The organism is Kitasatospora sp. NPDC002227, from assembly GCF_040296285.1.
Classification (GTDB): Bacteria; Actinomycetota; Actinomycetes; order Streptomycetales; family Streptomycetaceae; genus Kitasatospora.
In genome coordinates this window covers 56,467-99,925 of record NZ_JBEOWY010000028.1, presented here as the reverse complement: position 1 = coordinate 99,925, position 43,459 = coordinate 56,467, and the positions used below count along the sequence as shown (strand labels likewise).

Here is a 43,459-nt window from a genome sequence, read left to right as displayed (position 1 = left end):
CGTGAACGTCCTGTGGGCCCTCATACGCGACCGGAGGTGCTACCAAGTCACACTCCCGGCGGCCGAGACGGCTTGACAAGCGACATTAGGAAGCCTTGACGGCGGAGATGTCGAAGCTGAGCTTGACCTTCTCGCCGATCAGCACGCCGCCGGTCTCCAGCGCGGCGTTGTAGCTGAGGCCCCAGGCGGTGCGGTCGATGGTCGCGGCACCCTCGAAGCCGACCCGGTCCACGCCGTACGCGTCGGTGGCCTGGCCGGTGAAGTCCAGGTCGAGGACCACCTGGCGGGTGGTGTCCTTGATGGTGAGGTCACCGGTCATCCGGTAGGAGTCGCCGTCCAGGCGCTCGGCCGAGGTGCTGGTGAAGCGGATCTCGGGGAAGGTCTCGGCGGCGAAGAAGTCGCTGTTGCGCAGGTGCTCGTCGCGCTGGGCCTGGTTGGTGTCGATGCTCGCCACCTTGATCACCAGCTCGGCGGTGGAGTTCGAGGGGGTGTCGCCGTCCAGGTGCAGCTTGCCCTCGTACTCGGCGAAGTTGCCGCGCACGTTGGTGACCATCGCGTGGCGGACGGCGAAGCCGATCTGGCTGTGGGTCGTGTCGATCGCGTAGTCACCGGTGAGGTGGCCGAGGCCCGGGCCCTCGACGGTGGTGGTGGCGGTGGCGGTCTCAGCGGTCTTGGTGCGGTTGAAAATGCCCATGGCTCCTCCTCGGGTCCGAAGCCTTTTGTTTAGGCTTCAACTTGTTGACTCCAGCATAGGACGCCCTGGTTCAAATTTCAACCAGTACGGGCACTATTTCGTCAGAACCACCCGAACGAGCGGTGTCGGCGGGCCGGGCTAGGGTGAAGCGAGTCGACTCCTCGGCCCGGGAGGCTCCCCTCATGTACGCCCTGCATGCCCTCTGGCGAGCCGACGGCCGGCTCGCACTCTGGGCGGAGGACGCGGAGGCCTTCGCCGCCCCCCGGCGCCGCGACCAGGCCGCGCGACTGGCGGGCGGCCCGCCGCAGGCGCACCCCTTCGCCTGCCCGGCCCGCGGCGTGGCCGGGCTGCTCGCCGCTATCGGCCCCGGGCTCGGCTGGCTCGCCGAGCAGGCGCCCGAGCGCTGGTGCACCCTGCTGCTCCCCACCCTCGGTGGCGCCCCCACCCCTTCCCCGCAGCTCCCGGTCGGCGCCGTCAGCCCCGGCTTCGGGCCGTACGCGTGGCGGGTGCCCGTCCTGCTCTTCCCGCCTACCGAGGCCGCCCAGCTGCTGGGCGAGCTCTTCGACCCGCACGGCTCGGTGGCCACCGCCACCGTCGAGGGCCTCGGCCCGGTCGAGGTCGCGTACGGCGCGTCGCTGCGCTGGCTGACCGCCGTCCACGACCTGGCCTGGCGCCTGGTCGGCCGCGGCCGCGTCCTGCCCGTCCTCCGGAGCCTGAACGGCGCCCCGTATGCGCACTGGCAGCCCGCCCTCGATCCGGCGGCCCGCCGCGAGGCCGCCGCCCTGGCCGACGGCTGCCCACCGGTCTGCCGCGCCGAACAGCGCACCTCCCCGGCCCCCACCCCCACCGACCTCCTCGCCGACATCCTCGACACCCTCACCGACCGCGAGGCCCGCACCGCCCTGGAGGGCCTCCCCGCACCCCACGCCGATGCCCCGCTCGGCCCCTGGCTCGCCGCCCTCCACGCCCCGGACGGACTGCTGCGGCCACTGCCCGTTTCTGCGCCGGCGGTCTCGGGCGGGCGGGTCGGTGCCGGGGCGGCGGTCGCCGGTGCGGAGCTGGGCGCGGCAGGGGACGGCGTGCCGGCGTCGGCCGACGCTGTCTCGGACGTCTCGCGCGTCTCGGACGTCTCGCACGTCTCGGACGTCTCGGACGTCTCGCACGTCCCGCACGTCCCGGGCGGGCCGTTGGGCGGCGCTGGATCGGCTGCGCTCGGGCAATCCTCGGCGGCGGTCGGCAGGCTCGGAGGCTTCGCCGAGCTGCGCGAGCAGCTCGCCGCGTGGCAGGCGGGGGCGGCCGATCCGGACAGTCCGGTCCGGCTCTGCTTCCGGCTCTCCGAACCGCTCGGCTCCGACGACCCGGACGATCCGGACGAGCCGCACTCCGACGGCGGTTGGCGGCTCGACTTCCTCGTCCAGGCAGTCGACCAGCCGTCGCTCCTGCTCCCCACCGCGGACCTCTGGGCCGACGGCCCCGCCGCAGCCGCCCTGGCCCGGGCCGTCGCCGGCCCGCCGACGGCGGGCCCCGTTGCTGCTGCCCAGGCGGGCGCCGGCTCCGGCGGCCCGCCGGTCGGGGGAGCCTCGGTGGCGGACGTCGACGGCTCCGCCTGGCTCGACACGTCTGACTCCGCTCCCGCCCGGGCTTCTGCTCCTGCTCCCGCCCCGGCTTCCGCTTCTGCTCCTGCTCCCGCCCCGGCTTCCGCTTCTGCTCCTGCTCCCGCCCCGGCTTCCGCCTCTGCTGCGGTCCGCCCGGGGCGGGGTGTCGCCGTCGATCCGGTGGAGGCGCTCGCCGCCGAGTTCGCCCGGGCGGCGCTGCGGCGGCCGGAGTACGCCAGGGCGCTGGGGGCCGCCCGGCCGACCGGGGTGGACCTCGACCGGGCCGGGGCGCTGGAGTTCCTGCGGGAGGCGGCGCCGGCCCTGGCGGAGGCCGGGTTCGGAGTGCTGGTGCCGGCGTGGTGGCAGCGGCGGCCACGGCTGGGACTGGCCCTCACCGCCGCGCCGGTCGCCGCGCCGGGGGCGGTCGAGCGGATCAACCAGGTCGACCGCGACGCGGTGGTCGCATTCAGCTGGCAGTCGGCGCTCGGCGAAGTCGACCTGACGGAGCAGGAGTTGGCGGATCTCGGGGCGGCCCAGCAGGGGCTGGTCCGGCTCCGGGGCCGCTGGGTCGAGGTCGACCCCGAGCAGATCGCGGCGGCGCTGGCCTTCCTCCGCCACCAAGGCACCGGAGTCATGTCGGCCCCCGAGGCGCTGCGGCTCGCCCTGGCCGCCGCGCCCCAGGTCGCCGGTTTCCCGGTGACCGCCGTCCACGCCACCGGCCCGCTCGGCGACCTGCTGTCCGGCCGGGCGGCCGGACAGCAAGCGGCCCCACCCCTGCCCGCGGACTTCGGTGCCACGCTCCGCCCTTACCAGGAGCGGGGGTTGGCCTGGCTGCACACCCTCACCCGCCTCGGCCTCGGCGCCGTCCTCGCGGACGACATGGGCCTCGGCAAGACCGTCCAGACCCTGGCCCTGCTCGCCGCCGAGCAGCGGCTCGGCATCGGCGGCCCGACCCTGCTGGTCTGCCCGACCTCGGTGGTCGGCAACTGGCGCCGGGAGGCGGCCCGCTTCGCGCCCTCGCTGCGCGTCCACGTCCACCACGGTGCCGACCGGTCCGAACTGCCGGAGGAGACAGACCTGTTGATCACCACCTACGGGCTGCTCCAGCGGGATCTGCCCGTGCTCGGCGGGCGGCGCTGGCGCCGGGTGGTCTGCGACGAGGCCCAGTACATCAAGAATGCCGCCACCGGCCAGGCCCGCGCCGTCCGGGCGATCCGCGCCGACCACCGCCTGGCACTGACCGGCACGCCGGTGGAGAACCGCCTCGCCGAGCTGCACGCCGTCCTGGACTTCGCCAACCCGGGGCTGTTCGGCACGGCGGAGTCCTTCAAGGAGCGGTTCGCCGTCCCGATGGAGCAGGGTGGCAGTGCGACCGCTGGGGCCCAACTCCAGCGTCTCACCGGCCCGTTCCTGCTCCGGCGGCTCAAGTCGGATCCGGTGGTGGCGGCCGAGCTGCCCGCCAAGCAGGAGTTCACCGTCCGGTGCCACCTCACCGCCGAGCAGGCCGGGCTGTACCAGGCGGTGGTGGCCGACCTGCTGCACCGCGTCCAGGGCATCCGGGGCGTCGAGCGGCGCGGCACGGTGCTCGCGGCCATCGGCAAGCTCAAGCAGGTGTGCAACCACCCAGCCCAACTACTGCACGACCGCTCCAAGTTGGCCGACCGCTCGGGCAAGGTCGCCAGGCTGGAGGAGATCCTGGCCGAGGCGCTCGCCGAGGGGGACCGGGCGCTGGTGTTCACCCAGTACGCGGAGTTCGGCCGCCGGCTGCAGCCGCACCTGGCCGAACGGCTCGGCGAGGAGGTGCTCTATCTGCACGGCGGCACGCCGCGCCGCCGTCGGGACGAGCTGGTCGAGCGGTTCCAACAGCCCGACGGGCCAAGGGTGTTCCTGATCTCGCTCAAGGCGGGCGGCGCCGGTCTCAACCTCACCGCGGCCAACCAGGTCATCCACCTCGACCGCTGGTGGAACCCGGCGGTCGAGGACCAGGCCACCGACCGGGCGTTCCGGATCGGGCAGCGGCGGAACGTCCAGGTGCGGCGGCTGGTCTGCGTCGGCACGGTCGAGGAGCGGATCGGCGAACTGATCGAATCCAAGCGGGCGCTGGCCGAGGCGGCGGTCGGCGACGGGGAGCGGTGGATCACCGAACTCTCCACGGCCGCCCTGCGCGAACTCGTCTCCCTCTCCGCCGACGACCTCGAACCGGAGCTCCGATGACCACCGAACGCCTCAATCCGCTGGCCGGCTTCTGGTCCGGAGACTTCACCCTCGGCCCGGCCGAGGACGAACCGGAGCCGCCCCGGGCCTGCGCCCTCGCCGAGCTCGGCCCGGCCGGCCTGCGCGGCGGCGGGCGCGACCTCGCCGCGCTCCTCGCCCCCGCCTACGACCGCTTCACGCAGCGCGATCTTCCCTCCTGACCAGCGAAAACCCGCTGGACGGCAGCCCTATGGTGGGCCGCATGAGCACCGCACCGCGCCTTGAGCCGGTCACCCCGGACAACATCGACGCCGCCCTCGCCCTGCGGGTGCGCCCCGACCAGGAGCACCTGGTGGCCCCGGTGGTGAAGTCCCTCGCCGAGGCGTACGTCCACCCCGAGGCCGCCTGGCCCCGGCTGATCCTCGACGGCGACCGCGTGGTCGGCTTCCTGATGGCCTTCCTCGACATCGACTTCGCCGCCGACGGCGCCGCCCCCGACCTCCGCTCCGGCCTCTGGCGCCTCAACATCGCCGCCGACGCCCAAGGCCGCGGCTACGGCCGCTTCGCCGTCGAATCCGTCGCCACCGAACTCCGCCGCCGCGGCACCACCCGCCTCACCACCACCTGGCACCCCGGCCCCGACGGCCCCGAACCCTTCTACCTCTCCCTCGGCTTCCGCCCCACCGGCGAACTCAGCGGCACCCAGACCGTCGGCGAGCTCCAGCTGACCTGATCCGCCTCCTTGGGCACCGGCACCATCGACGCGGCGTGTCGCGACCCGGTGCGAGCTGGCTGCTAGCAGCGTGCTTGCAATTGCAAGCAGGGTGGGGCAGGCTGGGGGCATGGCTTCACTGAACGTCGGGTCCTTGGGTGAGTACATCCGGGAGCAGCGGCGGAACGCGCAGTACTCGTTGCGGCAGCTAGCGGAGGCCGCCGGGGTGTCGAATCCGTACCTCAGTCAGATCGAGCGGGGGCTGCGGAAGCCGAGTGCGGAGATCCTGCAGCAGATCGCCAAGGCGCTGCGGATCTCGGCGGAGACGCTGTACGTGCAGGCCGGGATCCTGGAGGAGCGGCAGGGGGAGGGGCTCGAGCTGCGGGCCGCGATCCTGGCGGATCCGTTCATCGACGAGCAGCAGAAGCAGGCGCTGCTGGCGGTGTACGAGGCCTTCCTCAAGGAGAACAAGGGCCAGGCGAGCTGAGCAGCAGCGAGCTGGAGCGAAGACGAGATCCGGCAGGCCAGAGCGGCGCTGTCGGCGGACAGGGAGGACCGGTCATGGCGATCACGGACGAGATCAAGAAGACCCTCAGCGACCCGACCCCGCTGTACGCCCTGGCGGGCGCGGGCGACCTCGCGTACGAGAAGCTGCGCGAGGTGCCGGGCAAGGTCGAGGCGCTGGCTGCCGACCGCAAGGGTGCGCAGGAGATGGCCACGGCCCGCCTGCAGGAGGCCCAGGCGAAGCTGGTCGGCGCGCAGGCGAAGGTGACGGAGACCGTCACCACGCTGCCGACCGACCTCAAGGAGCTGCAGGAGAAGGCGCAGACCTTCGCGCTTCAGCAGGTCGGCCGGGCGGCCGAGCTCGCGGTGAAGGCGATGGAGGTCTACGAGGAGCTGGCCGTGCGCGGCAAGGCCGTGGTGGACGGCGAGAAGCCGGCCAAGGCCGAGCCGGCGGAGGCGGTGGCCGAGGAGGTCGTCGAGATCGAGGTCGTGGACGTCGAGATCGTCGAGGAGCCGGCCGCGGAGCAGCCGGCCAAGCGGGCGCCGCGGACCCGTAAGCCGGCCGCGGAGAAGTAAGGCCTTCGGCGGGTGTGCCGGAATCGGGCGGGCACACCCGGGGCGGTCGGTACGTTGTCACCAGAGGTGACGGACCGCCGTGCCAGGACGGCCGGGGTGTGGCCGGAGCCCAGGTGAGGAGGCCGCAGTGCAGCAGATCGTGAGTGTCGGGTACCTGAACCCGCTCTGGTGGCTGGCGATGGCGGTGGTCGGGTTCAAGCTGTTCGCCTTCGTGGACGCGCTGACCCGCAGGGACGACGCCTTCCCCGCCGCCGACAAGAAGACCAAGACCTTCTGGCTGGTCATCCTCGGTTTGGCGCTCGGCCTGGACCTGTTGCTGGGCGCGAGCGTCTTCGGGCCGCTGACACTGATCGGCCTGGTGGCCGCGATCGTCTACGTGGTGGACGTGCGCCCCGCCGTGCGGGCGGTCTCCGGCGGCCGGGGCGGGGACAAGCGGAACATGGGCCCGTACGGCCCGTGGTGAGCAAGGCCGAGGGCCGGGAGCGAACTCGCTCCCGGCCCTTCGCCGTACCGTCAGCCCATGATGAGCGGGACGGGGTTGCGCTCCAGCAGCAGGACGGCGACGTCGTCCGTGAGTGCGCCGCCGTTGAGCTCCTCGACCTCGGCGATGGCGCTGTCGACCAGGCGGCCCCGGGTGAGACCGGCCGACTGGTGGTCGCCGATCAGCTCGACCAGGCCGTCCTGGCCGAGGCGGCGCGAGCCGGCGCCGACCCGGCCCTCGACCAGGCCGTCGGTGTAGAGGAGCAGGCTCCAACCGGGGTGCAGCTCCGTCTCCTGGGCGGGCCACACGGCCAGGCCGTCGTCGCAGGCGAGCAGCCCGAGGGCGGGCCCGGCCTGCTCGGAGGGCAGCAGTGCGGGCCGGCCGCCGGGGGAGAGCAGCAGCGGGGCGGGGTGCCCGGCGAGGTAGAACTCGGCGCGCTCGCCCTCCTGCGGCCCGCTGCCGGAGGGGTGGAGCACCACCATGCAGAGCGTCGCGAAGATCTCGTCGCTGCGGCGCTCGTGCTCGAGGACGTGCTGGAGGGTGGAGAGCAGGGCCTGGCCGGTCAGCCCGGCGAAGACCAGGGTGCGCCACGCTATCCGCAGCGCGACTCCGAGGGCGGCTTCGTCCGGGCCGTGGCCGCAGACGTCCCCGATGACCACGTGGACCACGCCGTCGTCGGTGCGGACGGCGTCGTAGAAGTCGCCGCCGAGCAGGGCGCGGCGCCGCCCCGGGCGGTAGCGGCGGGTGAAGGCCAGGCCGGCGCCGTCGAGCAGCGGGGTGGGCAGCAGGTGGCGCTGGAGCCGGGCGTTCTCCTGGCCGCGCAGCTCGGCCTCGACCAGGCGGCGCTGGGACTCGTCGGCCCGCTTGCGCTCCACGGCGTAGCGCAGGGCGCGGGCCAGCAGCGGGCCGTCCGTCTCGTGCTTGACCAGGAAGTCCTGCGCCCCGGCGGCGACGGCGGCGGCGCCGAGCTCGGGCCCGGCGGCGTCACCGGTGTCGGTGGCGTCGGTGAGCACCACGACCGCCGTGTGCGGGGCGCGGTGCAGCAGCTCGCGCAGGCCCTCCAGGCCGTTGGACCCGTCGGACGGGTGCGGCAGGTCGGCCGGGGCGGCCAGGTCGAGCAGGACGCAGTTGAAGTCGGCGCCGCGCGGGCGGCCGCGCCGGATGGCCGGGGGAGTGGGGGTGAGCAGCTGCGCGGCCTGCTCGATGCCACGGGCCCAGTGCAGCTCGATCGGTGAGCCGCTGTCGGTGACCAGCCGCTGGATCAGGGCGGCGTCGGAGGCGTCGTCCTCGATCACGAGCAGGCGGAACGGCGCGTCCGGCGCGAGGGCGGCGTGCGCGGTGGCTCTCGGGCGCGGTATCGGCCGGGCCTCGCCCTCGGGCGCGCGGCCGGCGGCGGCCGGCTCGGGCGGGCGGACCGCGAGCGCGTCCGGGCAGGCGGTGACGGGCTGGGTGTCGGCCTCGGGCGCCGGGGGAGCGGCGGAGCGGGCGGCCGACTGGCCGGGCAGCTCGGCGCGGCGGCGGCCCGGCGGGTCGGCCGGCAGAGCGCGCTCGGCGGCTTGCTGGCTGGTGCTGAACAGGTCGGGGTGGCCACCGGAGTGCGGGTGGGTGCCGCCGTGGCCGGCGGGGTGCACGCCGGAGAGGGCGGTCGGGTGCAGGCCCGGGTGCGTGCCGGGTAGGTGCGGGCCGACCAGGGCGCCCGGGTGGGTGGCCGTGTGGTCGGTGCGCTCGGCGGCACCGCGCTTGGCCGCACGCTCGGCGGTGCGCTCGGTGGCGCCGGCGGTGGAGCCGACGGCCGCACCCGTCAGCACGGCGGCTGGGGTGCCCGGCCGGGACGAGGCGCTAGGGGCCCGCCCGTCACCCGTAGCGGGCATGGGTTGTTCCTCCCTGTTCCAGACTGGCCAACGGTCGGGCGCGACCCGGAGTGCCCGCCTGGCACCGTATGTCCGGAAGCTTCTCGCGACCATAACGTGATCTCCGAGGAATTCTCAGGCCGACGCCGTCGATGTGGCTAGTGCCACGCTGCCGGTGCGGCGGGCGGTTCGGCTGACACCCCCTGCGGGACGCCCCCAGGGCCGCAGTTGACAGGAGATCGGTACGGTGACACAGATCACGTTGGTCGAGGGTGACATCACGGAACAGCAGGTGGACGTGGTGGTGAACGCCGCCAACACATCGCTGCTGGGCGGCGGCGGGGTGGACGGCGCGATCCACCGCAAGGGCGGGCCGGACATCCTGGCGGCCTGCCGTGAGCTGCGCGCCGGGCACTACGGCAAGGGCCTGTCGGTGGGCCGGGCCGTGGCGACGACGGCCGGGCGCCTGCCGGCCCGCTGGGTGGTGCACACGGTGGGGCCGGTCTACCTGGCGGAGGAGTACGAGGAGCGGGCCGGTCTGTTGGCCTCCTGCTATCGGGAGTCGCTACGGGTGTCGGTGGAGCTGGGCGCGCGGTCGGTGGCCTTCCCGGCGATCTCGGCCGGGGTGTACGGCTGGCCGTTGGAGGACGCGGCGCGGATCGCCCTCACGGCGGTGGCCGAGGCGGCGGCGCCGACGGTGGAAGAAGCCAGGTTCGTGCTGTTCGGTGACGCGGCGTACGAGACGTATCTGCGGGTGGAGCGCGAGCTGGCGCAGCGGAACTGACGGCCCCTCGGGAGGCGCTCGACGGCTCTTGCGGCCCGAGACCATGGTGGCGTGATGGAACGTCAACGCGCCAGTGGTATTCGATAGCTCGTTCGAGTGAATCTGTGCGAAGGCCCCGGGAAAGTGTTCGACAGCGCCGTTCAACCACCCGGCGCTCAGGGCGCCAGGGCGTCCCACGGCACGGTGACCTCGCCCTGGCGCCAGCGCCCCCGGGCGTCGACCAGCGGCCAGCTCCCGGCCAGCGCCGTGCAGGCGGCCGCCCAGCGCTGGCGGGCGCCGAACGCCCCGTACGGCGCGGCGGCCGCCCAGGCCCGGTCGAAGTCGGCGAGGAAGCGGTGCACCGGGCGCCCCGGCACGTTGTGGTGGATCAGCGCCTTGGGCAGCCGATCGGCGAGGTCGGAGGGCTGGCCGAGGCCGCCGAGGCGGGCGGCGAAGGTGACCGTCCGGGGCCCCTCCGGGCCGAGCGCGACCCAGACGTGCCGCCGCCCGATCTCGTCGCAGGTGCCCTCCACCAGCAGCCCGCCCGGGGCCAGCCGGGCGCACAGCCGCTCCCAGACCGCCGCCACGGCGGCCTCCTCGTACTGGCGCAGCACGTTCGCCGCCCGGATCAGCAGCGGCGCGGCGCCGCCGTCCAGCGGCACCTCGAAGCCGCCGCGGCGGAAGGTCAGCAGCGGCGGGTCGGCGTACGGCAGCGCGGCCTCGACCCGGGCCGGCTCGATCTCGATGCCCACCACCCGGGCGTCCGGGCGGACGGCCCGCAGCCGGGCGGCGAGCTCGACGGCCGTCCAGGGGGCGGCGCCGTAGCCGAGGTCCACGGCGACGGGGGGCGTGGCGGCCGAGCGCAGTGCGGGCCCCGTCGTGTGGGCGATCCAGCGGTCCATCCGCCGCAGCCGGTTGGTGTTGGTGGTGCCCCGGGTGACCGTCCCGACCGGGCGGGCGGAGCGCCCACGGCTGGGAGCGGGATCGAACGAGGCGGCCATGCCCGCAGCCTACGTGGCCCGGGCCCGTCGCTCCCAAGCCCGTCCGATCTCTTCCGGCCGGGCGGGAATACCGGCCGTAACCCCGATGGTTGGCACACTGGACGAATGCCACCGGGCACCTGATCGCCCGGCGGGCGCTCCCGCATGCGCGTCGCACGGCCAACGGCGGCCGAGGCGGCACCACCAGCACTGTCCAGTCCCACCAGCACCACCCGAAATGCCGAGCACCACCCGAAGTACCGAGAACCACCAGAGACGCCAAGCACCGCCAGAGGTACCAGGCACCACAAGCAACGAGCACCGCACCGCAACACGAGGCGAGCAGCCCGCAGCCCGGGGAGCAAGAGGAGGCTTCAGCCAGGTGACGCAGCACTCCGCACGGTCGATCCGCCGTGCCCAGACACCGCTCGGAGGCGGTCGGGGGCGCCTGCAGGCGCTGGTCGGCAGCCGGGCCCGGCGCCCACGCCGGATCGCGATGATGAGCGTGCACACCTCCCCGCTGCACCAGCCGGGCACCGGCGACGCCGGTGGGATGAACGTCTACATCGTCGAGCTGGCCAAGCGCCTGGCCGCGCTGGACATCGAGGTCGAGGTCTTCACCCGCGCCGTCAGCTCCGACGACGCCCCGCTGGTCGAGCTGGCCCCCGGGGTGCTGGTGCGGCACGTCACGGCCGGGCCGTACGAAGGCCTGCTCAAGGAGGACCTGCCGGCCCAGCTCTGCGCCTTCACCCACGGCGTGCTGCGCACCGAGGCCGGCCACCGGCCCGGGCACTACGACCTGGTGCACTCGCACTACTGGCTCTCCGGGCAGGTCGGCTGGCTGGCCGCCGAGCGCTGGGGAGTGCCGCTGGTGCACACCATGCACACCATGGCGAAGGTGAAGAACGCCGCGCTGGCCGCCGGGGACACCCCCGAGCCGCCGGCCCGGGTGATCGGCGAGACCCAGGTGGTCGAGGCGGCGGACCGGCTGATCGCCAACACCGCGGAGGAGGCCGGCGAGCTCTCGCACCACTACGCGGCCCGCGAGGACCAGCTGGCGATCGTGCACCCCGGCGTCAACCTCGAGGTGTTCCGCCCCGGCGGGCCCGCCGCCCAGGCCGAGGCCCGAGCCCGGCTCGGCCTGCCGCAGGACGCGGCGGTGCTGCTGTTCGCCGGCCGAATACAGCCGCTCAAGGCGCCGGACGTGCTGCTCAAGGCCGTCGCGGTGCTGCTCGAGCGCGAGCCGGGCCTGCGCGAGCGCCTGGTGGTGCCCGTGGTCGGCGGCCCCTCCGGCAGCGGGCTGGCCAAGCCCGAGGCGCTGCACAAGCTCTCCGCCCAGCTCGGTATCGGTGACGTGGTCCGCTTCCACCCGCCGGTCGGCCAGCAGCAGCTCGCCGAGTGGTACCGCGCGGCGACGGCTCTGGTGATGCCCTCCTACAGCGAGTCCTTCGGCCTGGTCGCCCTGGAGGCCCAGGCCTGCGGCACCCCCGTGGTCGCGGCGGCCGTCGGCGGCCTGCCGGTCGCGGTGCAGGGCGGGGTGACCGGCACCCTGGTCAACGGCCACGACCCGGCTGACTGGGCCCGTGCGCTGCTCCCGTACGCCACCGACCGGGCCCTGGTGGCCCGGCAGGGCGCGGCGGCGGCCCGGCACGCGGCGGCCTTCGGCTGGGACGCGGCGGCGGCCGCCACCGCCGAGGTCTACGCCGGGGCCATGCACCGCCCGGCCGGCCTGCTCTCCCGCCGTCCGGCGTAGAGCCTGTATCGAACGGCCGTGGCGCGGGCGGTAACGTCTGCGCCATGGCTACCCGTACGAAGGACGAGGCCCTCGGGCTGCTCGGTGCCGCGCTGAACGAGTCGGGCGTGGCCTGGGAGCCGGCCGTCACCGACCCGTACACGCTGGTCGCGACGCTGCCCGGCACGCGGAAGCTCTCCACCACCTGTGCGCTGCGGGTCGGTGACCACACCCTCTCCGTCAACGCCTTCGTGATCCGGCGGCCGGACGAGAACCACGAGGGCGTGTACCGCTGGCTGCTGGAGCGCAACACCCGGCTGTTCGGCGTCGCGTACGCGATCGACTCGCTCGGGGACGTCTACCTGGCCGGGCGGCTGCCGCTGGAGGCGCTGACCGCCGAGGCGGTGGACCGGCTGCTCGGCACGGTGCTGGAGAACGCCGACGAGCCGTTCAACACGCTGCTCGAGCTGGGCTTCGCCTCGGCGATCCGCCGGGAGTGGGAGTGGCGGACCAAGCGCGGGGAGTCCACCCGCAACCTGGCCGCCTTCGCCCACCTGGCGGGGCCCAAGGAGTGATCAGGCGCTGACCTCGGCCGGGGTGGCGGTGGCCGGCGCCGAGACCCCGGGGGCCGGGCGGACCCGGACCAGCAGGACGAACCCGGCCGCGGCCACCGTGCCGAGCGCCGCGCAGGCCCACCAGACGGCGGAGCCCAGGTGCTGCAGCAGGTACCCGCCGACCAGCGGGCCGGCGAAGGCGGCCAGCGACCAGGAGAGCGAGAACATGCCCTGGTAGCGGCCCCGGGCGTGGGTCGGCGAGAGCTCGGCGACCAGCGAGACCACCTTCGGGGTGTAGACGATCTCGCCGATCGTCCAGACCACCACGGTGAACGAGAAGAAGGCCACCGAGGAGCCGGCGAAGGCGGTCAGCCCGTAGCCCCAGCCGGTCAGCAGCGCGGCGGTGACCAGCATGGCGGTGCGGCCGCGGTGCTCGATCAGCCGGGTGACGGGCAGCTGCAGCAGCACGATCAGCAGGCCGTTGAGGCTGGCGACCAGGCCGAACTGGCCGGTGGTGAGCCCCGCCCGGCCCATGTCGACGGCCAGGGTGGTGCTGCCCTGCTGGGCCACCAGCGCGAGCACCAGGTTGAGCCCGACCAGGGCCATGAAGCGGGTGTCCCGGAAGACCGCGCCGAGGCCGATCTGCGGTGCACCGTCGCCGGTGGCCGTCACCGGGGCGTCCGGCCTGGTCTCCGGGATCCGGGCGAAGATCACCAGGGCGCAGAGCAGGGTGGTCGCCGCGTCGATCAGGAAGAGCGCCAGGAAGCCGTGCGCGGCGATCAGCCCGGCCATCGCGGCCGAGACGCCGAAGCCGAAGTTGATCGCCCAGTAGTTGAGCGAGTAGGCCCGCACCCGGTGCTCGGGCGGGACGACGTCGGCGATGATCGCCGAGGTCGCCGGGCGGGAGGCGTTGTTGGTCAGCCCGCACAGGAAGGCCACCACGGCGATGGTCAGCTGCCCGCTCGAGAAGCCGAGCAGCGCGGTGCAGACGGCGTTGGAGAGCTGGGCGGCGAGCAGCGTGGGCCGGCGGCCGATCCGGTCGGTGAGCACCCCGGCGCCGAGGGCCGCGACGGCCGAGCCGAGCCCGAAGAGCGCGGCGACCAGACCGGCGTACGACGGCGAGTAGCCCCGGACGGTGGTCAGGTAGAGCGCGAGGAAGGTCACCACGAAGCCGCCCAGGCGGTTCACCAGGGTGGACACGAAGATCCACCAGAAGGCGGCCGGCAGCCCGCCGACCGTCTCGGCCACGGCGGCCCTGACCCGCCCGCTCGCGCCGGTGGTGGACGGTGTGGACGCGGGCATACGGCGGCTCCCCGGGGGTACGGGACGGCAGGACCAGCAGGTGAAGCCCGGCTGTAACGGGCGCCTGCTGCAGGCGCAGCTTACTCATGGACCAAGGCCCCGGCCAGCGGATTTCGGCCTCCTCTAAACTGGGCGCCATGGCTGACACGACCTACCGACTGATCCTGCTCCGCCACGGCGAGAGCCAGTGGAACCAGAAGAACCTCTTCACCGGTTGGGTCGACGTCGACCTCAACGAGAAGGGCGAGAAGGAGGCCGCGCGTGGCGGCGAGCTCCTCGCCGCCGAGGGTTACTTCCCCGACGTGGTGCACACCTCCCTGCTGCGCCGCGCGATCCGCACCTCGCAGATCGCCCTCGACAAGGCCGACCGCCACTGGATCCCGGTCAGCCGCAGCTGGCGGCTGAACGAGCGCCACTACGGCGCTCTCCAGGGCAAGGACAAGGCCCAGACCCTGGCCGAGTTCGGCGAGGAGCAGTTCCAGCTGTGGCGCCGCTCGTACGACACCCCGCCGCCGGTGCTGGCCGACGACAACGAGTACTCGCAGGCCGGTGACGCCCGCTACGCCGACATCCCGAGCGAGCTGCGTCCGCGCACCGAGTGCCTCCAGGACGTCGTCGAGCGGATGCTGCCGTACTGGTACGACTCGATCGTGCCGGACCTGGCCGCCGGCAAGACCGTCCTGGTCACCGCGCACGGCAACAGCCTGCGCGCGCTGGTCAAGCACCTCGACGGCATCTCGGACGAGGACATCGCGGGCCTGAACATCCCCACCGGCATCCCGCTCGTCTACGAGCTCGACGCCGACTTCAAGCCGGTCGCCAAGGGTGGCCGCTACCTCGACGCCGAGGCAGCCGCCGCCGCGATCGAGGCCGTGAAGAACCAGGGCAAGAAGTAACCGCCCGCCGCTGACACGACGAAGCCCCGCCCCCGGGCGACCGGGGGCGGGGCTTCGTCACACCTGGGTGTCAGCCGCCGCACTGGCAGGGGGCGCCCGCCTGGCAGCCGCAGCCGCAGCCCGGTCCGCACCCGCATCCGGCGGCGAGCAGCGGCAGCAGGCGGGGTGCGGGGGGTTCGACGGCGGCGACGGCCGTGGTGTCCGGGGTTTCCTGCATGGCGGTCCTCCTCGATCCAGGCACACGGCGGTGCCTACGCTTCGAGTGAATCCCGCCGCTGATGAGGCGTCAACGGGCGCGCGGGTGCGGGCCGTTCCACGCTACGTGCGCCCCCGGTGGCAGGCCGCCGGGGACGCACGGAGTGGAGGTTTCAGCCCCGGATCACTCCGCCGCGGCCTCGCTGGCGGCGACGAAGTCACCGGCGTGCTCACCGGTCACCAGGAAGACGACGCGCTTGGCGACCGAGACGGCGTGATCGGCGAAGCGCTCGTAGTAGCGGCCGACCAGGGTGACGTCGACGGCGGTCTCGATGCCGTGCTGCCAGCGGTCGTCCAGCAGGTGCGAGAAGAGCTCGCGGTGCAGCGCGTCGATCGCGTCGTCGTCCCGCTCCAGCTCGAGCGCGGCGTCCACGTCCTTGGTGGTGATGACCAGGCCGGCCTTGGCCACCAGGCGCTGGGCGAGCTGGCCCATCTCCAGGACGATCGGGTGCAGGTCGTGCGGCACGGCCGTCTCGGGGAAGCGCAGCCGGGCGACCTTGGCGACGTGACGGGCGAGGTCGCCGCAGCGCTCCAGGTCGGCGCTCATCCGCAGGGAGGTGACGACGATCCGCAGATCGGTGGCGACGGGCTGCTGGCGGGCCAGCAGGTCGATCGCGCGGTTCTCCAGGTCGTGGTGGAGCGCATTGATCTTCGCGTCCGCCGCGATCACACTCTCCGCCAGGGCGAGGTCGGCGTCGAGCAGCGCGGTGGTGGCGCGGCCCATCGCCGAGCCGACCAGGCGGGCCATCTCGACCAGGCCGTCGCTGATCGAGTCGAGTTCCTCGTGGTAGACGTCGCGCATGCTGTTCTCTCCTCAGAAGCTGTGCCGGTGGCGGTGCCGACAGGTCAATTCGTACGACCACTTCGCTGCGGGTGGCGCGAATCGTACGCGCGACCGTGCCCACACGGGCTGCTCTTTCAGAGACTGATCCGTTCGGGCGACCACGGACGACCCGCCTGGTGAACCGGTGGAAACCTGAAGGTGAACTTTCGGCAACGCCCGGCGGATCCCTTGATCACACCCCGGGGGTGCCCGGGCGCGGAGCGCTTACGCTGGCCGTATGGACGTGAACGTGGCCGCCGCCGCTGCCTGCGCCATAGCCGGGCTCGGTGTCGGCCTCACTGCTGCCATCGCCTTCCGGTGGAGCGAGCGCGAGCAGGCCAGAGGCGGCAAGAACAACGGGGGCGGCAGTGCCCGGGGCGGGGTCAGCGCGACCCCGGCCCAGGAGTCGCCGCTGCCGCCGGGGGTGGACACCGTGCTCTCGGTGCTGCGCTCCTGCGCGATCGTGCTCGGCGAGGCCGACGAGGTGGTCAAGGCCAGCTCCGCCGCCTACGCGATGGGCCTGGTGCGGGGCGGGGCGATGGCGGTCGAGCAGATGCTCGCGCTGGCCCGGGCCACCCGCCGGGACGGCGAGATCCGCCAGGTCGAGCTGGACGTGCCGCGCCCCGGCGCGGCCCGCGCCGCCGACCCGCTGGCGGTCTCGGTCCGGGTCGCCCCGCTGGGCTCCCGGCTGGTGCTCGTCCTGGTGGAGGACCTCACCGAGCGCCGCCGGATCGAGGCCGTCCGCCGGGATTTCGTGGCCAACGTGAGCCACGAGCTGAAGACCCCGGTCGGGGCGCTCTCGCTGCTCTCCGAGGCGGTGGCCGACGCCTCCGACGACCCGGAGGCCGTGCAGCGCTTCGCCGGCCGGATGCAGATCGAGGCGACCCGCCTGGCCAGCCTGGTGCAGGAGATCATCGACCTCTCCCGGGTCCAGGACGACCAGCTCCTGGTGGACCCTGAGCCCGTCCCGGTGGACGAGCTGATCGCCGAGGCGATCGACCGCTGCCGGCAGCCCGCCGCCGCCAAGCAGATCCTGATCGCGGCGGGCGGCATCGGCGGTCTCTACCTGCACGGCAACCGCGGCCAGCTGGCCGCCGCGCTGGGCAACCTGGTGGAGAACGCCGTCAACTACAGCCCGCCCCGGACTCGGGTGGCCATCGCCACCCGCCGGATCTCCAGCGCCGCCGCACTCGGCGAGGCCGACGGCGAGCTGATCGAGATATCGGTGACCGATCAGGGCATCGGCATCTCGGAGAAGGACCGGGAGCGCGTCTTCGAGCGCTTCTACCGCGTCGACCCGGCCCGCTCCCGCGCCACCGGTGGCACCGGCCTCGGCCTCTCGATCGTCAAGCACGTGGCCGCCTCCCACGGCGGCACCGTCTCGGTCTGGAGCGTCGAGGGCCAGGGCTCGACCTTCACCGTGCGGCTCCCCGCCGGGCACGCCCCGGCGCCGGAGCAGCCCGGCGCAGCAACCGTCACACCGCGAGAATCAACCCCCCTTCCTGCCCCGGAGGCTAGACCGTGACCCGAGTACTGGTGGTCGAGGACGAGGAGTCGTTCAGCGACGCCCTCTCGTACATGCTCCGCAAGGAGGGCTTCGAGGTGGCCATCGCCGCCACCGGCCCCGACGCACTGGAGCAGTTCGAGCGCAACGGCGCCGACCTGGTGCTGCTCGACCTGATGCTGCCGGGCCTGCCGGGCACCGAGGTCTGCCGGCAGCTGCGCGTGCGCTCCAACGTCCCGGTCATCATGGTGACCGCCAAGGACAGTGAGATCGACAAGGTCGTCGGCCTGGAGATAGGGGCGGACGACTACGTCACCAAGCCCTACTCCACCCGTGAGCTGGTCGCCCGGATCCGCGCGGTGCTGCGGCGCCGCGGTGAGGACGGCGGCGGTGCGGGCGACGGCGGCGGCCCCGGCGCGCTGGAGGCGGGCCCCGTCCGGATGGACGTCGACCGGCACGTGGTGACGGTGGACGGCGCCAAGGTCGACCTGCCGCTCAAGGAGTTCGACCTGCTCGAGATGCTGCTGCGCAACGCGGGCCGGGTGCTCACCCGCATGCAGCTGATCGACCGGGTCTGGGGCGCCGACTACGTCGGTGACACCAAGACGCTGGACGTCCACGTGAAGCGCCTGCGGGCCAAGATCGAGCCGGACCCGGGCGCCCCGCGCTACCTGGTCACCGTGCGTGGCCTGGGCTACAAGTTCGAGCCGTAAGCCGAAGCGGTACGCAAGGGCCCCCGCCGGGACGACCGGCGGGGGCCCTTCGGCGTCTGCGTCAGTGCGCGGTCGGGCTGGCGGTGGCACCCGGGGTGGCCGCGCCGGTCGCCGTGGCGCCGGGGGTGGCCGGGGCGCTCGCGGTGGCGCTCGCACCGGTGGCCGGGGTCGCACCCGCCGAGGCGGCGGCCGAGGCCGAGGCACCGGCGGCCGGCTTGGTCTCGGCCGGGCCGAAGTCGGACCACTGGCCGCGGGCCGGGAAGACCTGGGCGGCGGAGGAGACCTTGCCGGCCTTGGCGAAGGAGAAGGTGGCGTTGGCGAAGCCGCCGACCTTCACGGCCGCCGTGGCGAGGTGCGCGCTCGGCTGGTCCGGGCCGCCGAGCAGCACCGAGGAGCCGCCCGGGATGACGATCTCGCTCATCGCCGCGCCCTTGGCGTCGGTGAAGGTCGCGGTGGCGCCCTCGCCGAGGGTGATCGACTGCAGCGTCTCCGGCGTGGCGCCGGCGTTGCTGATGTTCACCGTGACATTGGCCGGGCCGGGCTGCTCGGCGACGGCGTCGGCCTTGGTCACCACCACGATGTTGTTGAGCCTGAGGGTGTTGCCGATCGAGGTGGCGGCGTTGTCCGGCTTGACCTGCAGCGTGTCGGGGGTGTTCCCGGCGGCGCAGGCGGACAGCGGAACGATCGCGGCGAGAACGAGGGCGGCGATTGCGCCGCGTCGAAGGCTGCGGCTCACGGCGGCGGCTTCTCCTTGGATCACGGGTCGGGTGGTCACGGCTCAGGTTACCGACCGTACTTATCCGCTTCGCACGGGGTGGCCCCGTGTCGCGCGCCGAGCCCCCGGACGGCGCTCGCCCGTACTCGAACGACCGTACGGTCGAGGCCCCCGCCCGACCGGTCGTGAGCACCGTCACGTGCCCGGATTTCGACGGCGAGCAGATCGGGCCCGTACCTGCAGCAAAAACTCAAGATCAAATCATGGTTTCGACAGTTCTTCCAGAGGTTTCGTCAGGTGCCCGTACCACCTCCCACCTGCGGGAAGCCTTCGCGAGGGCTTGGTCGCAGCACGTCATGGGGGTGCTTGTCAAGCCCCGAGACCGGCCCTGACCTGCGAAAACGCCCTTCGGGCGCGCCGAAAAGCGTGTTATTCTGGAAAGCCACGGAAGGGGTCCTGTCACATGACGTTCAAGGTTGGCGACACGGTGGTCTACCCCCATCACGGGGCCGCGCTGATCGAGGCCATCGAAATTCGCCAGATCAAGGGTGTGGACAAGACCTACCTGGTGCTCAAGGTGCAGCAGGGAGACTTGACGCTGCGCGTGCCCGCTGAGAACGCCGAGTTCGTCGGCGTGCGTGACGTAGTCGGCCAGGAGGGTCTGGACCGGGTCTTCGAGGTGCTCCGCGCACCGTACACCGAGGAGCCCACCAACTGGTCCCGCCGTTACAAGGCGAACCTGGAGAAGCTGGCCTCCGGCGATGTCATCAAGGTGGCCGAGGTCGTCCGCGACCTGTGGCGCCGGGAGCGCGAGCGCGGCCTGTCGGCCGGCGAGAAGCGCATGCTCGCCAAGGCCCGCCAGATCCTGGTGAGCGAGCTGGCGCTCGCGGAGAACACCAATGAGGACAAGGCGGAGACGCTGCTCGACGAGGTCCTGGCCTCCTGAGTCCGCGTCCGGCCCCCTGACGGGGTCGCACCGCACCATGCCAAGGCGCCCGATGCCGGTGCGTCGTCTGATCTCACGTAAGGTCAGGTGACGGGTCGTCATGCCGGGCGCTTCGGCATACCCGGGCCCGGGTCGGCCGAAGACACGCCTGGCGTGACGACGGAGTGCAGGCGCCGGTCGGGCTCGCGGTCGGAAGGGGCCCGGGTGGCGCACAGATGGCCATACCCACTTCGCCGAAGGAGCGAAACCTGAACGCCTCAGCAGCAGTTGCAGCAGCCGTCGTCCCCGCCGCCGGGCGGGGGGAGCGGCTGGGGCCGGGAGCCCCGAAGGCCCTGCGGGAACTCGGCGGGGTGCCCCTGCTGGTGCACGCCGTCCGGGCGCTGGCGCGCAGCCGGGCGGTCGGCCTGGTGGTGGTCGCGGCCCCCGCCGACGGCGTGGCGGAGGTCGCCGCGCTGCTCGACAGCCACGGCCTGGACGGCAAGGACATCAAGGTGGTGGCCGGCGGCGCGACCCGCCAGGAGTCGGTGCGGCTCGGACTGGCCGCCGTCCCCGCCGAGTTCGACGTGGTGCTGGTGCACGACGCGGCCCGCCCGCTGGTGCCGGTGGACGTGGTGGACGCCGTCGCGGCGGCCGTCCGCGGCGGGGCCGTGGCGGTGGTGCCCGGGGTGCCGCTGGCCGACACCGTCAAGCGCGTGGTGCCGCAGCCTGGCGCGCCCGAGCCGGTGCTCGACACGCCGGACCGGGCCTGCCTGCGCGCGGTGCAGACCCCGCAGGGGTTCCGGCACGCGACGCTGAGCGAGGTGCACGAGAAGGCGCTGGCCGAGGAGGCCGGCGGCACGCTGCCGCCGGTGACGGACGACGCCGGGCTGGTCGAGCACTACGGCGGCCAGGTGGTCGTGGTGCCCGGCCACGAAGAGGCGTTCAAGGTGACCCGACCGCTCGACCTCGTGCTCGCCGAGGCCGTGCTCGCCCGCAGGAGGGCTTCCGATGGCTTCTGACCGGCCCGTCGTCCCCCGGGTGGGGATCGGCACCGACGTGCACGCCTTCGAGGCCGGGCGCCCGCTCTGGGTGGCCGGCCTGGAGTGGCCGGAGGCCGAGTACGGCCTGGCCGGGCACTCGGACGCGGACGTGGTGGCGCACGCCGCCTGCGACGCGCTGTTCTCGGCGGCCGGCGTCGGCGACCTGGGCGCGCACTTCGGCACCGACCGCCCGGAGTGGGCGGGCGCCTCCGGGGTGACGCTGCTGGCCGAGGCCGCCAGGATCGTCCGGGCGGCGGGTTTCGAGATCGGAAACGTCTCCGTCCAGGTGATCGGGGTGCGCCCGAAGGTCGGCAAGCGCCGTGCGGAGGCGCAGGCCGTGCTCTCGGCCGCCGTCGGCGCGCCGGTCGCCGTCTCCGGCACCACCACCGACGGCCTGGGCCTGACCGGCCGGGCCGAGGGGCTGGCCGCGCTGGCCACGGCGCTGGTCTACGAACGCTGAGCGTGTGCTCCCGGCCGTCCGGGTACGGAGTGGCTAGCCTGGGCTGCGGTATTGGGACGACTGAGAAGAGGGCCTGGGCATGGCCGCACAACTCTCCGACCGGGCGAAGGCGTTGCTGGACGGCAAGACCTTCGCAGTGATCACCACACTCCAGCCGGACGGAAGCCCGCAGTCCTCGGTGGTCTGGGTGAAGCACGACGGTGACGACGTGCTCTTCTCCACCGTCGAGGGTCGGCGCAAGCACCTCAACATGGCCAAGGACGCGCGTGTCTCGCTGCTGGTCAACCCGCCGGACTCGCCGTACGAGTACTTCGAGGTGCGCGGCGAGGTGGCGATGACCCGCGAGGGCGGCCGGGAGCTGATCGACGAGTTCTCGCAGAAGTACCGGGGCGAACCGGTCTACGGCTTCGACGGCCCGGACGATGTCCGGGTGGTCTGCCGGCTCACCCCGCGCAGGGTCGTCGGCGGCATCTGATCCCGCGTGAGGCCAGGAAGTAGGGGCCCCGCCCGGCAAAAGGTGGCGGGGCACCCCCCTGGGCCCACTACGCTTGACGCTGTGAGCCTTCGCCTGTACGACACCAACACCCGCCAGGTACGCGACTTCGTCCCGCTTGTACCGGGTTGTGTCTCGATGTACCTGTGTGGAGCGACCGTCCAGGCGGCCCCGCACATCGGACACATCCGGTCCAACCTCAACTTCGACGTGATGCGCCGGTGGTTCAGCTACCGGGGTTACCAGGTCACCTTCGTCCGGAACGTGACGGACATCGACGACAAGGTGATCGCCAAGAGCCACGAGTTCGGCATCCCGTGGTGGCAGATCGGCTACGCCAACGAGATCGCCTTCAACGAGGGCTACGACCAGCTCGGCTGCCTGCGGCCCTCGGTGGAGCCCCGGGCCACCGGGCACGTGCCCGAGATGATCGAGATGATGCGCGCGCTCATCGAGAAGGGGCACGCCTACGAGGCGGACGGCAACGTCTACTTCGCGGTCACCACCTACCCGGACTACCTCGAGCTCTCCAACCAGGAGCTGGAGAACCTGCGCCAGCCCGCGATGGCCGGCGAGACCGGCAAGCGGGACCCGCGTGACTTCGCGATGTGGAAGGCCACCAAGGAGGGGGAGCCCAGCTGGGAGACCCCGTGGGGCCGGGGCCGCCCGGGCTGGCACCTGGAGTGCTCGGCCATGGCGCACAAGTACCTCGGCAGCGCCTTCGACATCCACGGCGGCGGGCTCGACCTGATCTTCCCGCACCACGAGAACGAGATCGCGCAGTCCAAGGCCTTCGGCGACGACTTCTCGAACTTCTGGGTCCACAACGCGTGGGTCACCCTGAGCGGCGAGAAGATGAGCAAGTCCCTCGGCAACTCGGTGCTCGTCTCCGAGATGGTGCAGCGCTGGCGCCCGATCGTGCTGCGCTACTACCTGGCCGGCCCGCACTACCGCTCGATGATCGAGTACAGCGAGGAGTCGCTGGGCGAGGCCGAGACGGCCTTCGCCCGGATCGAGGGCTTCATCCAGCGCGTGGTCGAGCAGTGCGGCGCGGTCGACGCGGCGCCCGAGGTGCCGCTGGCCTTCGCCGAGGCGATGGACGACGACTTCGGCGTCCCGCAGGCGCTGGCCGTGGTGCACACCGCCGTCCGCCAGGGCAACAGCGCCCTGACCGCGGGCGACAAGGAGAACGCGGTGGCGCGTCTGGCCGAGGTCCGTGCGATGCTCGGTGTACTGGGCCTCGACCCGCTGGACGAGCAGTGGGCCGGTGCCGCCAAGGGCGACGACCTGCACGGCGTGGTCGACTCGCTGGTCCAGCTGGTGCTGGAGCAGCGGCAGGCGGCCCGGGCCCGCAAGGACTTCGCCACCTCGGACGCCATCCGGGACCAGCTCACCGCAGCCGGTCTGGTGATCGAGGACACGCCGTCCGGCTCGCGCTGGACGATCAACAACCAGTAACCCCTGCGAAGGGGTGAGGATGGGCCGTACCGCAGTGGTACGGCCCATCCGCATGACGCAGAGCATGCCTGAGGCCGTCCGGTCGTCGGGTGTGACGGACAGACAGGAAGTACAGGCATGGCCGGCAACAGCCAGCGTAGGAACCGACGCAACCCCGGATCGAAGAAGGGCGCGAGTGTCGGTACGGGCGGCCACAGCCGGAAGGCGCTCCAGGGCAAGGGCCCGACGCCGCCGGCCTCCGCCCGCAAGGGTCACATCAAGCAGCGGCAGGCCAACGCCGCGGTCAAGCGCGAGATGGACGCCAAGTCGCGGGCCGGCATGCGCCGCGCCGGCGCCGGCGGCCGGGGCGGCCGCGGCGGCGCGGGCTCGGCCGAGCTGGTCTTCGGCCGCAACTCGGTGGTCGAGGCGCTGCGCGGCGACGTGCCCGCCACCGCCCTGTACGTCCAGCAGTTCATCGACACGGACGACCGCACCCGCGAGGCCCTCCAGGCGGCCACCGAGCGCGGCGTCCCGCTGATGGAGGCGCCGCGCGTCCAGCTGGACAACATGACCGGCAACATGAACCACCAGGGCCTGGTCCTGCAGGTGCCGCCGTACGAGTACGCCCACCCGGACGACCTGGTCGCGGACGCCGCCGACAACGGCGAGGACGCGCTGATCATCGCGCTGGACGGCGTCACCGACTCGCGCAACCTCGGTGCCGTGGTCCGTTCGGCCGCCGCCTTCGGCGCGCACGGCGTGGTCATCCCCGAGCGGCGCGCCGCCGGTATGACGGCCGGTGCCTGGAAGACCTCCTCCGGCGCCGCCGCCCGCCTGCCCGTGGCCCGGGCCACCAACCTGACCCGCACCCTGGAGGCGTACCAGAAGGCCGGTCTGATGGTGGTCGGCCTGGCCGCCGACGGCGAGGCCGAGATCGGCGACCTGGACCTGCTGGCCGGGCCGGTCGTGATCGTGGCCGGCTCCGAGGGCAAGGGCCTGTCCCGGCTGGTCTCGGAGACCTGCGACATGCGGGTGCGGATCCCGATGTCCGGGCTGACCGAGTCGCTGAACGCCGGTGTCGCGGCGGGCATCGTGCTGTACGAAGCCGCGCGGCTGCGCGCCCGGGGCTGATCCGGCGGACGAGACCGATCGAGCCCGGTCAGGCTCGGTCGGTCTCGTTCGGTTTGCGCATGATCACTTCAATCTGCGCCGTGAATCCACCCGGGAGAGTGTCCTAACCGGGCGTCACCCGGTTAGACGGGTGTGGACACCAGAACACCTCGGCGCCCCGGGCGGGGCGGCCCGGCGGGGATAGACTCCGACCCCGGCCTCAACACGGTCAAGGTGCCGTCCGACCCGGCCAAGCTGAGCAGCACCCAGGCCAGCTTCAAGATCAGGCTCGCCGCCCCCGTGGCCCCGCTGATCGACGCTCCGGCCGGTGCGGCCTTCGGCGACCCGTACGGCATGCAGAGCTTCGCCGCCCGACCGCTGGTCACCCCGCAGGTGGTGGTGGACAGCTCGCAGCTGCCGGCGCTCGCCGGTGTCTCCGCCTCTGTCGGTGCGCCGCGGCGCAAGGGCCGGGTCACCGCCGTCACCTGGAGCGGTCAGGCGGCCCCGGGCGACCTGGCGGCGACCCAGCTGCTCGAGGCCGTCCGGCGGGGCACCGTGCCCGCCCCGGCCTCCCCGGCGGTGGAGGACACCCAGCAGCTGCCCCCGCTCGGCCAGGCCGTGCCCCGGCAGTCCGGGCCGCCGGAGCCGGTGGAGTCGGCCGGGACGGTGCAGCAGGAGCTGCCCCCCACCCGCGGGCCGTGGGCACCCACCGGTGAGCTGCCGGACGTACCGGCCGGCGAGTCCCGGCACGCCTGGTACCCCGGCCGCAAGGTCGACCTGGGCCTGGTGCTGCTGCCGCTGCGCGTCGTGCTCGGCGCGCTCTCCGTCTACGCCGGTTTCAGCAAGCTCTGCGACCCGGTGTACTTCGACGGCGGCGACCGCGGCTCGATGATGCGCTGGCTCGGCTCGCTGCACCCCTGGCGGGTGGCCCAGCCGCTGCTCGACTTCGCGATGGCCCACCCCGTCGGGGCCGGGCTCGGGGTGGCCTTCACCGAGGTCGTGGTCGGCGTGCTGTCGATCCTCGGCCTCTGGCAGCGGGTGGCCGCCGGGGCGGCGATGCTGCTCTCGGCCGCGCTGCTCTTCACCGTCAGCTGGCGGACGGTGCCGGTCTACGACACCCCCGACCTGATCTTCCTGGCGGCCTGGAGCCCGCTCCTGATCGCCGGCGCGCCGTTCGGCTCGCTGGACGGGCGGATCGCGCTGGAGGCCTGGCGGCGGTACGGCTCCGCCGCGCCCGCGGCGCTGCGGCGCCGGGTGCTGCGGCGCGGCCTGGTGGTCACCACCGTGGTGGTGGGGCTGACCATGCTGACCGGCTCGATGCTCGGTGCGGCCGTCCGCACCGGGGGGCGGACGGGGCCCGGCCCCGGCCGGCCGCCGACCGACTACGGCTCCCCGGTCTGGCCGAGCAACGGCCCGTCCCAGGCGGCCACGCCCAGCACCGCCCCCTCGACCGCGCCCAGCGCGCCGCCGTCCCCGGCGGCCTCGCCGAGCCCGAGCGCGGGGCACAGCCCCAAGGCCCACCAGAGCCCCAAGGCCGGTGCCAGCACGGCCGGGAGCGGCGGGTCGAGCGCCTCGGGCAGTTCGGGCGGCTCCGCCGGCTCCGGCCACACCGGCGCCCCGGGCAGCACCGCCCCGAAGCAGCCCAGCTCCTCGGGCACCCCCGGGCTGATCGGCGGGGTGCTCGGCAGCGGCCCGCTGCTCGGGCTGGGTGCGCCGCAGGGCGCGCACCACGTGGCGTAGGCGGGCACCGCACGCAGGAAGGCCGGGAGCTCGCTCCCGGCCTTCCTGCTGCCCGTTACGCGACGGTGGCGCGGCCGGCGCCGGAGGCGAGCTCCTTGGCGGCCTCGGTGAGGTCCTTCGCGGTGTCGATGGCGCGCCAGTAGCAGCCCTGCGGGAGCTGGTAGCCGGCCAGCTGCCGGCTGCGGGCGAGCTGGGGGAAGGTGGTGCGCTCGTGGTCGCCCACGTCCGGCAGCAGCTCGCGGAAGGCCGGACCGAAGACGTACAGGCCGGCGTTGATCAGGAACGGCGAGGGCGGGGCCTCGATGAAGTCGAGGACGTTGCCGAACTGGTCGGTCTCCACGGCGCCCCAGGGGATCCGGGGGCGGGCCAGGGCGAGCGTCGCGACGGCGTCCCGCTCGTGGTGGAAGGCGGCCATGTCGCGCAGGCTGAAGCGCGTCCAGATGTCGCCGTTGGTGGCGTACCAGGGCTCGTCGGGGCGGGGCAGCGCCTTCGAGGCGTACTTGAGCCCGCCGCCGCGGCCGAGCGGCTCGGTCTCGACGACCGTGCGCACGTTGAGCGGCAGGTCGGCCTTGTCGAGCCACTCCTGCAGCACCTCCGCCAGGTGGCCGCAGGAGATCACGGCGTCCGTGACGCCCTCCTCGGCCAGCCAGGCGAGCTGGTGCCCGACGATCGGTGTCCCCGTCCCGGGGATCTCGACCAGCGGCTTGGGCCGGTCGTCGGTGTACGGCCGCAGCCGGGAGCCCTGGCCGCCCGCCAGGATCACCGCCTGGGTGACGGGCGGGGCGGTGGTGGGGCGGCTGCTCGGACTCGTGGAGTCAGTCATAGCGAGAACAATAGGGTCCCCGCCGGGAGTTGGGCTGCTGCTGCTGGGGCCCGGGCGTCAGCCCACGACGCCGTTGGCGAACGAGCCGTCGCAGACCGGGCGGGCGAAGGAGCGGGCCCGCTGGACGTCGCCCTGGTACTTGCGCACGGCCGCGCGGCCGAGCTCGCCGACGATCGCGGTGCAGTACGGGGTGAGGGAGGGGTTCTCCCGCATGGTCCGCTCCACGAGGTCGAGCGCGGTGCCCGGGTTGTGGTCGCGCAGCTCGTCCATCGCATCCACCCTGAGGGCGTCCTGCGGGGCGAGGCCCTGGGTGTTGCTGGGCGTGTTGGACCGGCCGATGGTGCCGGCCCCGCTCGAGGCGGCGACCACCTGCTGGTCGAGCCCGGTCGGCGGCGCCCAGGGGACGCGGGTGACGGCGAGGGTGCCGGTGGTCACCAGGATCACGGGCAGCGTGAGGGCGACGGTCTGGCCGATGCGGCGTACGAGCTGGTTCACGGTCAGGAGCGTAGCGGTGGGCGAGGCCTCGGATGCACTCCGTTACACCATTGAGTGAGGCGTGTCCTGGTTTATCCCTCTGCCGTGTTGACGTACGGGTGAACGCCGCCGCCGGCCGAGGGGTGCGCGGTGCTGCTCGCGCACCCCTCGGCCGCGGGCCGTCACGCGCTCAGGCGGGCGCCGGTGGTGGTGGAGAAGACGTGGGTCTCGCCGCCGGTCGGGACGACGTGGACGGTCGAGCCCTTCTCCGGGATCTGGCGGCCGTGCACGCGCACGACGATGTCCCTGTCCTCGCCACCGATCTTGGTGGTGCCGTAGACGAAGCCGTCCGCGCCGAGCTCCTCGACCACGTTGACCGTCACCGCGACGCCCTCGATGCCGCCCGCCGGGACGATCTCGAAGTGCTCCGGGCGGATGCCGACCGTGACGCTCTTGTCGTCGCCGGCCTTGGCCAGCTCCTCGCGGGAGATGTTGATGACCGAGCCGCCGAACTTCACGCCGCCGTCCACCAGCGGGACCTCGACCAGGTTCATCGCGGGCGAGCCGATGAAGCCGGCCACGAAGAGGTTGGCCGGGCGGTCGTACATGTTGCGCGGGCTGTCGACCTGCTGGAGCAGACCGTCCTTGAGCACCGCGACGCGGTCGCCCATGGTCATGGCCTCGACCTGGTCGTGGGTCACGTACACGGTGGTGATGCCCAGGCGGCGCTGCAGGCTCGCGATCTGGGTGCGGGTCGACACGCGGAGCTTGGCGTCGAGGTTCGACAGCGGCTCGTCCATCAGGAAGACCTGCGGCTCGCGGACGATCGCGCGGCCCATCGCGACGCGCTGGCGCTGACCGCCGGAGAGCGCCTTCGGCTTGCGGTCCAGGTACTGGGTGAGGTCGAGGATCTTCGCGGCCTCCTCCACCTTGGCGCGGATCTCGGCCTTGTTGACGCCGGCGATCTTCAGGGCGAAGCCCATGTTGTCGGCGACGGTCATGTGCGGGTACAGCGCGTAGTTCTGGAACACCATCGCGATGTCCCGGTCCTTGGGCGGCAGGTGGGTGACGTCGCGGTCGCCGATCCGGATGGCGCCGCCGTTGACGTCCTCCAGGCCGGCCAGCATGCGCAGGCTGGTCGACTTGCCGCAGCCCGAGGGGCCGACGAGGACGAGGAACTCGCCGTCCTCGACGTGCAGCTCCAGGGCGTCCACGGCGGGCTTGGTGCCGCCCGGGTAGAGACGCGTCGCCTTGTCGAACGTGACAGAAGCCATGGTTGTGCTCTCCTTCACCGGCAGGAACGTGCCGGACGATCCGAGTAAAGGGATTGGGTTGTCCGCCGCCGTACCGAGCAGTGGTCTGAACCACTGCACACGACAGCTCCCGGCGACGCTACCTTCCGCCGCGGGCCTTGTCAGCCCCGGGCCGCCGGTTTTCCGGCAACGTTGCGGTCACGACCGCCCGCCGCGGCTCGCCGCCATTGATCGAGAACTGCAGACACCACCCCGCCCCGTCCCGGTAGACTGCCCTCCGGTGCCGCCGTGGCTTGCTGCGGACGGTCACCGTGCCTCCTTAGCTCAGCTGGCCAGAGCACCTGTCTTGTAAACAGGTGGTCGTCGGTTCGAATCCGACAGGGGGCTCCGGAGAGCGGGAGCGGCGGGGCTCGCGGATGCAGCCCTGCCGCTTCCGGTTGAGTGGCTCAACCGTGGGTGGGGTATCTGGAACCTCATGACTGAGCAGACTCTGCACGGCTGGTTCGCCGACAGTGTTCGGAAATTTCCTGACGCGCCGGCTCTCGTCGTGGCCGGGGAGAGCCTCAGCTATGCCGAACTCGACCGGCGGTCAGGTGAATTCGCGGACCGCCTGGCGGAGGCGGGCCCGGCCCCGCGGGTGGGCCTGCTGGCATCGCGCAGTGTCCTCGCGTACGCGGCGTACCTCGCGGCCCTGCGGGCGGGGGGCACCGTCGTGCCGCTCAACGCGACCTACCCGGCGGAGCGCAACCGTACGATCGCTGAGGCCGCGGGGCTGGACGTGATCGTGGCCGACCCCGGCCAGGACACCTCCTTCGCCGGCCCGGTCCGGGTCGCCGACCTCGGCCGGGAGCGGGCCCCGGGCCCGGGAGCCGCCCCCGGGCAGGCGGCCGGCTCCGACGACCTGGCCTATCTGCTCTTCACCTCCGGGTCCACCGGAAGGCCGAAGGGAGTGCCGATCCGGCACCGGAACCTCGACGCGTTCCTGCGTTTCAACATCGCCCGTTACGGCGTCGGGCCCGGCTGCCGGCTCTCCCAGACCTTCGACCTGACCTTCGACCCGTCGGTGTTCGACCTGTTCGTCGCCTGGGGAGCCGGGGCCACCCTGGTCGTGCCCTCCCGCGAGCAGCTCTACGACCCGGCGAGGTTCGTCGACCGACACCGGATAACCCATTGGTACTCCGTCCCGTCGATCGTGTCGGTGGCCCGCCGGGCGGGCACGCTCGCGCCGGGCAGCATGCGGTCGCTGAGGTGGAGCCTCTTCGCGGGCGAGCAGTTGACCCTGGACCAGGCCGGCGCCTGGGCGGACGCGGCCCCGGACAGCACCGTGGAGAACCTCTACGGACCGACCGAGCTGTCGGTCACGGTGTCGGCCTACCGCCTGCCCCGCGACCGGTCGGCCTGGCCGCGGACCAGCAACGCCACGGTGCCGATCGGCGAGGTCTACCCGCACCTGGAACACCGGGTCACCGCCGACGGGGAGCTCCAGGTCCGCGGTCCGCAGCGGTTCGCCGGCTACCTGGACCCGGCCGACGACGAAGGGCGTTTCGCCGAGTCCGAGTCCGAGTCCGGGCCCGAGTCCGAGTCCGGGCCCGGGCCCGAGTCCGAGTCCGGGCCCGCGCCCGGTGGTCCGGCGCCGGACGCCTGGTACCGGACCGGGGACCGGGTGAGCCGGGAGGACGGGCAGCTCGTCCACCGGGGGCGCCTGGACCACCAGGTCAAGGTGCTGGGCCAGCGGGTGGAACTGCCGGAGATCGAGTCGGCCCTGCGGAAGTTCGCCGGCCTCTACGACGTCGTGGTGGTGCCCGTCCCGGACGCGGTCGGCGACACCCTGCTGGCCGCGGTCTACAGCGGCCACGCGGTCGCCGCGCGCGACCTGCGCGCCAGTCTGCGGGGCCACCTCCCCGCGCACATGATCCCGAGGCGCTACCTGCCCGTGCCGCGGCTCCCGCTCAACGCCAGCGGGAAGGTGGACCGGTCGGCCTGCGCCGTGCTGGCGACCGGCTCCGGGGCGGCAGGCGGGGTCAGGTGAGGGTGTAGGCCTGGTAGCGGACGGCCGTCGGGGTGCGGGCGGCGGTGGCCGTGCACAGGGTGTGGGTGAGCCAGGTGTAGCGGGGGTCGCCGGACTCGAAGCGGCAGAAGAGGCGGAAGTAGTAGTCGGCGGGGTCGACCTGCTCGCCGGCGGCGAGGCGCTGCAGGACGGCGGGCGGGCCGTGGCGGATGCCGGTGGTGGTGAGGAGGAGCTGGGCGCCGTCGTGGGTGCGCAGGGTGGAGCGGGTGTCGACGGTGGCGGAGCCGTCGGGGTGGAGGAGCTGCCAGTCGGCGCCGCCGGGGAGGATCTCGCCGCTCAGGCGGGGGCCGGTGAAGCTGCCGCCCAGGATGTCGACCACGCGGCGGTGCCCGAGCGGGGAGGCGCCGAGGTCGCGCGGGGCGGCGACGGCGACCTCGAAGGTGGCCAGCGGCCGGAGCTTCACCGCACGCTCCAGGAGGCGCGTCCGTTGAGCACGGCGGGGTCGAAGCCGGCGGTGCGCTTGTAGGCGGCGGCGATCTCGGTGCGCTCGGCCAGCGGGACGACCTGCTCGATGTCGTCGAAGCCCTGCGGGGCCCGCTCGTGGGCCAGCCGCATGACCACCTCGGGCCCCAGCTGCCGGTTGGAGAGCTGCAGGGCGGTGGTGGCCGGGCGGCGCAGCCGCTCGTACGCGGCGGTCGACCCGGTGGTGGCGAGCGAGTGGGCCAGGACCCGGGCGTCGATGATCGCCTGGGAGGCGCCGTTGGAGCCGATCGGGTACATCGCGTGGGCGGCGTCGCCGAGCAGCACCACGCCGTCGGTGCCCCAGTGCGGCAGCGGGTCGCGGTCCACCATCGGGTACTCGTACGCGACCTCGGCGCCGGTGATGAGCGCGGGGACGTCCAGCCAGTCGAAGGTCCAGCCGGCGAAGTGCCCGGCGACGACGGCGAGGTCGGCGGGGCGGTTCCAGTTGCCGCGCTCGGGCGGTTCGCCGTCGAGCACCTGCTCGGCGACCCAGTTGATCAGGCGGCCGTCGCCGATCGGGTAGGCGACGAACTTCTGAGTGCCGTTGCCGGCCATGATCATGGTGCGGCCGGTCAGGAAGGGCTCGGCGTGGGTGGTGCCGCGCCAGAGCACCAGGCCGTTCCACGGCGGCGGGCCCTCGCCGGGGAAGAGCGCGGCGCGGACGGCCGAATTGATGCCGTCGGCGCCGACCAGCAGGTCACCGTCGTGCCGCAGGCCCTCGACGCGGCAGCCGGTGCGCACCGCCTGCGGGCCGAGCCGCTCGCGGACGGCGTCGAGCAGCATCAGCTGCAGTTCGCCGCGGTGCACCGAGTACTGCGGCCAGTGGTACCCGGCGGCGAGCCCGCGCGGCTCGGACCAGACGGGCTGGCCGAAGACGTTGAAGTAGGCCAGCTCGGCGGTCGGCACGCCGATCGCGGCCAGCCGGTCGGCCAGCCCGAGCTCGGTCAACTCCCGTACGGCGTGCGGGAGGAGGTTGATCCCGACGCCGAGCGGCCGGATCTCCCGGGCCGCTTCGTGGACGACGACCTGCTCCAGGCCCGCCGCGTGCAGGCTCAGGGCGGTGGCGAGCCCGCCGATGCCGCCGCCTGCGATGGTGATCCGCACAGCACACCCTCCCGGTGAGATTGTTACGGCCGTAACAATCTCGCACGAGTCGTCGATGCGCAAGACTCTCTGCCGTGACCTCCCTCGACCCTGCCGGCGCCGACCGCCCCGACCTCCGCTACGCCGCCTACGCGCAGGAGCGGCTGGCGCAGCTGCCGCCGCCCGCCGACCCGGAGGCCTTCGCGCTCGCGCACCACCTGCTGCACCTGTCGTACCTGGTGGTCAACGATCTGGAGGGCCGGATCCACCGCCCGCGCGGCTGGACGCTCCCCGGCTTCCGGCTGATGTTCAAGCTCTGGCTGCTCGGCCCCACCCAGCCGGCCCGGCTGGCCGAGATCTCGGCGATGTCCCGCGCGGCCGTCACCAACGCGGTCAACACGCTGGAGCGGGACGGCCTGGTGGAGCGCCGCCCGCTGCCGGACGACCGCCGGGCGGTCGCCGCCGCGCTCACCCCGGCGGGCGAGCAGGCCGTCCGGGAGGCGTTCGCCGAGCAGACCCGGCGGGAGCAGGAGTGGTTCGCCGTGCTCGACCCGCAGGAGCGGGCCACCCTGACCGAGCTGCTCACCCGGGTGCTGGCCAACCGGCCTTGAGCTGACCGGCTGACTAGAGCCAGCCCTTCTGGGCGGCCTTGATACCGGCCTCGAAGCGGCTGCTGGCGTTGAGCCGCTCCATGATCGAGGCCATGTGCCGGCGCACGGTGCGCACGGACATGCCCAGCCGGACGCCGGCCGTCTCGTCGGTCAGGCCGCCGCCGAGCAGGCGCAGAAGTTCGCGCTCGGTGGCGCTCAGGCCGGTGGCCGGGTCCTGCTCCTGGGCGGCGCCGAGCGGGACGGCGGTGGACCAGGCCTGCTCGAACAGGTCGACCAGGGCGGCGACGATGCCGGGCTCGGTGACGTGCAGGGCGCCGACCCGGCTGTCGGCCGGGTCGATCGGGACGATGGCCTGGGCCCGGTCGAAGATCACCAGGCGGTGCGGCAGCACCGGGGCGGTGCGCACCTCGCTGCCCTGGCTGAGCAGCCAGTGGGCGTGCGCGGTGGTGTGCGGGTCGTTGCGGGTGGTGTCCTGGTAGAGCGTCCGCATCGAGACCCCGCGGGCCAGCGGCTCGGCGTCGGCCGCGCGGGCGGCGGCGAGGTCCTCGGGCCGGTGGCTGGCGCCGGGGTGGACGCCCAGGCACTCGCTGGTCATCCGCCGGGCCAGCAGCTCGATCCGGTGCTGGATGGCGTCCATGCCCCAGAGCCGTTCGCCCATGGCGGGGCGGGAGGTCGCGCGCTCGGCGACCAGCTGGGTGACGGCGGCCCGGGAGGCGGCGAGCTGGGCCTGGCGGGCCGCGAGTTCGGCCTCCTGGCGGGCGAGCACATCGGCCAGGCCGATCTCGGGGGCGACCGCGCACAGGGTGCCGGGGCGCTCGTTGGAGGCCCGCACCAGCATCAGGCCGGCCAGTTCGTCCAGGCGGTCGTGGACCTCGGCCGGGCTCAGCGCGCAGGTGGCGGCGAGCTCCTCGACCCCGTGGTCCGGGTGGTCGAGCATGGCCTGGTAGACGGCCCCCGCGGTCGCGGTCAGGCCGAGCGCTTCAAGCATGGTTTTCCCCCGTATGTGGTGCAGCCCCCGCGGCACCTGATCGGGCTCATCGTGACACTTTGTCGGGTCGGCCTCAAGAGCTGCCGGATGTGGGCTCCGCCGCAGGTGGGGGGTTGCTGAAGCGGAGTGGTTCGTACAAGTCTCACTCTCGACGGGGAGAAGGATAGCCGCTGTTGGCGGGCCGTTCACCGGCCGGATTCTTGACGAGTACATGACTGGATGGCAGCAAGATGCGAGGCCGGTTCGTGCCGTCGGAAAGCCGTTCCGGTGGCGGTTCTCCCGGGCGAAGCTGGTGCTCGCCGGTCGGGGGACAGCCCGAACGGCGCCAGTCGCAGAGACCGAAGCACGAAGCACCAGAAGGACGCACCATGAACCGCACCCGCCTCGCCCGTGCCGCCGCCGCCCTCGCCGCCGTCGCCGCCCTCGCCCTCGGAGCCGGTACGGCCGGTGCCGCCACGGCTCCCGATGTGGTCAAGACCACTGCCGCCGAGGCGTCCGCGCCGCAGGCCCCGGTGGTCGCTCTCGACAACGCCCAGTGGGGCTAAGGCCGGGTGGACATCGTCTACGCCAGCCTGGTGCGCCGGGAGGCCGAGGGCTCGCCGCGGGACGGTGAGGCCGCCGAGGTCGTCGGAGCGCTCTGGGCCCACGCCGCCCCCGAGGACGGCATCGAGCACGCGAGTGTCCGCGTGCTGGTGGAGCAGGTGGTCATCCTCTTCTTCCTCCACCGGGCCGCCCGCACGGGCGGCAGCCCCGAAGGGCGGGTCGCCCGGCTGCTCGACCGCTGCCACCGCGCCTCCCCCCTGCTCCGCAGCCGCTATCTGCCGCCCGCGTAGCCGCCCCCGCCGGGGCTCCCCGCACCACCAGGACCTGTCGCCGCGCCTTCGACCGAGGCCGCCGGGGCCTGAAGCACGCTCAGAAAGGTCGTTGCACGTGACCCGGCAACTGCTTTCTCCCCGCCCGACCGTCAGCGCCGCTACCGCCTTGCACGAGCGGCGCAACGCCCTGCACACGCTGGCCGGCCTGCTGGAGCTCGCCCGGTACGCCGAAGGGCGCCACGAGTGCGCCGCACCGGCGCCGGAGGTCGAGGGGCTGCTGGCGCAGGTCGACGAACCGCTCGTCCAGGCCCAGCTGCTGGGCAAGATGCTGCTGGGCGTCGAGCGTGGTGTCCGAGTCCGGCTCGGCCAGGAGAGCGAGCTGCGCGGCGAGTTGGCGCACCCGGGCGAACTGGTCACGATCCTGGGCAACTTGATCGACAACGCGGTGGACGCCGTGGCCGGGCAGGGTGCCCCGGAGCCGGTGGTCGAGGTCACGCTGCGCCGCGACGGCGCGGCCGTGACCCTGCGGGTGGCCGACAACGGCCCGGGGGTGCCGCCGCAGTCGCGGGAGCGGATCTTCACGGCCGGCTGGAGCAGCAAGCGGTCCTTCGACGGGCGGCACCGCGGCCTGGGGCTCGCACTGGTGCGGGAGCTGGCCGAGTACCGGGGCGGCCGGGCCGAGGTGTCCGAACGCCGTGGCGGCGGCGCCGAGTTCACGGTGGTACTGCCGGACGGGCCCGCCGGGAGCGCGTGGTGATCGACGTGCTCGTGGTGGACGACGACTTCTACGTGGCGCGGATCAACGCGCACTACGTGTCCCAGGTGCCGGGCTTCCGGGTCGCGGGCGTCGCGCACAGCGCGGCGGGGGTGCTGGCCGCGGTGGAGCGCGGCGGCATCGACCTGATCCTGCTCGACCAGCACCTGCCGGGCGGGAGCGGCTGCGCGCTGACCCGGCAGCTGCGGGAGCAGGGCCGGGACCTCGACGTGATCATGGTGACGGCCGACCGGCGGCCCGCCTCCGTACGGGAGGCGCGGCGGGCCGGGGTGCTGCAGTACCTGCTGAAGCCGTTCGGGCTGCCGGAACTGCGCGACAAGCTGGCCGCGTACGCCCGTCTGCGGCGGGCGCTGGCCGGGCCGGAGCTCGGCCAGGCCGAGCTCGACCGGGTCTTCGGTGCGCCGGGGGGCGCACCGGAGGCGGACGGGCAGCCCCAGCTGCCCAAGGCCCAGCTGCCCAAGGGCTTCACCGAGCGCACCGTCGAGCTGATCCGCCGGATCGTGGACCGGGCCCAGGGCCCGGTGACGGCGCAGGAGGTCTCCGAGCAGGCCGGGATCAGCCGGTCCACGGCGCAGCGCTACCTCAAGTTCCTGGAGCGCACCCGACTGGTGAGCCTCACGCTGCGCTACGGCAGCAGCGGCCGCCCCGAGCACCTGTACTCCGGTGTCTGAGCCGGGCCGGGCGGCGCTGGCCGCGTTCGTGGCGGGCCTGTCCGGCGGGTTCGCCGGGGCCCGGGTGAGCACCCGGCTGATCCGGGCCAGGGTGCGGTGGTGGCCGGGCAACGTCCGCCTCGGCGGGCTGCACGTGCACCACGTGGTGTTCGGGGTGGTGCTGATGGCGGCGTCCGGGGTCGGCGGCCTGGTGGCGCCGGACGGCGGCGGCCGGCTCGCGCCGGCGGCCGCGTTCGGCGTCGGCACCGGGCTGGTGCTCGACGAGTTCGCGCTCATCCTGCACCTGGAGGACGTGTACTGGACGGCGCGCGGCCGGGTGTCGCTGGACGCCGTGTGCGTCGCGCTCGCGCTGGCCGCCAGGCTGCTGCTCGGGCCCGGGCTGCTCGGGCACTCCTTGCCGGAGGTGGCCTGCTGGTCGGCGGCGGCTGCCGTGACCGTGCTCAAGGGCAAGTACTGGACCGGCCTGGCCGGGGTGTTCTGCCCGCCGCTGCTGCTCCTCGGGGCGGCCCGGCTGAGCCGGCCCGGCGCGCCGTGGGCGCGGCGGTGCTACCGGGCCCGGCCGGACAAGCGGCTGCGCGCCGAGGGGCGCGAGCGCACCCTGCGGGCCCCGGCGATGGCCGCCAAGGTCCGCGCCCAGGAGTGGCTCGCCGGGCCGCACGACCTGCCCGACCGGCACCCGTACGACAGCCACCCGAACCCCCGGCCGACCGCCGCCGCGGCCCCCGCCCCCGGCCGCCCCCGCGCCGCCTGGGCGCGCGGGCCCTGGCGGGCCGGCCCGATCCGACAGGAGACCCACCCGTGCTGACCCGAATCCTCCCACCGGCCGGCCCCGCCCGGCTGCTCGCTTTCGTCACGATGGTGATGAGCCTCGGGCAGGGCCTGTGGATGGCCATCAGCGCCATCTACGCCGTGACCCAGGTGCACCTGACGCCGGGCCAGCTCGGCCTCAGCGTCGGCGCCTCGGCCGCCGTCGTGCTGCTGCTCAGCATCCCGCTGGGCGCCATGGCCGACCGGACCGGGCCGCGCACCGTGCAGCTGTGGTCCTTCCTGGCGCTGGCCCCGCTGACCGCCGCGCTGCTGCTCGTGCACGGCTTCTGGGCGTACCTGTCGGTCTCCGTGGTGCAGGCGATCGCCTACCGCTCGGGCAACAACGCCCGGAAGGCGATGATCGCGGCCGTGGTGCCGAAGGCCGACCGGGTGATGACGATGGCCGCCATCCGGGCCGGGATCAACGTCAGCATGGCGATCGGCGCCTGCCTCTCCGGTCTGGTGATCGCCTGGGGCTCCCCGGCCGGCTACCACGGCGCGGTGCTGTTCGCGGCCGTCTGCTTCCTGGCCACCGGCGCGCTGACCGCGCTCGAGGCGCCGGTGCCGCCGGTGCCGGCCTCGGCCGGCTCCGCCTTCGCGGTGCTGCGCGACGTGCCGTTCCTGACCTTCACCGCGCTGGACGGGCTGCTGACCATGCACACCCTGCTGCTCGAAGTGGTGCTGCCGCTCTGGGTGTTGAAGCACACCGGGGCGCCGGGCTGGATGAGCGCGGTGATCCTGCTGGTCAACACCTGCTTCGTGGTGGCCTTCCAGACCAAGGTGGCCGGTGGCACCGGTGACCTGCGCTCGGCGGGCCGGGCCAGCCGGCAGGGCGCGCTCTCGGTGGCGGCCGCCTGCGTGGTGTTCGCGCTGAGCGGCGGCACCGGCTGGCCGATCGCCGTGCTGCTGCTGGTGGCCGGCGCCCTGCTGCACGCCTGGGGCGAGATCCGGCAGGCCGCGGGCAGTTGGACCATCGCCTTCGACCTCGCCCCCGACCACGCCCAGGGCCAGTACCAGGGCACCTACAAGATGGGCGCCGACATCGGCAAGACCTTCGCCCCGGCGGTGTTCGCCTGGCTGGTCCTCGAGCACGGCGCGGGCGGCTGGTTCGTGCTCGGCGCCGCGTTCGCCCTGCTCGGGTGCGCCATGCCGTTCGTGGTCGCGCTCGGGGTCAGGCAGCGGGCGGCGGCCCCGGCCCCCGCGCCCGCCAACTGAACTTCAGCTGACCGCACTTCGTTCGACAAGGTGAAAGTGATGATCTGCAACATCGCTCCGCGGAGCGTCAACCTCCAGGGCGTCTGCCGGGTGGACGAGTCCCACGCCTGGGCCGCCGGTGACGGCGGGATGATCCTGGCGACCGCCGACGGCGGCGTCAGCTGGCACGCCCAGGGGGAGACCGACAAGGACCTGCGCGCGGTGTGCTTCGCCGACATCCGGACGGGCTGGATCGCCGGCCGGGACGGCACCCTGCTGCACACGACCGACGGCGGCGCGCACTGGGAGCGGCGGGAGACCGGCACCGACCGGAACCTCTACGGCGTCTCCTTCGCGCCGTCCGGCCGGGTGGGCTGGGCGGTCGGCGACGGCGGCGTCATCCTGGTCTCGGCGGACGGCGGCGCCACCTGGCAGCCGCAGTCCTTCGAGGAGACCCACTACACCCGCTGCTTCGCCCTGGACGAGCGGCACGCCTGGGTGATCGGCAAGCGCGGCAGCATCCGCGCCACCGCCGACGGCGGTGCCACCTGGACGGCCCAGCCGTCCGGCGTGACGGTCGACCTGCGCGGCATCTACGCCGCCCCCGGCGGCCTGGTCTGGGCGGCCGGGCGCGGCGGCACGCTGCTGCGCTCCACGGACGGCGGCGCGAGCTGGGCCGCCGCCGAGGCCGGCACCCACCTCGACCTGTACGGCCTGTGGGCCGCGCCGGACGGCCGCCGGGTGTACTCCTCGGGTGACGACGGCATCCTGGTCGGCTCCGAGGACGGCGGCCTGAGCTGGTCGGTGCTGCCGACCGGCACCGCCAAGGACGTCGTCTCGCTGGCCTTCGCCCCCGGCGCCGAGCACGGCTGGGCCGTCGGCGACAGCGGCCTGATCCTGCACACCGGCGACGCCGGCCGCAGCTGGACCGCGCAGCTGAGCGGCATCCACAAGGACCTGGTCGGCGTGCACGGCGCGGGCCGCACGGTCTGGGCGGTGGGCCAGGACGGCCTGCTCGCCACCACCGCCGACGGCGGCGCCACCTGGCAGGCGCCGGTCACCGGCACGGGCGAACTGCTCTGGGGCGCCCACGTGCTGGCCGACGAGCGGCACGGCTGGGTGGTCGGCGCGGCCGGCACGATCCTGGCCACCGAGGACGGCGGGGCGAGCTGGCAGCGGCGGCAGTCGCCGGTGACCGAGGCGCTGTACGCGGTGAACTTCGCCGACCGGCACCGGGGTTGGGTGGTCGGCGCGGCCGGCACGATCCTGGCCACCGAGGACGGCGGCGCCGGCTGGCAGCGGCAGCCGGCCGAGACGGCCGCCGCGCTGTACGCGGTGGGCTTCGCGGACGAGAAGCGGGGCTGGGCCGTCGGCGCGGCCGGCACCGTGCTGGCCACCGAGAACGGCGGCGCGAGCTGGGAGCGGCAGCCCGGGCCGGTGGCCGGGAGCCTGACGGCGCTGCACGTGGTGGACGCCGACACGGTCTGGGCCGTCGGCCGCGCCGGGGCGGTGCTGGTCTCCCGCGACGGCGGCCGCAGCTGGCAGCGGCGCGAGAGCGGCACCGGACTCGCCCTGTGGGGCGTCGCGTTCACCGCCGACGGCCGCACCGGCTGGGCGGTCGGCGACGGCGGCACGGTGCTGGGCACGGCGAACGGCGGAGACACCTGGCAGCCGCAGGCCAGCGGGGTGGCCGACAACCTGAAGGCCGTCCGGACCACGCCCGACGGCTCGCGCGTGTACCTGGCGGGGGACGGCTCCTCGCTGCTCACCAGTGCCGACCGGGGCGCGAGTTGGAGCTCGCGGGTCGCTTCCACGGGCCGTAACCTCTACGGCGTGCACATCTTCGCCGACGGCACCGGCGGCTGGGTCGCCGGGGACGGCGGCACCGTGCTCCGCTCGCGCGCCGGTGCCCGCTGGGCGCCGCAGCCGAGCGGCACCTCCGCCAACCTGTACTCCGTCTCGCCCGCCGGCCAGGGCGCCGCCTGGGCCGTGGGCCGGGCCGGGACGATCCTGAACACGCGTGACGGCGGGGCCAGTTGGCAGCAGCAGCCGAGTGGCAGCAGCAAGGACCTGCTCGAGGTGCACATGCGCCCCGACGGCCGCACCGGCTGGGCGGTCGGCGACGGCGCCACCGTGCTCGCCACCACCGACGGCGGCGCCACCTGGGCCCACCAGGCCGTCCCCAAGCCCGACTGCGCCCTGTGGGCGGTGGACTTCGCCGACGCCCGCACCGGCTGGGCCGTGGGCACCGGCGGCACCGTGCTCGCCACCACGGACGGCGGCGCGCACTGGGAGCTGCAGGGCTGCACCGGCGAGGACGACCTGATCGACGTGCACGTGGTCGACGCCCTGACCTGCTGGGCGGTGGGCCACCGCGGCACGGTGCTGCACACCGCCGACGGCGGCCGAAGCTGGCAGCGCCGTGACGCGGGCACCGAGCAGAACTTCACCGCCGTGCACTTCTGCCCCGACGGCCGCACCGGCCGCGCCGTCGGCCGCAGCGACACCGTCGCCACCACCCTGGACGGCGGCGCCACTTGGCAGGCCGGCACCACCGGCTCGGGCGTCTCGCTCTGGAACGTCCAGGTGGTCTCGGCCCAGGTGTCCTGGATCGTGGGCGACGAAGGCACCGTACTGTCGACCGCGGACGGTGGCACCACCTGGGACCAACACCTCTACAGCCCGGAAAAGGACGCGAACTGAAATGACCGAGCGAAACGAATTCCAGGACATTCCGACGACCACGCTGGCCGATGTGCTCGGCCGGGCCCAGGTCATGGACATCGGGGTCCGCCCGCTCTGGGGAGGAATGGAGCGGGTGGCCGGGGCGGCATTCACCGTGAAGTGCCCGCCCGGGGACAATCTGATGCTGCACGCCGCCATTTACCGGGCCGAGCCGGGTGCGGTGATCGTGGCCGAGTCGGGTGACCTGGACTACGCGCTCGCCGGGGGCAACGTCTGTGCCGTGGCGCAGCGCCGGGGCGTGGCCGGGTTCGTCCTGGACGGCCTGATCCGGGACGTCGCCGAGGCCCGCGAGGCCGGCTTCCCGGTCTTCGCCCGGGGGGTCATCCCGATCCCCGGAGCCAAGGACGCCTTGGGCGAGCACGGCACCGAGGTGCGCTGCGGCGGGGTCCTGGTCGGCCCCGGCGACATCGTGGTGGCCGATGAGGAGGGCGTGGTCGTGGTGCCCGCCGCCCGCCGCGAGGAGGTGCTCGCCGCGGCCTCGGCCAAGCTCGCCAAGGAGGCCGCCGAGACCCTGGACGACTGGGAGGCGGCCCACCGAGCGAAGATCGAGAAGGCCCTGAAGGAAAAGGGCTTCGAGGGCTGACGGGTGGTTTTCCGGAGCGCCCCGGGGGATTTCCCCTCGGGGCGCTCCGGCGTTTCCGGAAGCAATTTTTCCGGTGCCGGTGATTCTTGTGGGATAAATGAGCAGAACCGTACTCGGCGGCCGTGGCGCGACTAAAGTCGTACCCGTCCAGTTGCCGATGTTCGGATGTTCGGATCGAGATGACTACTCCACTGAAAGCACCTCTGGGCGCAGGCCTCCTTGACCACGCGCGCCGCCGGCCCGACCACATCGCCCTGACCATCGGGCGCCGCGAGTACTCGTACCGGGAGACGGCCGGGACGGCCCTGAGATGGGCCAATCTGCTGGTCGAGGCGGCCGGTGGCCGCCCGGGCCGGGTCGGCGTGTTCGCCCACCGCAGCGAGGCCTCGTACCTGGGGGCCGCCGCCGCGCTGTTCGCCGGGGCCGCCTTCGTCCCGCTGAACCGGCGCTTCCCGCTGCCGCGCACCCGCGGCATGCTGGAGCGCGCCGAGGTGGACGCGCTGATCGTGGACGCCGGCTCGCTGCCGATGCTCGCCGAGCTGCTGCGCGGCCTCGAGCGCAAGCCGGTCGTGCTGCTGCCGGACGTGCTGCGCAGCGCCGCCGGCGACCTGGGCGACGTCCGGGTGCTCGACGCCGCCGATCTCGCCGCCGCGCCGCCGCTGGAGCAGCTGCCCGAGGTCGGCCCCGAGGACCTCGCATACCTGCTCTTCACCTCGGGCAGCACCGGCGCCCCCAAGGGCGTGCCGGTGACCCACGGCAACGTGCGGGCGTTCCTGACGGCCAATCAGGAGCGGTACGGCATCACCCCCGAGGACCGCCTGACCCAGACCTTCGACCAGACCTTCGACCTCTCGGTCTTCGACCTGTTCATGGCCTGGGAGCACGGCGCCCGGCTCTGCGCGATGGACCCGATCGAGCTGCTCGCGCCGTACCGGTACCTGGAGCGCAACAAGATCACCGTCTGGTTCTCGGTGCCCTCGGTGGCCGCGATGCTGCGCAAGCGCGGCTCGCTCAAGCCGGGCGCCATGCCGGGCCTGCGCTGGAGCCTGTTCTGCGGCGAGGCGCTGCCCCGGGAGACGGCCGAGGCCTGGCAGGCCGCCGCGCCCAACTCGGTGGTGGAGAACCTGTACGGCCCGACCGAGCTCACCATCGCCTGCACCGCCTACCGCTGGGACGCCGAGCGCAGCCCCGCCGAGTGCGTGCACGAGAACGTGCCGATCGGCCGCCCGTACCCCGGCCTGCACGCGCTGGTGGTGGACGAGCAGCTGGCCCCGGTGCCCGCGGGCACCGCCGGGGAGCTGTGCGTGGCCGGACCGCAGACCACGCCGGGCTACTGGCAGGCGCCGCAGCTGACGGCCGAGCGCTGGTTCGAGCACCAGGGGCGGCGCTACTACCGCACCGGCGACCTGGTCCGGCTGCAGGGCGAGGAGTACGTGTGCCTGGGCCGCAACGACCAGCAGGTCAAGGTCGGCGGCTACCGGATCGAGCTGGGCGAGATCGAGGCGGTGCTGCGCCGGGCGGGCGCCGTCGAGGCGGTGGCCCTGCTCTGGCCCGATGACGAGACCATCACCGCCGTCGTCTCCGGCGCGGGGAGCCCGGACGGGCTGGCCGAGGAGTGCGCCGGGAGCCTGCCCGCCTACATGGTGCCGCGCTCGGTGCAGGCCATCGAGGAGATGCCGGTGAACGGCAACGGCAAGGTCGACCGGGGCGCCCTGCGCCACTGGCTCGACGAGCGGCAGACGCACGCGCCGCGGGCCCAGGCCCGTGTCTGAGTCTGCCCACAACGAACTTACCCAGGAGGGGGATTCATGAGCAGCGTCGAGCAACTCGTCGCGCGCACCCTCGGCATCGCCGAGGAGCTCGTCACCGACGAGCTGGAGTACCAGTCGATCCGGGAGTGGGACTCCCTCGGCCACGTCTCGCTGATGGTCGCACTGGAGCAGGAGTACGGCGTCACGGTGGACGACGACTGGACGCTGGAGCTGCGCGACGTCGGCGCGATCCGCGCCTTCGTCGCCGGCGGCGGCGAGCCGGAGCGGGCCGCCGGGAGCGCCGGTACG

44 protein-coding genes and 1 tRNA gene (1 of these 45 cut by a window edge) are annotated in these 43,459 nt (G+C 73.6%); 32 read left to right on the top strand and 13 right to left on the bottom strand.

What is annotated here, in order from left to right; all coding sequences use genetic code 11:
• Positions 1 to 85: 85 nt before the first annotated feature.
• A complete protein-coding gene (locus ABT095_RS23905; protein ID WP_350531511.1) occupies positions 86 to 694 on the bottom strand; it encodes a YceI family protein in 609 nt (202 codons plus the stop codon).
• Between the two features lie 182 nt (positions 695 to 876).
• On the opposite strand from ABT095_RS23905, the gene ABT095_RS23900 reads away from it, so the two are divergent.
• The 6 genes from ABT095_RS23900 to ABT095_RS23875 all read left to right on the top strand — a co-directional run bounded on the left by ABT095_RS23900 (position 877) and on the right by ABT095_RS23875 (position 6,737).
• A complete protein-coding gene (locus tag ABT095_RS23900) occupies positions 877 to 4,503 on the top strand; it encodes an SNF2-related protein (protein ID WP_350531510.1) in 3,627 nt (1,208 codons plus the stop codon).
• Positions 4,500 to 4,703: a hypothetical protein gene (locus ABT095_RS23895; RefSeq protein ID WP_350531509.1), complete on the top strand. Its 204-nt coding sequence runs from the start codon at positions 4,500 to 4,502 to the stop codon at positions 4,701 to 4,703. Before ABT095_RS23900 ends, ABT095_RS23895 begins: the two co-directional genes overlap by 4 nt.
• Before the next feature lie 41 nt (positions 4,704 to 4,744).
• Positions 4,745 to 5,215: a GNAT family N-acetyltransferase gene (locus ABT095_RS23890; RefSeq protein WP_350531508.1), complete on the top strand. Its 471-nt coding sequence runs from the start codon at positions 4,745 to 4,747 to the stop codon at positions 5,213 to 5,215.
• 109 nt (positions 5,216 to 5,324) lie between these two features.
• Entirely contained in the window at positions 5,325 to 5,681 is a 357-nt protein-coding gene (locus ABT095_RS23885) for a helix-turn-helix domain-containing protein (RefSeq protein WP_350531507.1), read from the top strand.
• 74 nt (positions 5,682 to 5,755) lie between these two features.
• On the top strand, positions 5,756 to 6,274 hold the full coding sequence (locus ABT095_RS23880; RefSeq protein WP_350531506.1) for a hypothetical protein: 519 nt from the start codon (positions 5,756 to 5,758) through the stop codon (positions 6,272 to 6,274).
• 127 nt (positions 6,275 to 6,401) lie between these two features.
• Positions 6,402 to 6,737, top strand: coding sequence for a DUF2516 family protein (locus ABT095_RS23875; RefSeq protein ID WP_350531505.1), 336 nt, complete (start codon positions 6,402 to 6,404; stop codon positions 6,735 to 6,737).
• Positions 6,738 to 6,787: 50 nt separating this feature from the next.
• On the opposite strand, the gene ABT095_RS23870 is transcribed toward ABT095_RS23875, so the two are convergent.
• Positions 6,788 to 8,260 carry a PP2C family protein-serine/threonine phosphatase gene (locus ABT095_RS23870; RefSeq protein WP_502884982.1) on the bottom strand — a complete coding sequence of 491 codons (1,473 nt, stop codon included), beginning with the start codon at positions 8,258 to 8,260 and terminating at the stop codon, positions 6,788 to 6,790.
• 592 nt (positions 8,261 to 8,852) lie between these two features.
• On the opposite strand from ABT095_RS23870, the gene ABT095_RS23865 reads away from it, so the two are divergent.
• On the top strand, positions 8,853 to 9,389 hold the full coding sequence (locus ABT095_RS23865; RefSeq protein ID WP_350531503.1) for an O-acetyl-ADP-ribose deacetylase: 537 nt from the start codon (positions 8,853 to 8,855) through the stop codon (positions 9,387 to 9,389).
• Positions 9,390 to 9,544: 155 nt separating this feature from the next.
• Here ABT095_RS23865 and ABT095_RS23860 read toward each other — a convergent pair whose 3' ends face one another.
• Complete coding sequence (locus ABT095_RS23860; RefSeq protein ID WP_350531502.1) at positions 9,545 to 10,369, bottom strand: class I SAM-dependent methyltransferase; 825 nt, start codon at positions 10,367 to 10,369, stop codon at positions 9,545 to 9,547.
• A gap of 361 nt (positions 10,370 to 10,730) precedes the next feature.
• Between ABT095_RS23860 and mshA the strand changes: the two genes are divergently transcribed.
• Complete coding sequence (mshA, locus tag ABT095_RS23855; protein ID WP_502884981.1) at positions 10,731 to 12,101, top strand: D-inositol-3-phosphate glycosyltransferase; 1,371 nt, start codon at positions 10,731 to 10,733, stop codon at positions 12,099 to 12,101.
• A 44-nt stretch (positions 12,102 to 12,145) separates the two neighbouring features.
• On the top strand, positions 12,146 to 12,655 hold the full coding sequence (locus ABT095_RS23850; protein ID WP_350531501.1) for a type III secretion system chaperone family protein: 510 nt from the start codon (positions 12,146 to 12,148) through the stop codon (positions 12,653 to 12,655).
• Here ABT095_RS23850 and ABT095_RS23845 read toward each other — a convergent pair whose 3' ends face one another.
• Positions 12,656 to 13,936, bottom strand: a complete 1,281-nt coding sequence (locus ABT095_RS23845) for an MDR family MFS transporter (RefSeq protein WP_350531500.1) — start codon at positions 13,934 to 13,936, stop codon at positions 12,656 to 12,658.
• 137 nt (positions 13,937 to 14,073) lie between these two features.
• Between ABT095_RS23845 and ABT095_RS23840 the strand changes: the two genes are divergently transcribed.
• The gene (locus ABT095_RS23840) at positions 14,074 to 14,832 is read left to right on the top strand and encodes a phosphoglyceromutase (protein ID WP_350531499.1); all 759 of its coding nucleotides are present in this window, start codon (positions 14,074 to 14,076) and stop codon (positions 14,830 to 14,832) included.
• A gap of 70 nt (positions 14,833 to 14,902) precedes the next feature.
• On the opposite strand, the gene ABT095_RS23835 is transcribed toward ABT095_RS23840, so the two are convergent.
• Both ABT095_RS23835 and phoU read right to left on the bottom strand, forming a co-directional pair.
• A complete protein-coding gene (locus tag ABT095_RS23835; RefSeq protein WP_168219604.1) occupies positions 14,903 to 15,049 on the bottom strand; it encodes a hypothetical protein in 147 nt (48 codons plus the stop codon).
• A gap of 162 nt (positions 15,050 to 15,211) precedes the next feature.
• Positions 15,212 to 15,889, bottom strand: coding sequence for a phosphate signaling complex protein PhoU (phoU, locus tag ABT095_RS23830; RefSeq protein ID WP_350531498.1), 678 nt, complete (start codon positions 15,887 to 15,889; stop codon positions 15,212 to 15,214).
• A gap of 259 nt (positions 15,890 to 16,148) precedes the next feature.
• On the opposite strand from phoU, the gene ABT095_RS23825 reads away from it, so the two are divergent.
• Positions 16,149 to 17,435, top strand: coding sequence for a sensor histidine kinase (locus ABT095_RS23825; protein ID WP_350531497.1), 1,287 nt, complete (start codon positions 16,149 to 16,151; stop codon positions 17,433 to 17,435).
• Complete coding sequence (gene phoP / locus ABT095_RS23820; RefSeq protein ID WP_104816822.1) at positions 17,432 to 18,127, top strand: two-component system response regulator PhoP; 696 nt, start codon at positions 17,432 to 17,434, stop codon at positions 18,125 to 18,127. Before ABT095_RS23825 ends, phoP begins: the two co-directional genes overlap by 4 nt.
• A gap of 61 nt (positions 18,128 to 18,188) precedes the next feature.
• Here phoP and ABT095_RS23815 read toward each other — a convergent pair whose 3' ends face one another.
• On the bottom strand, positions 18,189 to 18,863 hold the full coding sequence (locus tag ABT095_RS23815) for a DUF461 domain-containing protein (RefSeq protein WP_350531496.1): 675 nt from the start codon (positions 18,861 to 18,863) through the stop codon (positions 18,189 to 18,191).
• A gap of 442 nt (positions 18,864 to 19,305) precedes the next feature.
• On the opposite strand from ABT095_RS23815, the gene ABT095_RS23810 reads away from it, so the two are divergent.
• The 7 genes from ABT095_RS23810 (at position 19,306) to ABT095_RS23780 (ending at position 26,047) form a co-directional block, all read left to right on the top strand.
• On the top strand, positions 19,306 to 19,788 hold the full coding sequence (locus ABT095_RS23810) for a CarD family transcriptional regulator (RefSeq protein ID WP_030244332.1): 483 nt from the start codon (positions 19,306 to 19,308) through the stop codon (positions 19,786 to 19,788).
• 215 nt (positions 19,789 to 20,003) lie between these two features.
• The gene (ispD, locus tag ABT095_RS23805; protein ID WP_350531495.1) at positions 20,004 to 20,786 is read left to right on the top strand and encodes a 2-C-methyl-D-erythritol 4-phosphate cytidylyltransferase; all 783 of its coding nucleotides are present in this window, start codon (positions 20,004 to 20,006) and stop codon (positions 20,784 to 20,786) included.
• Positions 20,776 to 21,267, top strand: coding sequence for a 2-C-methyl-D-erythritol 2,4-cyclodiphosphate synthase (gene ispF, locus ABT095_RS23800; protein ID WP_350531494.1), 492 nt, complete (start codon positions 20,776 to 20,778; stop codon positions 21,265 to 21,267). The genes ispD and ispF overlap by 11 nt, the downstream gene beginning before the upstream one ends.
• A gap of 79 nt (positions 21,268 to 21,346) precedes the next feature.
• Positions 21,347 to 21,742, top strand: coding sequence for a PPOX class F420-dependent oxidoreductase (locus tag ABT095_RS23795; protein ID WP_350531493.1), 396 nt, complete (start codon positions 21,347 to 21,349; stop codon positions 21,740 to 21,742).
• Positions 21,743 to 21,823: 81 nt separating this feature from the next.
• Positions 21,824 to 23,218 carry a cysteine--tRNA ligase gene (cysS, locus tag ABT095_RS23790; RefSeq protein ID WP_350531492.1) on the top strand — a complete coding sequence of 465 codons (1,395 nt, stop codon included), beginning with the start codon at positions 21,824 to 21,826 and terminating at the stop codon, positions 23,216 to 23,218.
• A gap of 117 nt (positions 23,219 to 23,335) precedes the next feature.
• Positions 23,336 to 24,328, top strand: coding sequence for a 23S rRNA (guanosine(2251)-2'-O)-methyltransferase RlmB (gene rlmB / locus ABT095_RS23785; protein ID WP_350531491.1), 993 nt, complete (start codon positions 23,336 to 23,338; stop codon positions 24,326 to 24,328).
• Positions 24,329 to 24,460: 132 nt separating this feature from the next.
• Positions 24,461 to 26,047: a DoxX family membrane protein gene (locus tag ABT095_RS23780; protein ID WP_350531490.1), complete on the top strand. Its 1,587-nt coding sequence runs from the start codon at positions 24,461 to 24,463 to the stop codon at positions 26,045 to 26,047.
• Positions 26,048 to 26,102: 55 nt separating this feature from the next.
• On the opposite strand, the gene ABT095_RS23775 is transcribed toward ABT095_RS23780, so the two are convergent.
• The 3 genes from ABT095_RS23775 to ABT095_RS23765 all read right to left on the bottom strand — a co-directional run bounded on the left by ABT095_RS23775 (position 26,103) and on the right by ABT095_RS23765 (position 28,618).
• Positions 26,103 to 26,870, bottom strand: coding sequence for a nucleotidyltransferase family protein (locus tag ABT095_RS23775; protein ID WP_350531489.1), 768 nt, complete (start codon positions 26,868 to 26,870; stop codon positions 26,103 to 26,105).
• A 57-nt stretch (positions 26,871 to 26,927) separates the two neighbouring features.
• Entirely contained in the window at positions 26,928 to 27,365 is a 438-nt protein-coding gene (locus tag ABT095_RS23770; RefSeq protein WP_350531488.1) for a hypothetical protein, read from the bottom strand.
• Positions 27,366 to 27,526: 161 nt separating this feature from the next.
• Positions 27,527 to 28,618, bottom strand: a complete 1,092-nt coding sequence (locus tag ABT095_RS23765) for an ABC transporter ATP-binding protein (RefSeq protein ID WP_350531487.1) — start codon at positions 28,616 to 28,618, stop codon at positions 27,527 to 27,529.
• A 292-nt stretch (positions 28,619 to 28,910) separates the two neighbouring features.
• Here ABT095_RS23765 and ABT095_RS23760 point away from each other — a divergent pair.
• Positions 28,911 to 28,984 (top strand) — tRNA-Thr (locus ABT095_RS23760).
• 88 nt (positions 28,985 to 29,072) lie between these two features.
• A complete protein-coding gene (locus ABT095_RS23755) occupies positions 29,073 to 30,626 on the top strand; it encodes an AMP-binding protein (RefSeq protein ID WP_350531486.1) in 1,554 nt (517 codons plus the stop codon).
• On the opposite strand, the gene ABT095_RS23750 is transcribed toward ABT095_RS23755, so the two are convergent.
• Complete coding sequence (locus ABT095_RS23750) at positions 30,619 to 31,068, bottom strand: DUF3237 domain-containing protein (protein ID WP_350531485.1); 450 nt, start codon at positions 31,066 to 31,068, stop codon at positions 30,619 to 30,621. The two genes, ABT095_RS23755 and ABT095_RS23750, sit on opposite strands and share 8 nt — an antisense overlap.
• The gene (locus ABT095_RS23745; protein WP_350531484.1) at positions 31,065 to 32,231 is read right to left on the bottom strand and encodes a flavin-dependent oxidoreductase; all 1,167 of its coding nucleotides are present in this window, start codon (positions 32,229 to 32,231) and stop codon (positions 31,065 to 31,067) included. The genes ABT095_RS23750 and ABT095_RS23745 overlap by 4 nt, the downstream gene beginning before the upstream one ends.
• 74 nt (positions 32,232 to 32,305) lie before the next feature.
• Between ABT095_RS23745 and ABT095_RS23740 the strand changes: the two genes are divergently transcribed.
• The gene (locus ABT095_RS23740; protein ID WP_350531483.1) at positions 32,306 to 32,821 is read left to right on the top strand and encodes a MarR family winged helix-turn-helix transcriptional regulator; all 516 of its coding nucleotides are present in this window, start codon (positions 32,306 to 32,308) and stop codon (positions 32,819 to 32,821) included.
• Between the two features lie 13 nt (positions 32,822 to 32,834).
• On the opposite strand, the gene ABT095_RS23735 is transcribed toward ABT095_RS23740, so the two are convergent.
• The gene (locus ABT095_RS23735) at positions 32,835 to 33,809 is read right to left on the bottom strand and encodes a LuxR C-terminal-related transcriptional regulator (protein WP_350531482.1); all 975 of its coding nucleotides are present in this window, start codon (positions 33,807 to 33,809) and stop codon (positions 32,835 to 32,837) included.
• 368 nt (positions 33,810 to 34,177) lie between these two features.
• On the opposite strand from ABT095_RS23735, the gene ABT095_RS23730 reads away from it, so the two are divergent.
• The 10 genes from ABT095_RS23730 to ABT095_RS23685 all read left to right on the top strand — a co-directional run.
• Positions 34,178 to 34,354 (top strand): hypothetical protein, encoded by a 177-nt coding sequence (locus ABT095_RS23730; RefSeq protein ID WP_350531481.1) that lies wholly within the window; start codon positions 34,178 to 34,180, stop codon positions 34,352 to 34,354.
• 6 nt (positions 34,355 to 34,360) lie between these two features.
• On the top strand, positions 34,361 to 34,642 hold the full coding sequence (locus tag ABT095_RS23725) for a hypothetical protein (RefSeq protein ID WP_350531480.1): 282 nt from the start codon (positions 34,361 to 34,363) through the stop codon (positions 34,640 to 34,642).
• A 97-nt stretch (positions 34,643 to 34,739) separates the two neighbouring features.
• A complete protein-coding gene (locus ABT095_RS23720) occupies positions 34,740 to 35,381 on the top strand; it encodes a sensor histidine kinase (protein WP_350531479.1) in 642 nt (213 codons plus the stop codon).
• Entirely contained in the window at positions 35,378 to 36,070 is a 693-nt protein-coding gene (locus ABT095_RS23715) for a response regulator (protein ID WP_350531478.1), read from the top strand. Before ABT095_RS23720 ends, ABT095_RS23715 begins: the two co-directional genes overlap by 4 nt.
• Positions 36,063 to 36,875, top strand: coding sequence for a hypothetical protein (locus ABT095_RS23710; protein WP_350531477.1), 813 nt, complete (start codon positions 36,063 to 36,065; stop codon positions 36,873 to 36,875). The genes ABT095_RS23715 and ABT095_RS23710 overlap by 8 nt, the downstream gene beginning before the upstream one ends.
• Positions 36,869 to 38,092, top strand: a complete 1,224-nt coding sequence (locus ABT095_RS23705; RefSeq protein WP_350531476.1) for an MFS transporter — start codon at positions 36,869 to 36,871, stop codon at positions 38,090 to 38,092. Before ABT095_RS23710 ends, ABT095_RS23705 begins: the two co-directional genes overlap by 7 nt.
• 39 nt (positions 38,093 to 38,131) lie before the next feature.
• Positions 38,132 to 40,774 (top strand): WD40/YVTN/BNR-like repeat-containing protein, encoded by a 2,643-nt coding sequence (locus tag ABT095_RS23700; RefSeq protein ID WP_350531475.1) that lies wholly within the window; start codon positions 38,132 to 38,134, stop codon positions 40,772 to 40,774.
• Between the two features lies 1 nt (position 40,775).
• Entirely contained in the window at positions 40,776 to 41,399 is a 624-nt protein-coding gene (locus tag ABT095_RS23695; RefSeq protein ID WP_350531474.1) for an RraA family protein, read from the top strand.
• Between the two features lie 179 nt (positions 41,400 to 41,578).
• A complete protein-coding gene (locus tag ABT095_RS23690; RefSeq protein ID WP_350531473.1) occupies positions 41,579 to 43,171 on the top strand; it encodes an amino acid adenylation domain-containing protein in 1,593 nt (530 codons plus the stop codon).
• Positions 43,172 to 43,207: 36 nt separating this feature from the next.
• Positions 43,208 to 43,459, top strand: the start of a protein-coding gene (locus tag ABT095_RS23685; protein WP_350531472.1) for a citrate/2-methylcitrate synthase. The gene runs 1,137 nt beyond the window's last position; the window shows 252 of its 1,389 coding nt (coding positions 1-252); the start codon lies at positions 43,208 to 43,210; its stop codon lies off the right edge, out of view.

What these genes read in the sequence shown, in the direction of transcription:
- ABT095_RS23695 (WP_350531474.1), top strand. Translation starts at nt 40,776, where the DNA reads ATGACCGAGCGAAACGAATTCCAGGACATTCCGACGACCACGCTGGCC.
- ABT095_RS23885 (WP_350531507.1), top strand. Translation starts at nt 5,325, where the DNA reads ATGGCTTCACTGAACGTCGGGTCCTTGGGTGAGTACATCCGGGAGCAG.
- ABT095_RS23840 (WP_350531499.1), top strand. Translation starts at nt 14,074, where the DNA reads ATGGCTGACACGACCTACCGACTGATCCTGCTCCGCCACGGCGAGAGC.
- ABT095_RS23810 (WP_030244332.1), top strand. Translation starts at nt 19,306, where the DNA reads ATGACGTTCAAGGTTGGCGACACGGTGGTCTACCCCCATCACGGGGCC.
- ispD (WP_350531495.1), top strand. Translation starts at nt 20,004, where the DNA reads ATGGCCATACCCACTTCGCCGAAGGAGCGAAACCTGAACGCCTCAGCA.
- ABT095_RS23735 (WP_350531482.1), bottom strand. Translation starts at nt 33,809, where the DNA reads ATGCTTGAAGCGCTCGGCCTGACCGCGACCGCGGGGGCCGTCTACCAG.
- ABT095_RS23730 (WP_350531481.1), top strand. Translation starts at nt 34,178, where the DNA reads ATGAACCGCACCCGCCTCGCCCGTGCCGCCGCCGCCCTCGCCGCCGTC.
- phoU (WP_350531498.1), bottom strand. Translation starts at nt 15,889, where the DNA reads ATGCGCGACGTCTACCACGAGGAACTCGACTCGATCAGCGACGGCCTG.
- rlmB (WP_350531491.1), top strand. Translation starts at nt 23,336, where the DNA reads ATGGCCGGCAACAGCCAGCGTAGGAACCGACGCAACCCCGGATCGAAG.
- ABT095_RS23850 (WP_350531501.1), top strand. Translation starts at nt 12,146, where the DNA reads ATGGCTACCCGTACGAAGGACGAGGCCCTCGGGCTGCTCGGTGCCGCG.
- ABT095_RS23825 (WP_350531497.1), top strand. Translation starts at nt 16,149, where the DNA reads ATGGACGTGAACGTGGCCGCCGCCGCTGCCTGCGCCATAGCCGGGCTC.
- ABT095_RS23765 (WP_350531487.1), bottom strand. Translation starts at nt 28,618, where the DNA reads ATGGCTTCTGTCACGTTCGACAAGGCGACGCGTCTCTACCCGGGCGGC.
- ABT095_RS23795 (WP_350531493.1), top strand. Translation starts at nt 21,347, where the DNA reads ATGGCCGCACAACTCTCCGACCGGGCGAAGGCGTTGCTGGACGGCAAG.
- ABT095_RS23890 (WP_350531508.1), top strand. Translation starts at nt 4,745, where the DNA reads ATGAGCACCGCACCGCGCCTTGAGCCGGTCACCCCGGACAACATCGAC.
- ispF (WP_350531494.1), top strand. Translation starts at nt 20,776, where the DNA reads ATGGCTTCTGACCGGCCCGTCGTCCCCCGGGTGGGGATCGGCACCGAC.
- ABT095_RS23895 (WP_350531509.1), top strand. Translation starts at nt 4,500, where the DNA reads ATGACCACCGAACGCCTCAATCCGCTGGCCGGCTTCTGGTCCGGAGAC.
- ABT095_RS23700 (WP_350531475.1), top strand. Translation starts at nt 38,132, where the DNA reads ATGATCTGCAACATCGCTCCGCGGAGCGTCAACCTCCAGGGCGTCTGC.
- ABT095_RS23845 (WP_350531500.1), bottom strand. Translation starts at nt 13,936, where the DNA reads ATGCCCGCGTCCACACCGTCCACCACCGGCGCGAGCGGGCGGGTCAGG.
- ABT095_RS23835 (WP_168219604.1), bottom strand. Translation starts at nt 15,049, where the DNA reads ATGCAGGAAACCCCGGACACCACGGCCGTCGCCGCCGTCGAACCCCCC.
- ABT095_RS23775 (WP_350531489.1), bottom strand. Translation starts at nt 26,870, where the DNA reads ATGACTGACTCCACGAGTCCGAGCAGCCGCCCCACCACCGCCCCGCCC.
- ABT095_RS23690 (WP_350531473.1), top strand. Translation starts at nt 41,579, where the DNA reads ATGACTACTCCACTGAAAGCACCTCTGGGCGCAGGCCTCCTTGACCAC.
- ABT095_RS23755 (WP_350531486.1), top strand. Translation starts at nt 29,073, where the DNA reads ATGACTGAGCAGACTCTGCACGGCTGGTTCGCCGACAGTGTTCGGAAA.
- ABT095_RS23880 (WP_350531506.1), top strand. Translation starts at nt 5,756, where the DNA reads ATGGCGATCACGGACGAGATCAAGAAGACCCTCAGCGACCCGACCCCG.
- ABT095_RS23860 (WP_350531502.1), bottom strand. Translation starts at nt 10,369, where the DNA reads ATGGCCGCCTCGTTCGATCCCGCTCCCAGCCGTGGGCGCTCCGCCCGC.
- ABT095_RS23905 (WP_350531511.1), bottom strand. Translation starts at nt 694, where the DNA reads ATGGGCATTTTCAACCGCACCAAGACCGCTGAGACCGCCACCGCCACC.
- ABT095_RS23900 (WP_350531510.1), top strand. Translation starts at nt 877, where the DNA reads ATGTACGCCCTGCATGCCCTCTGGCGAGCCGACGGCCGGCTCGCACTC.